Genomic DNA, 57671 nt, shown 5'->3' on the forward strand with positions numbered 1-57671 from the left:
GGTGCCGCCGCTATCGTGGCTGGCCGTTGTTATTTTGGCGGCCTTGATCGGGCACCGTGTTGGCGGGATACGATTGGCCCTGCTGTCAGGCACGTGTTTTTTGTTTGTCGCCGTGTTCGGGCAATGGACAAGTGCGATGATAACGTTGGCTTCGATTTTGATCGCTGTGCCGATCGGGGTGGTTGGTGGCGTGGCGTTGGGCCTTGCTGCCTATCGTTGGCCTTGGGTCGCGCGGGCCATCACGCCGCTGCTGGACCTGATGCAAACCATCCCTGTATTCGCCTATTTAGTACCGATTTTGATCCTTTTCGGCTTTGGCCCTGTGGCTGCCGTGATCGCTACGGTCATCTATGCCATGCCGCCCATGACACGGATCACCCAGCTGTCGTTGCAGCGCATACCGGATGAGTTGCGCGATCTTGGCAATATGGTGGGCTGTTCGCGCCGGCAGATGACGTGGCGGGTGATGGTGCCCTCGGCCAAAGCGGGGCTGATGGTGGGCGTTAACCAAGTGATCATGTTGTCGTTGAACATGGTGATTATTGCTTCGATGATCGGGGCAGGGGGTCTTGGGTTTGACGTGCTTGCAGCACTGCGGCGGCTTGATTTCGGTGCAGGGCTAGAGGCGGGTTTTGCCATCGTCGCCCTTGCGATTGCGCTGGACCGGATTTCACAGGCCGCGGCACAAGAGCGGCCTGTGTCCGCAACCGCGCGTAATGCCTATGTTTTGGCGGCATTCGTGACGATTGGGCTGGCCGGTTTGGCGGCTACTATCATGCCCGCAGTGCAAACCTATCCCGAGGCATGGCAGCTTTCCACAGGTACATTTTGGAGCCGGGTTGTCGCGTGGATTAACGTCAATTACTTTGATGTCTTAGAGGCCACCAAAAACGCGCTGTTGCTGAATGTGCTGATCCCGTTCAAGCGGTTCTTGATCGGCCTGCCTTGGGCCGGTGTTGCGCTGCTTATGGGCTTTGTCGGCTGGCGTTTGCAAGGTGCGCGTTTGGCGGTGTTGGTCACAGTTTTGGTGGTTCTGATCGCCGCGACGGGGCTTTGGGACAAGGCGATGACAACCGTTTACCTGTGCGGCATCTCGGTAGCGATTGCGATGTTGATCGGGCTGCCTATCGGCGTGTTGGCGGCGGAACGCGACAGCCTGTGGCGCTGGGTGCGACTGGCGATTGACACGCTGCAAACCCTGCCATCCTTTGTGTATTTGATGCCTGCTGTAATGCTGTTTCGGGTGGGCGATTTCACGGCGATGATCGCGGTTGTGGCCTATGCGATTGCGCCCGCGATCCGCTATACCGCGCTGGGGTTGCAAGCCGTGGACCCAAGGCTGATCGAGGCAGGGCGTGCCATGGGCTGCACAAATTGGCAGATTCTGACGCGCATAAAACTGCGGCTGGCGCTGCCCGAAATCATGCTGGGGGTGAACCAAACCATCATGTTCGCGCTTTCAATGCTGGTGATTACGGCCTTGGTCGGCACGCGTGATTTGGGGCAAGAGGTGTATATCTCGCTGACCAAAGCCGATTCTGGGCGCGGCTTGGTTGCAGGGCTGGCGGTGGCCTTTGTCGCGATTATCGCCGATCGGCTGATCAATGCGGCGGCTGCGCGGGCGCGGGCAGGCTTGGGTCTGGTGGAGGGCAGCAATGGTCGATGAGCGGATTTTGGCGCTGCCTTGCTGGCAGGGTAAGGTGACGGCCGAACCGCTTTCGGGCGGGCTGTCGAATGAGATTTGGAAGGTGACCGACGTCGCTGGGTCGCATGTCGTGCGCTTTGGCGTTGATTACCCGTTCCACCACGTCAACCGCGCCCGCGAGGCGATGGTTTCACGCGCCGCCCATGCCTGCGGTTTTGCGCCTGCGGTGGAATATACGACGGCGGGTGTGATGGTGACAGAATTCGTACAGGCGCGGACTTGGACTGCTGCGGATGTGGCCTTGAATCCAGCGCGTACCGCGAATTTTCTACGAAAATTCCACCACGATATGCCAATGGTCGTTTCCGGTGAGGCATCGCTGTTTTGGGTGTTTCATGTGATCCGCGATTATGCGCGCACCCTGAACGGGTCGCGTCACAATGCCATTCTGCCGGAATACGTGGCGCTCTCGGCTGTGTTAGAGACGATTCAAGTGCCGTTGCCGATCGTCTTTTCGCACAACGACTTGTTGCCCGCGAATATACTGGAAGACGATGCGCGGTTGTGGCTGATCGATTATGAATACGCAGGCTTTTCGACGCCCCTGTTTGATCTGGCAGGGGCCGCCTCAAACGCCGAGATGACGCAAAAACAGTCTCTAACCTTGCTAAATACTTACTTTGGCAAGCCCGCTGATGCACCGCTTTTACAGGCATTCGAGGCGATGAAAGTTGCGGCGCTGTTGCGCGAAACCATGTGGGCGATGGTCTCTGATCTGCATCTCTCGGCGCCGGGTGCCAATTATGCCGCCTACATCACGGAAAACCAATCCCGGCTTGCGGCGCAGATTGCCGCCTATCAGGCCCTCTACGGAAAGCTATTGTCATGACTTTGCCCATCCATGCCCAGGTTGTTGTTATTGGCGGCGGTATTATCGGCTGCTCGACCGCCTATCATTTGGCCAAAGACCACGGTGCCGATGTGGTTTTGCTTGAACAAGGCAAGCTGACGTCGGGGTCGACGTGGCATGCGGCGGGGCTGGTGGGGCAGTTACGATCTTCGGCCTCTATTACAAAGGTTTTGAAATATTCGGTCGATTTGTACAAACGTCTAAGCGATGAGACGGGGCTGGAAACCGGCTGGAAAATGACCGGCTGCTTGCGGCTTGCCACAAATCAAGACCGTTGGACCGAATACAAACGGCTGGCAACCACGGCGGGCAGCTTTGGTATGGAAATGCACCTGATTTCGCCCGATGAGGTAAAGAGGATGTGGCCCTTGATGGATGTGGCCGATCTGGTTGGTGCCAGTTGGCTGCCCACCGATGGCCAAGCCAGCCCGTCTGATATCACCCAATCGCTGGCCAAAGGCGCGCGGATGCACGGGGCCAAGATTGTTGAGGGCGTGCGCGTTACCGGCTTTGCGATGGAAGGCGCGCGGATCACCGCCGTTCACACAACAAAAGGCACTATTATCGCGGAAAAGGTTATAAACTGTGCCGGACAATGGGCCCGCCAAGTGGGGGCAATGGCCGGTATTAACGTGCCCCTACAACCGGTAAAGCACCAATACATCATCACCGACCCGATTGCAGGCCTGTCGCCCGATGCGCCGACTTTGCGCGATCCGGATCGCCGGACCTACTTTAAGGAAGAGGTCGGCGGCCTTGTGATGGGCGGGTATGAGCCTAACCCCCAGCCGTGGGTGACAGGCGATGTGCCCAATGACTGGGAATTCGGCCTGTTTGGTGATGATTTCGATCATTTTGAACAGCATATGGAGCAAGCCATGCACCGCGTGCCCGCATTGGCAACGGCGGGCGTCAAGCAGATGATAAACGGCTCGGAAAGCTTTACCCCCGATGGTAATTTTATCCTTGGCCGCGCGATGGAATGCGAAAACATGTATGTCGGCGCGGGCTTTAACGCCTTTGGCATTGCCTCGGGTGGGGGCGCAGGTTGGGTGCTGGCGGAATGGGCAATGACCGGCGAGGCGCCGTTGGACCTGTGGGCCGTCGATATTTTGCGATTTTCCGATATGCACCGTGACAGACAATGGGTGTGTGACCGAACGTTAGAGGCTTATGGAAAACACTACACCATCGGTTTCCCGCATGAGGAATACACCAGCGGGCGCCCTAGGATTGTGTCGCCACTCTTCGCCCGCCTAAAGGCCAAAGGGGCGGTGTTTGGCTCTAAATTAGGGTGGGAACGGCCAAATTGGTTCGCACGAAACGGGGTAGAGCCGCGTGATATTTATAGCATGGGGCGGCAAAATTGGTTTGCCGCAGTGGGCGAAGAACACGCCCATGTACGCGAACATGTGGGCCTGTTCGATCAAAGCTCGTTTGCCAAATATGAGCTGACAGGCCCAGCCGCCGCCGATGCTTTGGCCAAGATTTGCGCCGGGCATGTTGGGCGGCCCGTAGGGCGTGTGACTTATACACAGCTTTTGAACACGCGTGGCGGCATAGAGGCGGATCTTACCGTGGCGCGGCTGGCCGAGGATCATTTTTATATCGTCACCGGCACCGGCTTTCGTACGCATGATCAGGCCTGGATCGCCAGCCACCTGCCCAGCACGGGCTGCACCCTGCGTGATGTGACCGAGGCCTATGGTACGCTGTCACTTATGGGGCCAAAGGCGCGGGAAGTTTTGGCGGCGGTCACGTCAGAAAACGTTTCTAACACGGCATTTCCCTTTGGTACGGTGCAAGACATCAGGATCGCTGGCGCCCAAATTCGGGCGCTGCGGCTTACCTATGTTGGCGAGTTGGGCTGGGAATTGCATGTGCCGATTGCGGCGATTGGTGATGTGTATGATGCCCTAATGGCGGCGGGCCATCAATTACGGCCTGTGGGCTATCGCTGCTTGGAAAGTCTGCGGTTGGAAAAGGGTTATCGGGCGTGGTCGTCTGATATCACGCCGAATGACACGCCGATGGAGGCTGGGCTGGGCTGGGCCGTGCGCAAAGCAGATCAAGGGTTTATTGGCGCGCAGGCATTGGCAAAGGCGGGTCCGTTGACCAAACGCTTTGCCGGTTTTGCGCTGGATGACCCGGCAGCCGTTTTGGTGGGCCGCGAGACAGTTTTGCGCGACGGCGTGGCGGTTGGCTATCTGACATCGGGCGGGTATGGCTATACGATCGGCAAGTCGATTGGTTATGGCTATGTGCGAAATTCTAGCGGTGTTAGTGACGATTTTCTTGCCTCTGGCAACTATGCTTTGGTCGTCGCCTCGCAAACCTACCCTGCTAAAATCATGCTTGAGGCCCCGTTTGACCCAAGCAATTCACGTGTGAAGGCGTAGAACAATCGCGCGGCTGGGTGAGGTTGCTGCCTCACCCGGCATCGACACATAGGGCGGGGTTTCCTCAACCAAGGTTAGCACGCCCGCGGCAACCAAGCGGTCAACCTCACGGTCAAAACCACCTTCCCAGACCGTGCCTTTTACGGTGGCGACGATAAAACCACCCGCTTGGGTAATGCGGACCAGCTCGTCCAAGGCCTCGGCGCCCACATGGCCGGTCGTAAAGACGCCGGTACATAGAATGGCGGCATAGGTTGCATCGGCAAAAGGCAGCGCCCCGCCAAGCGCGAGATTGTGCAGCTGTGAATACACGCCTTTGCGTGCCGCCGCGGCCAGCATTCCTGCTGAAATATCAAGCGCTTCTACGTCTGGAAAGCCGATAATCCCCATCCACTCGCCCACCATTCCGGTGCCTGCGCCTGCGTCCAGAATCGGGCCTGCGCCGCGCGGCAGGTGGCGGGCGAGCAGCGCGAGTGCTACCGAAGGGTGACGATACCCCGCCTTACGCATCTCATCCTCATAGGTTTCGGCCCATTTGTCATAGGCGGCCGCCACCTCGGTCGGCGCGGTGGCGGCATAGACTGCGCCCAAATGCCCGTCATGCGTGGATTGTCCCATGATCGCCCCCCGTCTGTTGCATAAACCATAGCTATAGCCTGCCGTTTGTGAAAGCCTAATGATAGGGGAAACAAGGAGGCGTGTGATGGATGAAATAGCAGAGGTTCGCGCCATAATCGGCTCTGTTAAGGCCCTTTCTGGCTATGATGGTCCAATCGAGCGTTTGGGTGGTTTGACCAATCGGGTGTACCGTTTGGATGATTTATGTCTGCGCCTGCCGGGTAAAGGAACCGCCGCCTATATCGACCGCGCGAATGAGGCTGTAGCGGCAAGCGAGGCTGCGCGTGCTGGAATTGCACCAGAGGTGGTCTTTGCCGATGCTGCCAGTGGGGTGATGGTGACGCGGTTTATTGCAGGCGCAGTGACGATGACGCCCCAAGGTTTTGCCAGCCGAAAAGGGGCCGCCGCGCGGGCGGGCACAAGCTTTGCCAAGCTTCACCGATCAGGTGCGGTGCTCCCGTTTCGGTTTGAACTGTTTGCGATGATTGACGACTACCTCGCTTTGCTGGCGACCAAGGATGTCGCCTTGCCCGAAGGGTATCGCGCCGTGGTAGACGAGGCCGAAGCGGTTCGCTCCGCTTTGGCGCGAAATCCGGTGCCTTTGGCCCCCTGCCATTGCGACCCTTTGTGCGAAAACTTCCTTGATACCGGCACCGCGATGTGGATCGTGGATTGGGAATATTCGGGGATGAATGACCCGATGTGGGATCTTGGTGATTTATCGGTTGAGGGCAGCTTTACCGATGATCAGGATGCCGAGATGTTGCAGGCCTATTTCGGGGCAGCGCCCAGTGCCGCAGATCAAGGGCGGATGGTGATTTACAAAGCGATGTGTGATCTGTTGTGGACATTGTGGGGGCTGATCCAACTGGCCGAGGGCAACCCCGCCGATGATTTTCGCGTTTATGCCGAAGCGCGTTTTAGCCGTTGCAAGGCATTGATGGCGCGGCCAGAGTTTGCAACACATTTGGCAGCAATTTAAGAACCACTGAAAGGAAAGCGGATGTTGGATGAGGGCGCAAAAGGCGTTTATGTGATCGCGGTGACACCGTTTTTGCCGGATGGCGCGGTAGATATGGCAAGCACGGACCGGATGGTAGATTTCTATCTGGATGCAGGGGCAACAGGCCTAACGGTTTTGGGAATTATGGGTGAGGCCCCCAAGCTGACCGAGGCCGAAAGCACCGCATTCGTGCGCCGGATCGTCGCGCGCGTTGCTGGGCGTGTTCCTGTGATTGTCGGGGTTTCCGCGCCCGGTTTTGCCCAGATGGCGGGGCTTGCGAAGTCGGTGATGGATTGCGGGGCAGCGGGGGTGATGATCGCGCCGCCCGGCCATTTGCGGACCGATGATCAGATCGTCGGATATTATCATCAGGCTGTGGAATTTATCGGTGACGCACCCTTTGTGGTGCAGGATTTTCCGCTGGTCACGGGGGTGCAGATGTCGGTTCCGGTCATCACGCGGATTGTGAGGGATTTGCCGACCTGTGTTTGTTTGAAACACGAAGATTGGCCGGGGTTGGAAAAGATCGGGGCTTTGCGCAAAGAGGGCGCTTTGAACCGGCGAATTTCTATTCTGTGCGGCAATGGCGGCGTCTTTTTACCCGAAGAAATGGCCCGTGGGGCCGACGGCGCGATGACGGGTTTTGCCTATCCCGAGATGATGGTTTCAGTTGTGAAAAACCATCTAAACGGCACGCCGGATCGGGGGCGGGATTTGTTTGATGCCTACCTTCCGCTGGCGCGGTTTGAGCAGCAACCGGGGCTGGGATTGGCCATTCGCAAGCATGTTTTAATGAAAAGAGGTGTGATCGCCCATGCTACACAACGGCGGCCCGGGGCGGCGCTGTCGGCTGCGGGGGTTGCCGAGGTAGAGCTGTTGATGGGGCGGCTAGAGCGGCGGCTGGCAGAGCTGGGCTAGGTGCAGAGTAGCGGTGTAGATGCGGGGCGAACCCCGACCTACACCGCCGCAGACAGTGGGTGGAAAACCCGTCGTTTAGCCCTGCATCGCCCATGGGCCGTGGTGCCCCGATCCGCCATCGGTGCGCTCAAAGCCGTGCGCGCCGAAAAAGTCACGTTGTGCTTGGATCATGTTGGCGGTGGAACGTCCGGTGCGCATGATATCAAACCAGGCAAGACCAGCCGCCAGCGCGGGCACGGGCAGGCCGTTTAGGGCGGCATTTGCGACCACTTTGCGCAAGGCATTATGGCTTTTTTCCAAGAGATCGGCAAAGAACGGGGCCAGTATCAGGTTGCGGCTCGGGTCCTCGGCCAATGCTGTTGCCATATCGTTAAGCATCGACGATCGGATGATGCAGCCTTCGCGCCAAACTTTGGCGATTTCGGGTAGGGGCAAGGACCAGCCAAACTCGGCCGAGGCAGCTGATGTCAGCGCAAAGCCTTGGGCATAGCATAGGATTTTTCCTGCAATCATCGCGTGTTCCAAGTCGGCGATGGTCAGCGTGCTGCGCGGCATCTCTTGCGGGGCGGGGCCAAACAGCGCCTCGCCTTTGCAGCGTTCGTCAAGCAGGGCCGAGGTGTTGCGTGCCATGACAGCCGCCTCAATCACCGGAATGGGGGCCGACAGGTGCTGCGCCTCGATTACGGTCCAGCGGCCTGTGCCTTTTTGGCCTGCGCGGTCAAGGATAACATCGACGATTGGTTCGTTGGTCTTGTCGTCGATGACGGCGGTGACCGCCGCTGAAATCTCGATCAGATAGGATTGCAACGGCCCTTTGTTCCAACCGGCCAACACGTCAGAGATATCAGGGGCATGAAAGCCCATGCCATCGCGCAACACGCCGTAAACCTCGGCAATCATTTGCATATCGGCGTATTCGATACCGTTGTGAACGGCTTTGACGAAATGGCCGGCACCGGCATCACCCATCCGTGTTGCGCAAGGGGTGCCTTGGTATTTGGCAGAAATCGCCTCTAGGATATGCGAGATGCGGTTCCAATCCTCGGCCTTACCGCCGCCCATGATCGACGGGCCGTGGCGCGCGCCTTCCTCGCCACCCGACACACCGATGCCAAGGAAACGTGGGCCACCTTGGGCTGCATTTTCGGCGCGGCGGTTGGTATCGCGGAAATTGGCGTTGCCTGCGTCGATGATCATATCGCCATCGTCCAGCAGCGGGGTAAGGGCAGTGATTTGGTCATCAACCGCTTGGCCTGCTGGCACCATAAGGATGATCGCGCGCGGCGTTTTCAGGGCGGCAACCAGATCTGCCAGCGTGTCGGTTGGCGTGATTTTCGGGGCAAGATCCCCTGCCGATTGGACGAATTTATGGGTAACTTCGGTAGTGCGGTTCCAAACCGCAATGGGAAAGCCCTTTTCCGCGATATTCAGGGCCAGCATTGCCCCCATTGTGCCAAGGCCGATAAGGCCGATATCTGATTGGGTCATGGGGTGGGCCTCGCTTTGGCTGTTAAAAAAGGGCGTTGCGATTTTGCGCTGCGGCTGATTTGCTAGCGGTAACGGCGGGTTTGGCTGCGGTCAAGCCGAGGGTTTTTAGATAAAGGATGTTCACATGAGTTTTACCGAAGAAGCGCGGGTGCTGAATGATGCCGCGATTTTGACGATGTTGGATGCAGGCTGTGCCAAGGCGCAGGCGATGGGGCAGCCGCAATGTTTGGTGATTGTCGATGCGTCCGGCGTTGATCTGGGCGTGATGCGGATGCATGGCGCAAAGTTTTTGGCGATGCGGTCCGCACGGGCCAAGGCGCAGACGGCATCAAGCACGCGCGCGCCCAGCACCAACCTGCCCGAGGGAATTCGCGTGGCGGTGGCGCTGGCCACGGATGGCGCGTTGACGGGGCTTGCCGGTGGCTTACCCATTCGCATGGGTGGTGTGCTGGTGGGTGGCATTGGTGTGGGCTCTGGCAGTGGCGCGCAAGATATCGAGGTGGCCGAGGCGATGTTGGCCGCAATCGGCGCAGACGCGGTGTAACCGATGGACATGTTCAGCCTGGCAGGCAAGCGCGCGCTGATTACGGGGTCGTCACAGGGCATCGGGTTTGCGCTGGCCAAGGGATTGTCGGCTGCGGGCGCGCAGGTGGTGCTGAACGGGCGCGATATGGGGCGACTGACGGCGGCTGTGGCACAAATTTCTGGCGCTGTCGCCCTACCGTTTGATGCCACCGATCATGCCGCTGTACGTGCGGCGGTCGATGGGTTTGAGGGCAGTATTGGCCCGATTGATATTTTGGTGAACAACGCAGGCATGCAACACCGCGCCCCGCTTGAGGAGTTTCCGGCAGACGCGTTTGAGCGGCTGTTGCAAACCAACGTGGCATCGGTTTTCCACGTAGGCCAAGCGGTTGCGCGGCATATGATAGGCCGCGGCGCGGGCAAGATTATCAACATTGCGTCCGTGCAGACGGCCTTGGCACGGCCCGGAATTGCGCCTTATACGGCGACTAAGGGCGCGGTGGGCAACCTGACCAAAGGCATGGCAACCGATTGGGCCAAGCATGGGCTGCAGTGCAATGCGATTGCGCCGGGGTATTTTGACACGCCGTTGAATGCGGCCCTCGTCGCCGACCCCGATTTCAGTACGTGGCTGGAAAAACGCACACCTGCGGGGCGCTGGGGGCGGGTTGAGGAATTGGTCGGGGCTTGCGTGTTTCTATCCTCACCGGCATCAAGTTTTGTGAATGGGCACATCCTTTATGTGGATGGCGGGATAACGGCATCGCTATGAGTGATAGATACGTTTTGATGGGCGTTTCGGGCTGCGGCAAATCTTCGGTCGGGGCGGCGCTGGGGCCTGCGCTTGGTGCGCGCTATCTGGATGGCGATGATCTGCACCCAGCCACTAACATCGCCAAAATGGCGCGGGGCGAGGCGCTGACGGACGCTGACCGCTGGCCTTGGCTTGATCTGGTGGGAACCGAGCTGGCCGCGCCAAATATGATCTTGGGCTGCTCGGCGCTGCGTCGCGTCTACCGCGAACGGATTACAAAGGCGGCAGGCGCGCCAGTCTGCTTTATCCATCTCGCAGGCAGTCGCGCCTTGATCGGTGGACGTATGGCGGCACGGGCAGGGCATTTCATGCCAACGGCCTTACTAGACAGCCAATTCGCCACGTTAGAGCCGCCATTGGCCGATGAACTGGCGGTCACAGTCAGCATTGACCAACCTCTGGCAGGGATTGTCGCAGATATTTTGGCGCAGCTTCAGGCCGAAAAGGGTCACTAACCACGCCAATACCCGCGTAAACCAAGAACCGCCCCCGATTTCATCTTGGCAAAAATACCTAAATCCTGCCAGTTGTTACAGGCCCAAGCGGTCGAAAACCTGATCCAACGCCTGCCAATCCGTCAACCGTAGCCGTACGGGCAATGTCAACACTTTAGGCCGGAACGCCGCAGGCAAGCGAACGGCGTCTTTCTCGGTGGTGACAAGCTGCGCGCCAAGGCTTGCTGCCTCATGGGCCAGCCGCCGCAGCAGGGCGTCGGAAAAGGGCTGATGGTCACTTAGCGCCTCTGTGCGGATCACATTGGCACCGGTGCCGCGCAGCGTGGCAAAAAACTTGTCTGGGTGGCCGATGCCAGCAAAAGCGAGCACCTTTTCGCCCTGCCAATCCATGCCCATTTGCAGCACCTCAAGTGCGCCGGTGACATGCGGCAGGTGCAGCGTATTCCCCCAAAGGGCGGTGAACTGGGCCTGCGCCGCTGTGTCACCGATCGACAAAACCATATCGGCACGCCCAAGGCCCACCGCCACGGGTTCCCGCAATGGCCCTGCGGGCAAGCACCGCCCGTTGCCAAAACCGCGATAGGCATCGACGACGACAATCGATACATCCTTGACCACCGAGGGGTTTTGGAACCCGTCATCCAGCAATACCACCTGCGCCCCTGCTGTCTGCGCGGCCTGCACCCCTTGGGCACGGTCGCGGGCAATCCATGTGGGGGCGAATGCCGAGAGCAGCAGTGGCTCGTCGCCCGTATCGGTGGCGCTGTGTTGACGTTCATTCACCTGTAACGGGCCGGTCAGCCGCCCGCCGTGGCCGCGTGAGACCACATGCACCGCCACGCCCCGCGCCAACAACCGCTCAATCAGTGCGATGGTGGTAGGGGTTTTACCCGTGCCGCCGGCGTTCAGATTGCCGATGCAGATCACGGGGATTGTGGCCTTATAGGCGCCCGATTTGCGTAAACGCTGCGCGGTGGCCGCAGCATAGGCCCAGCCCAGCGGGGCCAGCAGGCGGGCGCGCAGGCCGGGCGCTTTGGGCGGGCGGTTCCAAAAAGCGGGGGCCTGCATCATTTTGGGGCCTCTAGCAGTTTGCACAAGGCGGCCATGGTTTTCTCGGTTGCCTCGGCGCCGTCGGATTCAACGGCCCACGCCGCTTGGGCCAAACGGGCGGCGCGGTCGGGGGCAAGCAGCTCACCCAAAACAGTGGCCAAACCGCGTTGATCGGCGACAAGGCAAGTGGCCGAGGATGACGCAAGCCGCCCGAGCGCCGCGCCGTGCCGCCCACCGCGCGGCCCGTGGATAATAGCCGAGCCGAGTGCAGCTGCCTCCATCGGGTCGCGTGAAATACCCTCGTCGCCCATGCCGCCGCCGATATAGGTGATGGGGGCCAGCCTATACCACAGGCCATATTCGCCATCGGGATCGACGATAAGCACCTGCACTTCTGGGTCTGGCTCTTCGTCTTGTTTGCGGCAAGCGGTCAGCCAGCCTTCGCTTTCGTCCATGCGGGCAGCAAGGGCGGGAATGCGCGTCTCGTCTTGGGGTGACACGATCAGCAGCAAGCGATGCGCCAGTTTCATAGCCGAGCGGTGGGCTGCAATGACCATGTCTTCTTCGTCTTCGGGCAGGCCAGCGGCGAACCAGACGGGGCGGGTGGCAAGCTGTGCGGCCAGAGAGGTGCGTTCGGCCTCATTACAGCGCAGCACGGCGCTGGGGTATTCCATCCGGCCCGTCACTTGCACGATATTCTGTTCTGCACCGGCGCGGCGCATGGCACGAGCGGCGGTTTGATCAATGGCCAAAACGGCACTAAAGCTGCCCAAAAGGCCCCGCATCAGGCCCGGCCACCACCCTTCTCGCCCGCGTAAAATTGCAGGGCTGCGGGCATCCACCAGCGCTACGGGGATATGGCGTTCATGGGCCTCATGCAGCAGGGCTGGGCGCAGTTCGCCTTCGGCAAAGGCCATCAGGTCGGGTTTCCAGTGGTCCAGCACGGCGCGCGCATCCGAAGGCGTATCTTCGGGCGGGGGTTGCCAGATCACACCGGGATGGCGGGTTTTTGGCTCAACGGGGCTGGTCAACAGGATGTTAAGGCTGTGGTCTTCCTCTAGCCGTGCGGCAAGGCCGGTCATTTGCGCCAGGCTGTCAGGGCCCGGCGCATGCAGCCATACCAGCGTGCCACTGGGGCGCGCTGGGCGGTTTGCAATCGCTGCAATTGCCGCACGATTGGCAAGGTTATAGAGCGTAAGGCCAAGCGAATAGGCCATTTGGGGCGCTTAGCCCCCCAGCTCTTCGGTGGCGGATGCGGCCACATTCTCTTCGCGCAGGCGGTGGATATGGGCGATGAAATAGCGGGTTTGGGCCTCATCCACGGTGCGCTGGGCCTCGGCCTTCCATGCCTTATAGGCGGCATCGTAGTTGGGGAACATGCCGACGATATGGATGTTATCGGGGTCTTTGAAGGCGGTGCCTTGGGTGCTGATAAGCTCGCCACCGAATACGAGGTGAAGACGTTGGGTCATAGAATTCTCCGGGTTGTACAATTGCGCCTAGCCTAACGTGATGGGCGCGGCGGCGAAAGGGGGCACCTTTGGCGTATAGTCGCAGGGGGCTTCAGGTTTAGCAGCGGGCCTTGGGCGGCGATAAGGCTGCCGCTACTGGCTTGCCTTTTGCGGGATGGTGTTGGTTTCGGGGGTGTAGATGGTGCGAAACTCATCAGGGCCGCCGCGCAGGTTAAGCACCCAAGTACCACGCGGCCAGCGCAGTTCCATCTCGCCCAATCGAGGGCGGTAGACGGCGGTGTAAAGCGTGCCGAACCCGCGATCAAAGGCGATGGAATAGAGCGGCGGGCGCAGGAAAGCCGAGATGAACTTTTCCTGCGGCTCGATATGACCAGTCAGGCGTTGGAGCAAGAAACGCTCGCGTTCCACCGTGGCGGTCGCGCGGGCGTGGGCATCCCATTCCACCTTTTCTTGGTGATTTGTCGCCACAGCCGCATGGGTGATAATGGCGGGCCGGTCGGGTGCCATAAGCGCGGTTAGAAAGTTGCGTTTGGCGTCGAGTACGGTGACGTTATAGCTCATATGCGTGGGGATGCGCGCAAGGGCAGCACCAGCCTGCTCGGCGGTTTCGCAGGTTTGCAGCACATAGCGCAGGATCAACGGCACGCCGAAACCATCGCCCACAACGCGCCTGCCGCCAAAGGTCAGCGATACGGCAAGGCCTGCGTCATTCATCCCATCGACAAGGCCCCAAAGGCCATCAGATGTGCCAATCACATTACGGCCCTGCCAGCGGGTTTGCAGCACGACACGCTCAAATGCCTTGGGGTTATAGTCGTAGTTGCGCACCAAAAGCGGCTCTTTGCCCGGCCAGATCGCCTGACTGCACCCCGAAAGATAAGGCGGGGGACGATAAAAGCTGAGGAACCGCGCGGCAAGATCGCCGCCGCCGGCCTGCTCGCACAGCTGATCATACAGCGGCACGATTTCCGGCATATGGGTTTTAAGCGCCTTCAGGCTTTCCCAATAGGTTGGGCGCGCGTCGATACCTTCGCGCATCCACCATGATTTATACGCCGGCCATAGCTCGGCAAACAGCCCAGCCCACTTGGGGCCGGGCTGATACTCTGGCTCGCTTATGCTGCGCCAGATCAGTTCCATTACATGATCTTAAAGGCCGGATCGGCAAAGGCTGGCCCTGCCTCGGCCACAGGCATCGGATCGGCCTTGAACGCGTTCTTGATGCCGTGAATCCAACGTTTCGCACGCTCGTTCAACATGAAGTTGTTGGTCATCGACCGGCCCCGTGTGACCAAGATGCCCAGATCGGCGCCTTCATAGCGGTAATCACCCGGCTTAAGGATGCGCAGGAAGAACGCTTCGTTTTCCGATTCAACCGCACGACGGTGATAATCAAAGCGGTCAAATACCACGGTGCCGTCTTCCTTCATCTTATAGATGCCGGTTTGCGGCGCGTCGGACAAGATATCCACGCTGTCCTCGGTGTGTTTGATGACCATCTGGCTCCAGCTGTCGATCATGTTCGGGTTGGCCCAACGGCTGTTCAACTCGGCCACGTCCAGCTTGAACTGTGCCTTGGAAAACTCGAGCAGGTGGAACAGGAACAAAGGCGCGTCGGCATGGGCAAAGGCTGCGTGGTTGGTCATCGAGCTGGCACCGGTGATGCGTGGGTTCAGCTCGCCCAAATAAATCTCACCCGATTTTTTGTCGATCAAGAAATCGAGTTCGAAATAGCCTCGATAGCCTTCTTTGCGAAGTTGCTCACCGAATTTGAAGGACAGTTCGCGGGCCTTTTCGCGGACTTTGGGCGGGAAGGCAGTGGACAGAATCTCGTTGCCACACCAGCCGCCACGATAGGGGGTCAGTTCTTTGAAGCCGACAAGCTCGGTCATCAAGGGGCCAACAATCGTACCTTCTTTGGTGGCGCAGGCCTCAATCGCCGCACCACGGCAGTTGATGCGCTTCATGATCTTGATCTCACCTTCGCCGATGATTTCATGCTCATGGCGGCGGAAATCAGCTTCGGATTTGATAAAGAATGTGGTGTGACCCGAGTCGCCATAAGCCGATTGCAGCACGAGGTCATGGCCGATACCGGCTTTTTCACAGGTTTTCTGCAAGTCTTCGTAGGATTTTACCTCGGCCAAGACGTTTGGCACCGATGGCACGCCGGCTTTGTTGCCGATGCGGACGGTTTCGATCTTGTTATCCAGCTTGTTGCGCAGTTTCGCCTTTGGGAACCAGACATCGGCGCCAAGCTCTTTGGCCAGACGTTCGGTTTCTTCATCAAACATCAAGAACACGAACTTTGGCTTGCCGCCGCGGCGTTTCACAAGGTCGATGACCTCTTTGTGCTGCAACAGATAGTTGTTGATGTCTTCGATGCTCTGGAATTCCGCATGCGGTTGTTCAGACGGGCAAAACACGTTCGGGTGGCGGCCGTCATAACAATCTAAGTAGCAGATATATTTAAAGTTTTTGCACCATTCATCAATGCCCAACAGGTTAAAGTTGGTCGCCGAGATGAAATAGACCGGATCTTCGTTGCGGTGAAAAAAGCGACGAATTTCCGAGATGTTAGCAAGTTTCTTATCGTTCATTATTTTCTCCCTGTTATTCTTATTTATTAGTCTTTTTTGCGACCTGTTTGGCCAGAATTTCGTCGGTAAAGACGCGTAGGCCAAGGTCGGCGCGGTAGCCGTGGATCTCGCTTACATCCAGCGCCCGCATAAATGCGAGGATTTCACGGCTGATAACTTGTCCCGGCACGAGAATTGGGAAACCGGGCGGATAGGGGATGATGAACGAGGCGGAAACCACCTCACGTCCCTTTTCGATTTCCAACAAAATATCGCCGTTCAGGTCAAGGTAATCACAGTTGTTTTCGTCATAGGCTAGGAAGAACGGCGTGCGCAAATCGCCCTCTCCGGTGTGCGGATCGGCGCAGAAGGCCGGGTGGAAATAGGAAAAGTCGGGCAAGGGCGGCAGGTCTTGCATCAGGTTTTTCACGCGCTTTTCAAAGGAAAGGCGCTCCATTTTAGAGGCATCGTCCAGCTTTTCATCTAGCTCTTTGGCGATTTCGACCAACACCTCGATCAGGTACGCAACCGACGACCGCGTGGTGCCGATATTGGTCATAAACAGCACGGTATTGCGCGAGGTTTTGTTGATCTGGATACCGTATTTATCCATCAAGATATCGGTCTTGAAGGTGTCGCCATCCCAACCGGTGCCGCCTACAGCCAGCGTGACGCGGGTGGCATCAAGGACAAATTCGTCCTTTTCCCAGCAGTTCCACGTGTCTGTCCAACCCTGTTCGGGGTCGTAATAGCTGGTGACGCCGCTTTCGCGATGCTCTTCGGGGATCATATCGCCCGCTGCCAACACCTTGAAGTATTTTTGCAAAAGCGGGTGGGTCGAAATTGCGCGGCGCATCGACATCGCGGCCTCGACCTGGCGTTGCACAAATTCGAACCCTTCAAGTTCGACTTGACGGCGGCCAACATCCAAACTGGCGATGATCTGATAGTTCGGGCTTGTTGACGTGTGGGTCATGTAGGCTTCGTGGAAGCTTTCCTCGACTTGGCCTTTGAAATCCTGATCGTTGACGTGGATCATCGAGCCTTGGCGCAGCGATGTTAGGGTTTTATGCGTCGATTGGGTTGCATAAACCCGAACGCGGGCCTTGGGCGATGGGATAAGCCGCGTTTTCAGCAGCGTTGCGTCATCGGCGTCTTTCAGCTTTTCTTGCTGCTTGGCATAGGCTTTTTCATGCTCGGGGGTGCGCAGCTTTTGGCGCAGGTTATTGGCCGCGTTCATGCCGGTACGTTGGCGATAGGTCGGGCCAAAGCGGGCAAAGGCAAACCACGCCTCATCCCAAAGGAAAACTAGATCGGGTTTGATGGCGAGGCATTCTTCCATCACGCGTTCAACGTTATAGACGATACCGTCAAAGGTGCAGTTGGTTAGTAGTAGCATCCGCACGCGGTCCAGCTTGCCTGCGGCCTTTAGCTTCAGCAGTTGCGCCTTGATTTCCTTAAGCGGAACAGCGCCATACATGGAATATTCGTTCAGCGGATAGCTGTCGAGATAGCAAACCTGCGCGCCGGACAGCACCATGCCGTAGTGGTGCGATTTGTGGCAATCGCGGTCGACCAGCACGATATCATCGGGGCGTACCAGCGCCTGCACGACGATTTTGTTACAGGTCGAGGTGCCGTTGGTGGCGAAAAACGTCTGCTTAGAACCAAAGGCGCGGCTGGCCAGCTCTTGCGCCTCTTTGATCGTGCCGTGGGGTTCCAACAGGCTATCAAGCCCGCCGGATGTGGCCGAAGTTTCCGCAAGAAAGATGTTGGGGCCGTAGAACGTACCCATATCTTGGATCCAGTGGCTGCGGGTGATCGACTTGCCGCGGCTGATCGGCATGGCGTGGAAAACACCTGTCGGCTGGCGCGAATACTCTTTCAACGCGGTAAAGAACGGGGTGTTGTAGCGGGCCTGAACGCCGCGCAGGATGTTCAGGTGCAGCTCCATAAAGTCTTCTTGGTTATAGAAGACACGGCGGCAAATCCCGAGGTCAAGACCGGCGATATCCTCGACCGAGCGGTCGGTGACGAGGTAGGCGTCCAGTTCAGGCCGGACCTTAGCGATCAGACGGCAGAGTTCGGGGCCGAGGTCTTGGTTTGCGATATCTTCCAGCTCTTCGGCGCCGCCGGCGCGGCTGAGATAGCGGGTCAGAATTGGCAGCTCGACATCGGATTCCAGCTTAAGGCCGGGCCGAACGATAATTGCCTGAATGTTATGGTTGAACAGCACGCCGATCAGCGCGTCTTGCAGGCTGGGCACGATGACGGGTTCATAGATGAAATCATCCTCGACCCGGCGCATCGAGGTCATGTTGGTTTTTAACCAGCGTTCTTGATGCTCATTCACATCATCGACGATCATCACTTCAAAATATGGCTTGGCAAGCGAGCGCGCATCGGGCGGCAGCAAGGATACTTCGTCTTGGTCCTCATCGCGGCCCTCACGGTCCAGCGGGATGGTACGGCGGCGGTAAGCCCCTGTGCTAAGCGCGCGATTAACGCGGCTTACGGCATAGGCAAGTTCGCCCAAATGGTTGTGTTCAAACTGGCGGCGCATGGTGTCAAAGGCTGCTGTGCCCGGAAAGGCCCAATAGCGTTCAATCAGTGCGAGAGAATCGAATAGTTTTGCCGCCTCGGCATGGACGGTTTTTGCACGGCGTCCATCGGGGTTTTTGGAAAGAAAATCAAGCTTTTCGCGGAGGCTGCTCCACCGATCAGCGCGAAGCTGAACGGCAGAGTAGTAATCATTCATTGACTGCATCGTGTCGTCCCTTTTTTGTCAGCAATTGGGCGATGCAGGCAATAGGCCTGCGCCCGCGTTAGCCAGTAATAGTTTTACCCGAGAGCCCTGCGCCCGGCAGGTCGATGCCGGAAATCGCAGCCACACCTTTTGGAGCTGGTGCACCAAAGCCCACGGCTTCAGCCTCGGCCGAGCCTAGAACCACATCACGTTGGTCGATTTGCAGTTCGGCACGTGAGCCTTGCTGTTGTTTTTCCAATGGTCCCAAGGTGTGCAAATAGGCATCGGTGCCACTGTTCCGGTCATAGATTGAGAAATCAACCGGACGGTCACGGAAGCTTTTCAGCACTTGGCCAAGGCCACGCATACCGGCGGCGCGTTGGCGGCGCACATGGTCAAGATCAAGCTCGATCGGGAACATATCTTCTTGGCCAGCCGAAGAGTGGATGACGGTAGACGTTGGGTCAACCACCACCGAGCGACCGTTACCACCCGAGCCCAATCCGTTGACGCCAAAGACGTAGCACTGAAACTGTGCTGCTGTTGCACGGGCAATCGCGATTTCGGCGTCACGGTCGGCGGTGCCGGTCAGAATTGGCAGCAGCAGCACTTCTACGCCTTGCGAGGTAAGTTGGCGCGTGGTTTCGGGGAACCAAACATCATAACAGATCGACAGACCAAAGCGGCCCACGTCTGGAATATCAAAGATACAGAATTCTGTGCCCGGCGAGACGCCAACTTCATATGGCATGAAGGGAAACATTTTGCTGTATGTTTTGATGATTTCGCCCGCTGGGTTGATCACCACCGAGGTGTTCAGAATGCGGCCATCTTCTGTTTTTTGGTACATCGAGCCGGGAATCAACCAAATGTGGTGACGCGCCGCAGCAGCCTGAAACCGTTCAATGTGTTCGTTATGCAGGGGCAGCGCATGCTTGGTTAGCGGGCCAAAGGCGGCCAGTTCACTGAACATCACCATTTGCGTCCAAGGGTAGACGTTCATCAGAACGTCCAGCCGTTGCAGCATGCCTTCGACGTTGGGTTGCAGGGCATTGACGTACATTTGAACGCCAGCGATTGCGAAAGGAGTCATTTCATTTCCAGATTGGTTATGGGTGGGCGGCGCGGTTCTGCGCCGTCTCGTCCGCTTTCTATCACCGCACCACCAAGACTGAAACAGGTGAATGACGCACAACCCTGTCAGCGTTGGAACCGATCAGAAAGTCGCGCATCCGGTCGGGCGGGTGGCTGCCCATCACGACCAAATCTGCGCCAATCGTCCCGATAGCGGCCAAAATCTCGCCATGGACCACACCGGCGCGCACATGCGCCTCGGCATGTTGACCATCGGGGATCAGGGTTTCCAGCAATGCCTTAAGATCTTCGCCGGTTTTATGGATTGCTTTGCTTTCAAACTCTGCCGGAAAGAAGCCTTCGACCACCGGCATACCGTAAGCTGGCACAACCGTCAGGACGTGCAGTTTTGCCTCCCAGTCGCGGCACAGCTTGAGCGCCTCTGGCAGGGCTTTTTCCCAGCTGTGGGGTTGGTTTATATCAATCGTCAAGAGGATGGATTTGTACATTTTGATCTCCTCAGGCAGTTACTGGGTGACGTTTTGGCGCCCGCCCACGTTGCAACATTACAACCATAGCAAGCAACAGCAAGGCCGGAATGAACATCCAATATTTTGATGGCACAGGCACAGGCCGAAGCACGCGCAGCACCTCTTGATCCCAATCCAAACCGGCGGTTTGGGCGGGGCTGTCATAGGCCACATCGTCGATCAGCATCTTGTCGCCATCGGTGCGGAAGGCAAGGCCAGCGGCGGCCAGACGTTCCTCGCCCGTGGCCTCATTCCCCATCGGGATAAGGGCGACAAATTCGATCGGGTCACCCAGATCATTGACGCCTGACACACGGACGCGCAGATCCTCACCCGTAGGGGTGTTGGCGGCAGATTGTGCGATTTCAGATGGTGCTTCCTCGACATAGGGGGGGAAGGCCATGTCCATCCAGAAACCGGGGCGGAACAGGGTGAACGCTACCAAAATCAGCGCGGCAGATTCGTAAAAGCGGTTTTTCACAAGGAACCAGCCTTGGGTCGCCGCCGCAAACAGTAGCATGGCAATGGTCGCGATACAGAACACGAATATGCCTTGCGCCATTGTCACATCGATCAACAACAACTCGGTGTTAAAGATGAACAGGAAGGGCAGGGCCGCAGTGCGCAGGCTGTAGAAAAACGCGATGACGCCGGTTTTGATGGGGTCGCCACCCGAAACAGCGGCCGCGGCAAAGCTGGCAAGGCCAACTGGCGGTGTCACATCGGCCATGATGCCAAAGTAGAACACGAACAAATGCACGGCGATCAATGGTACGATCAACCCGTTTTGCTGGCCCAATGTCACGATCACCGGTGCCAACAGCGCCGAAACCACGATGTAGTTTGCCGTGGTGGGCAGGCCCATCCCAAGGATCAGCGACAGCACAGCCGTCAGCAGCAATATCCCCATCAGGTTGCCGCCAGACAGCACCTCTACCACATCGGCAAGGGCCGAGCCTACGCCGGTTTGGCTAACAGCCCCCACGATGATACCAGCGGTCGCCGTAGCGATGCCGATGCCGATCATGTTGCGCGCGCCGGTTTCCAGCCCGTCAAGCAGGTCGGTGACGCCATGTCCGATGTCACGGGCAAGGTTGCTTTCGCCGCGCATGATAGCGGTGATCGGGCGTTGGGTTAGCAGGATGAACACCATATACATGGTCGCCCAAAATGCCGACAGGCCGGGTGACAAACGGTCAACCATAAGCGCCCAAACCAGCACGACCACAGGCAAGATGAAATGCAGGCCCGAACGGATGGTCGGCCCCGGCAATGGCAGCTTGGTAACGGGTGCGTTCGGGTCGTCCAGCTCTAGCGGTTCCTCTTTGGAGGCGATGTAGAGCAGGCCAACATAGGCCGCCGTGACCGCCGCAAAGATGATGTAACCCGCCGCGTTCGGGAAGGTCGGACGAATCCAGCCCATGCCATAGTAAACGGCCAGCGACAGCGCGCAGATCACCGCGATGGTGAACACGATACCGATCAGGCGTTGCACGATAGGCTTGGGCGTATAGGCGCGTGGCAAGCCTTCCATACCGGCCTTTAGCGCCTCAAGGTGCACGATATAGACCAGCGCGATATAGGAAATCACCGCAGGCAAGAAGGCGTGTTTGACCACGTCAAAATAAGGGATGCCGACGTATTCAACCATCAAGAAGGCCGCCGCCCCCATAACGGGTGGCATGATCTGGCCGTTGACGGACGAGGCAACCTCAACCGCGCCGGCCTTTTCAGCCGAAAAGCCGACCTTTTTCATCAATGGAATGGTGAATGTGCCGGTGGTCACCACGTTAGCGATCGACGACCCTGAAATCAGGCCGGTCATGGCCGAGGAAACAACCGCCGCCTTGGCCGGACCGCCGCGCATGTGACCCATCAGGGAAAACGCGACTTGGATAAAGTAGTTACCTGCGCCCGCCTTATCCAGCAAGGAGCCGAACAGCACGAACAGGAACACGAAAGACGTCGACACACCCAGCGCGATGCCGAAAACGCCTTCGGTGGTGATCCACTGGTGGTTTACGATTTCCGAAAGGTTGTTGCCTTTGTGGGCGATGATATCGGGCATCTGTGGGCCAAGCACTGTATAGAGCAGAAACACCGAGGCGACGATCATCAAGGCTGGCCCCAGTGCGCGGCGCGTGGCCTCTAGCAGCACCAGCAAACCGATAACAGCGACGACGAAATCTTGTGTGATCGGGGCGCCAACGCGGCCCGCGATATCACGGTAATATACGAACAAGTATAGCGCGGCGGCCGCACCAACGACGGCCAGCGCCCATTCCCATACAGGGATTTTATCTTTGGGCGAGCCGAGCAGAACCACGCCAATCATCGCCAGTACGACAATGGCGATCCACCAGACCGAGGAATCCTCTTTGGCGGAAATAAAGAACAGCGCCCCAAGAATAACGGGCACGGTGACGCCCAGAATGGTTTGGAACTTGGTGCTGGCTGCGGGGAAAGCAGCAAACGCAAGGAACAAGGCAAAGGCAAGGTGGATTGAGCGCGCCTCGGTATCATTGAACACGCCAAAGCCGATCATAAACGGGATGGGCGAGGCGAACCATAGCTGGAACAGTGACCACGCGAGCGCGACGACGGTAACGAATACCCCGACCGAACCAGTGGTGCCACGCGCGCCAGTATCGGAGGCGGCGACGATTGCGTCAAGTTCGGCTTGGCTTAGCCCAACCTTGTCGCTTTGGTTTGCTTGATCACTTTGTGCCATTGCATATCCCCGTTGGCCGCATGACGGCGTTAGTTTTTGTTATTTGGTTTTTGTTATTATGTGCAATTCTGTTCGGCGGATCGCGGCGTGCCGACTACGCGCAAAAGCTGCCCGTGCGCATCAACGCACGGGCAAGGGGCGGATTACATCCAGCCACGCTCTTTGTAGTACTTGATCGCGCCGGGGTGCAGCGGAGCTGACAGACCGTCTTTGATCATTTCTTCTTCTTTCAGGTTCTCAAAGGCGGGGTGCAGCTTTTTGAACCGGTCAAAGTTGTCGAACACGGCTTTGACAACTTCGTAAACCACATCATCGGGCACGTCAGCCGAGGTGACAAAAGTTGCCTTAACGCCGAATGTTTCCACGTCATCGGGTGTGCCGGGGTACATGCCGCCGGGGATGATCGACTTGGCGTAGTACGGGTTTTCGCTGACCAGCTTGTCGATTTCGGGGCCAGTTACAGGCACCAGATGCGCATCAACTGTCGAAACAGCTTCTTGGATAGACCCGTTCGGGTTGCCTACCGTATAGATGATCGCGTCAACCTTGTTGTCGCCCAAAGCGGCGGCTTGCTCTGCTGGCTTCAGCTCGGATGCCAAGGCGAAGTCGGCCATGGTCCAACCTTTGGCGGCCAAAACAACTTCCATCGTTGCCAGCTGGCCCGACCCTGGGTTGCCAACGTTAACGCGCTTGCCCTTAAGGTCGTCAAACGTGGCGATACCTGCATCATTGCGTGCGATCACGTTAAAAGGTTCAGAGTGAACCGAGAACACGGCCCGCTCTTTGTCAAACTTGTCGCCTTCGAATTTAGCGGTGCCGTTATAGGCGTGGTACTGCCAATCGGACTGGGCCACGCCCATATCCATATCGCCGGCCTTAATCGCGTTGATGTTGGCGATTGAGCCGCCGGTGGATGGCGCGGTGCATTTCAGGCCGGTTTTAGGTGTGTCACGGTTCACAAGGCGGCAGATCGACTGACCCACAACAAAATAAACACCAGTTTGGCCGCCGGTACCGATGGTGATGTAGCGCTCTTCAGCAGTTGCGGCTGTGGCAAGCGCCATGGACCCGGCAAGCGCCAGAGATTTAAGATAGGTCATGTGTAACTCCCGTCACGTTGTTTAGCGTTTTTGCTTCCGCCGCCTTCTCGGCTACGGTTTTTGGTATGCGGCTTGGTCTGCGTTTGGCAGAGAAACCCTGCACGCGCCGCCTTTGCGCCCACTATTTGGGGGGACAGCCTTAGAAAATTGAGCGCAGATCGCAGAATGGGCACCTGCCCATATCAAGACCTGATTAATCAATTTCCAACAGCACCAACCCGGTTACGGAGCGCAAATGGTAAATCGGGCATCCACCCCCCCAAAAAACACGCGACCAACAAGGCGGCTGCACCGCTGGTCTGCAAGTTCCAAGGTTGGCTATCCCAACATGTATGAAACACTGAAATCAATGAAGCGGCTGCAGCATTGGTTCTGTGTATTCAGTGAGTTCAGCTTATGGGGGAAAAATTACAAATTCAATAGCGATAAAAAAACTTATTATTGGTCAATATTATAATTTAAAAACAAATGGTTATTATGGTGTCCTTGTCGATTCCGGCCAGTTTTCCCAAGGAGCCGAATCCTTTATTTGAGCCCAAAAGCGGCTTTTGCCAAATCGCTTTGACATGGTCGGTCAGGGGCAAGCTGGGCGAAGTTGTCACCTGTCACGTCGGCGGAAAAGCGCCGCGTGTAAGGTTTTGGTAGACTCGCCAGCCTTTTGCGCGTAAACGGCCCGCTTGGCCCAGATATATTCCGGTGCTGGCGGGCGAGGAGGCCCGATGCCAGTCAGGGGTGAGCGGCCTTTGAACGGGCAAAGCAACGCCCCCTGATAGGTAGAAGAAAATGGAAAACATGAATATCGCTGCGCCATTGGCTGCGGCGCTAGAAGCCAAGGGCTATGCGTCCCTTACCCCCGTGCAAGAAGCAATGCTTGCGCCAGAAGTTGATGGCCGCGATTTGCTGGTCTCGGCGCAAACCGGCTCGGGTAAGACCGTGGCTTTCGGCATCGCGATTGCGCAAGACCTGCTGAACGGGGCCGACCGGTTCTTGTTCGCTGATGTGCCGATGGCGCTGATTATTGCCCCAACCCGCGAATTGGCGCTGCAAGTTGCCCGCGAGCTGGACTGGCTGTACGGCGAAGCTGGCGCACGGATTGCAACCTGTGTTGGCGGTATGGATTACCGCACCGAAAAACGCGCGCTTGACCGTGGTGCGCATATTGTTGTCGGCACACCGGGCCGTTTGCGTGACCATATCGACCGTAAATCGCTTGATCTGTCGGGCCTGCGCGCCGCAGTTCTGGACGAAGCGGATGAAATGCTTGATCTCGGGTTCCGCGACGATCTGGAATACATTTTGGGCCAAGCACCCGAAGAGCGCCGCACCCTGATGTTTTCGGCAACCGTGCCAAAGGCAATCGCGGCATTGGCCAAAGAATTCCAAAATGACGCGCTGCGCATCCAAACCGCCGGTGAGGCCAAGCAGCACGTTGACATCGAATACCGTGCGCTTTCGGTGCAGATGCGCGACCGTGAAAACGCGATTTTCAACCTGTTGCGCTATTATGAAGCGCCTACTGCGATTGTGTTCTGTAAAACCCGCGCGGCTGTGACCTCGCTGATGGGCCGCATGGGCAACCGTGGGTTCAAAGTTGTGGCCCTGTCGGGTGAGCTGAGCCAAGCCGAGCGCACAAACGCGCTTTCGGCGCTGCGCAATGGCCGTGCAAACGTGTGTATCGCGACGGATGTTGCGGCCCGCGGGATCGACCTTCCCGGCCTTGATCTGGTGATCCACGCCGATTTGCCAAGCAACTCTGAAATTCTGTTGCACCGTTCGGGCCGTACAGGGCGCGCTGGCTCCAAAGGGGTTTCGGCGCTGGTCGTTGTGCCATCCGAACTCCGCAAGGCACAGCGTTTGGTTCAAGGTGCGAAATTGGTCGTCGAATGGGGTAATGCGCCTTCGGCCGAAGAAGTGCAGGAACGTGACGATCAGCGTATTCTGGAACACCCCGCACTTGGCCCGAATGAGGGTGAAGATGGTACACTGGCCGCAACCTTGCTGGACCGTTTTGGCGCCGAGCAAGTGGCGCAAGCCTTTGTGACCATGTGGCGGCAAGGGCGGTCTTCGCCCGAGGTTCTGTCGGATATTGCCAAAGCGGGTGAGCGGCCAGAGCCGAAACCGCGTGCCGAATTTGGTGCCTCGGTCTGGTACACGATTTCGGTGGGTCACACAGGCCGTGCCGAAGCGCGTTGGTTGCTGCCAAAAATCTGTGAAGCTGGCGGGATTACCAAAGACGGTATCGGTGCCATTCGTGTGCAGACTGAACTGACCTATGTGCAGATTGGCAAAGACGTTGCCGACAAGTTTGGTGCCGGTCTTGCGCTGGAAGAAGGCGTGGAAATGACGAGGATGGACGGCGAGCCTGCGATTGACCGTGACCGCCCTGAGCGCCCGGTCCGCGCACCACGCGAAAAGCCGGCATACAAGGCCAAGCCTTCGCGCTTTGTCGAAGATGATGCGCCGATGCCGGAACGCAAACCTTATACCAAGCGCGAGCCTGCGGCCAAATCTGACTGGTCGGCTGATGATGGCGCGGCCAAAGGCTTTGAAGCACGCGACGGCGAAAAGCCAAAGCGCGCGGCAAAACCCTATGCCAAAGCCGAAGGCGCGAAGCCTTACGGTGATAAAAAGCCTTATGCCAAGGCCGATGGTGCCAAGTCTTACGGTGATAAAAAGCCTTATGCCAAAGCCGATGGCGACAAAAAGCCTTGGGTAAAGCGCGAAGAAGGTGACGGCAAGCCGTGGGAAAAGCGTGATGCCGCTCCCCGCAAGCCCTATGCCAAAAAGACCGATTCTGCCGATGGTGCCAAGCCTTATGCCAAGCGTGAAGACGGCGCGAAACCTTATGCGCCACGTGGTGCTAGCCCAGAAGCCGGCGGTGAGCGCAAGCCACGCTGGAAGCCCGAAGAAGGCGCTGCAAAGCCGCGCTCGGCTGGTTTTAAATCGCATGGCGGCGGCAAGGCCGATGGCGAAGGTCGCCCTGCGCGGTCAGCCGGGTTCAAATCGCACGGCGCTGAAGGCAAAAGTTTTGGTAAACCGGGCGGAAAGCCAGCAGGTAAGCCGTTTGCTAAGCCTTCCAAGCCAAAAGCAAATGATACCAGCAAGCGTTTTGTACCGCCGAAAAAAGGCTGATCTGTTGGTTTGATCGATAATAAGGCTCGGTGTTTGCGCACCGGGCCTTTTGCTTTGGGGCAAAATGGCCAAGCGATGGCTTGCACACCGCTTTAGGCCACCTCGGTTTGTGTATCCTCGGCCTCTACGACCGGCAAAGCCTCGGGTGGGCAATGCGCGACAAGCACTGCTGTGATCGCGGTTTTGCGCAGGGGTTTGGTTAAATACTGGTCAATGCCTGCCGCAAGGATAGACGTGTCATCCCCATCCATCGCATGGGCGGTCAGGGCGATAATTGGCACATGGCCGCCAGTATGGGTTTCACGCGCGCGGATCGCACGGGCGGCCTCTTTTCCATCCATTTCCGGCATGGAAATATCCATAAAGATAAGGTCAGGCTTCAGGTCCTCAAACATCTCTACGGCCTCGCGGCCATTGTGGGCAAAGCTTAGGTCGATCTGTAAGTCCTTAACCATTTTGCGGAAAACCAGTTGGTTGGTGCGGTTATCTTCGGCTGCCAGAACGCGCATGGTACGGCGCGGGCCGGTATATGCGGGCTGGGCTGCTTGGGGAATGGAGGCAGGGGCCGTAAGGCCACGCAGGCGACGGTACAGTTCGGATCGCAAGAGCGGCTTTTGCAAAACCGCCGAAAGATGGGCGTGACCGGCGCCATCACGGGCCGCAGCGGGGTTTGACGAAAACAGCACGATGGGGATGTTATACCCCGTCTCGCGCAGCTTGTCGGCCAGTTGCAGCCCGTTCATTTCGGGCATCTCGTGGTCGGTGATTAACACGTCATAATCCGTGTCGCGGGCCAGTTCGGTAATCACCTCGGCAGCCGAGCGGCACAGCGTAACCTGCATGCCGCAGGTCAGCAGCTGACGTTCAAGGATGGTGCGGTTTATGAACTGGTCGTCGACCACAAGCGCGCGGCGCAAGAGAATGGGGTCTGGCGGTGCGGATTGAGCTTCGGCGATGGGAAGCAGCAGCCGAAAGCCAAAGCAAGAGCCTTTGCCCAGTTCGCTATCGACCCAAACAGAGCCGTCCATATGTTCAATCAAGCTTTTTGAGATGGCGAGGCCAAGGCCCGTGCCCTCAAACTTGCGGTTCGCGTCTGATTCGACCTGATTAAACTCGCCAAACACATGCTCTAGCTGGTCGGCGGGAATTCCGATGCCGGTATCTTCAACCGAAACATGCAGCTGTTGGTTGCCGGGATCGGTTTCCAGCCCGACGATGCGAATAAGGACATGGCCTTTTTCGGTGAATTTCACCGCATTGCCGACAAGATTGGTCAGAACCTGCCGCAACCGACCGGCATCACCGACAAAACGGGTGGGCAAGAACAGATCATAGTCGATCATCAGATCAAGCCCGCGTTCGCGCGCACGCGGTTGCAGCAGCATCGCAACCTCATGGATAAGGCGTTCCAGATCAAAGGGTTCGGGGTGCAGCGTCAGACGCTCGGCCTCAATTTTGGAATAGTCGAGGATGTCGTTGATAATAACCAAAAGCGCCTCTCCCGAGGAACGGATGGTGTCGGCGAATAGGCGCTGTTCGTCATTCAAATTGCTATCGCACAGCAGTTCGGCCATGCCGACAACCCCGTTCATCGGGGTGCGGATTTCATGGCTCATATTCGCGAGAAAGGCCGATTTGGCGCGGTTCGCGGCCTCGGCGGCTTTGCGGGCTTCATCCAGTGCGGCCTGTTGTTCCTTTTGGTGGGTGATATCAACCCGCAGCCCAACGCGGCCCCCTTCGGGTGTGGGTTGTTCAAGCACGCGCAGCCAGCGGCCATCGGCCAACTCCTGCTCGCGCACCACGGGGCCTTCTAGCGGTTGACCGATGCGCTCTTCGATCCACGCGTCTTCACGGCCGATAGCATCAACATAGGCGCCCGCAGTCACGCCGGCGCGCAAAATTTCCTCATATGTTGTGCCGGGAACCATGATGTCGGCGCTCTCGGGGTAGATTTCTTTGTAGCGCTGATTGCAGGTCAGCAACTTTTCTTCGCGATCAAACAGCACAAATCCATCGGGAATCGCTTCAAGTGCGGCCCAAATGCGCATTTGTTGGGTGGTGTTCAGCGCGACGCAGACCATATCGCCATCACGGGCGCGCCGATCGACAAGGCGCAACCATTGGCCTGTGCTGGTTTGCACCGTTTCGTTTGGAATCGGGTCACAATCCCATCTGGCCAGCATACGCTCAATCCATGCGTCTGGGGTTTCAGCGCCGAGGTCAACCATCCCCTCCTCCGCGGTCAATTTCAGGATTTCACGGTACGGCGTGCCGGGGCCGACGTTATAATCGGCATAGGGAATAAGATAGGCGCGGTTGGCGACCAAAAGCCGATGATCGGGGTCAAACACCGCAAAGCCATCATGCAAGGCATTCACCGAATCACGCAACCGCCGTTCTGCCATCACCGCCGAGGTATGGGCCGCCTCAAGATCAGACAAAAACCGCGAGTTTTGGCCCTTGAGCATCTGGGCCTCGGACACCGCGGCCTTGGTCATATGGCGTTGTTCAACGATTTGTTCAGACAACGCACGCGCATGAAGGGCCAATTTTTCATTAGCGGCGAAAAGTTCGCGTTGTTTTTGTTCCAGCAGGCGTTCAGCACCGAGTCGCGCGCGCCGTTCTTTCGCCAGTCTGTCTACAATATCCATACACGGTTCAACCATTGCCATCAGAATCTCGGGCCTCACAGGGCGTTCTACCCTTTGCATTGCCCGACCTTCGCGCAACATAATGAAGCGATCGTTAACGCAGGCAGAGTTTGGCAGAATCCTTGCTTTATCGCGAAGGCTCGTGGCAGGATTGTTGCAAGCATGCAGGTATTTGGCCGGTAAGGGCAGATGTGTCACTATAGCGTGACGCGCCGCATCGGAATTTTAGTGTCGGAGGTTTTTATCATGAAATTGCTTAAAACGATAGGTTTTGGCGTGGTTGCCGCTGTTTTGGCGGCAGGCTTGCCCACGATTACTGCGGCACAAGAGCTGGTTCCCGAAAAGCGGTTTGTAGTGACGCGGGATGCCGATTTGCCCGGCGGTGATATTGCCACCCTCTTTGATACCGTTTTGGAGGCGTGCCAAAAGGCTTGTTTGTCGAACACATCCTGCACGGCGTTTACCTTTAACACCCGCAACGGGTCTTGCTTTTTAAAGTCGGGGCCGGGGGCGCCGACCGATTATGCCGGCGCGTTTTCGGGCTTTGTGATGGTGGCAGCACCGGGGGCCGCGGGCCTTGCGCAGACCCGAGCCGAGGAGTTGTCTTTTCTGAACCCCGGTGATTTTGTCGATGCCAAAGATTTGGCGAATGGTCTTGCCGCGCTGCATTTGACCGGACCATGGAGCGCCGCCGAACATATGGAGGCTGCGCGCGGTGAAGAGGCCAGCGGCAGTGTGTTGCGCGCCAGCGCCTTTGTCGGGGCGGCGCTGAACCTGACTGATGCCGCCGAGGATTGGGCCGAATATGCGCGGTTGTTGCAGGTTTCGGCCAGCCGCAATTCCGACCAGCGGAGCGAGTTGCAAGAGCGTGCCCTGAACGCCGCAATCAACGGCTATTTGCGCGCAGATAACGCCGGTTTGCAGCATACCCTATTGGTTGACATGGCCGAGATGTTGGACGCGCGTGGCCGTGGCCGCGACATGGTGCCCGCGCTGCGTTTGGCGCAACAAATCCAGCCGCGCAGCGATACCGAGGTGGCCTTGGATACCGCTATCGGCAAGTACGGCTTTCGGATCACCGAGCATGACGTGCAGTCCGATTCTGCCCGCCCCCGTATTTGCGCGACATTTTCGGATGAGCTTGCCAAAACCGGTGTGGATTTTGAAAAATTCGTGCAGGTCGATCAGGCGGGCCTAACGGTTGAAAAGTCGGGCGATCAAATGCTGTGTGTTGAGGGCGTTTCGCATGGCGAGCGTCACAGCCTGACCTTTCGCGCAGGCATTCCGGCCGCCGATGGCCAGACCACAGTAAAGCCGGTCACAATCACCGCCTATGTCCGCGACCGCACACCCGGCGTGCGCTTTCCGGGCCGGGCCTATGTGCTTCCCAAGGTGGGGGACGGGGCCGCACTGCCTGTGGAATCGGTCAATGCGGCTAAGGTGGATTTGACGCTGTTTCGCGTGACAGACCGCAACATCCTGCGGGCCATTCAGGGCGATTATTTCGGCGAGCCGATGTCGTATTGGCGCGAGGACAATTTTGCCAGCGGTGTGGGTGCGCAGGTGTGGAAGGGTGAGGCCGATCTGGCGGTTGAGGTGAATAAAGACATGACCACCCGCCTGCCAATGGCCGAGCCTTTGGCGGGGCAGGGCGCAGGGATTTTTGCGCTGCGGGCGCAGATACCCGGCACTTATGGCGATGATGTCGCCCCTGCGTGGCAGTGGTTTGTGGTGTCGGATTTGGGGATTACTTCACTGTCTGGCGTTGACGGGTTGCATGTGGTTATCCGTAGTTTGGGGACGGCAGGGGCCAAGGCGGGCGTGTCGGTGGAACTGTTAAGCCGCAGCAATGAGGTGTTGGGCACAGTTTCGACCGATGCACAGGGCTATGCGGTGTTTCCGGCGGCTTTGACGCGCGGTGTGGGGGCGTTGGCGCCTGCCATGTTGGTGGCCAAGGATGGTGCCGATGACATGGCGTTTTTGTCGCTGACCGACCCCGAGTTTGATCTGTCCGATCGTGGGGTTGAAGGGCGCGAACCTGCCCCGCCGATTGATGTTTTCCTTACCACCGATCGTGGTGCCTACCGTGCTGGTGAAACCGTTTACGCCACTGCTTTGACGCGTGATGCCGATGCTGCGGCGATTACTGGGCTGCCCCTGACGGCGATTGTGAAACGCCCCGATGGGGTCGAATACTCCCGCGCCTTGGCCGATGATGCGGGCGGCGGCGGCCATGTCTTTGCCTTGCCTATCGCAGGCAGCGCGCCGCGTGGCACTTGGCGGCTGGAACTGCTGGCCGATCTGGAGGCTGCGCCTTTGGCAGCCATGACGTTCTTGGTCGAAGATTTCCTGCCCGAACGTATTGATTTCACCTTGGCCCTGCCTGAAGGTCCGATCCGGCTTGGCGATACGCCCGATTTGACTGTGGATGCCAAGTACCTGTTCGGTGCCCCTGGTGCCGATTTGGCGATCGAAGGCGATGTGATCTTGCGTGCTGCCAAGGGGCTTGCCGCCTTTCCCGGCTATAGTTTTGGCCGCGCGGATGAACCGTTTAACACTCGGATGGAGGGGTTTGGCGGCGACGTAACCGATAGTGATGGTCATGCCGAGGTTTCCCTGACCATGACCGACGTGCCAGACCCCGCCCGCCCTATGGAGATTATCGTGGTAGCACGGGTTGCTGAAGGGTCGGGCAGGCCGGTCGAACGCCGCATCACCCGCGCCTTGCAGCCCCTCGCCGCGATGATCGGCGTAAAGCCGCAGTTTAATGGTGTGGCGCCCAAAGGCTCTGATGCGCGGTTTTCAATCGTCGCCGTGGGGCCGGATGAAACCGCCGTGCCGATGGCCGTAAAGTGGGAGCTGTCGCGCATTGAAACGCGCTATCAATGGTATCAGGAATACGGCAATTGGTATTGGGAACCTGTGACCAGCCGCGAACGTGTAGCCGATGGTGTGGCCAATTTGGGTGCTGCCCCGCTGGATATTTCAGGCGCTGTACAATGGGGCGAATATGAGCTGGAGGTTGAGCAAACCGATGGTGGCAGTGCATCAACCACGCAGCAATTCTATGCCGGTTGGTATGCGCCTGCCGATGTAACGGCCACGCCCGACACGCTGGAATTGTCGCTGGATAAACCGGCCTACAAATCGGGCGATGTGGCGCAGTTGCGGATTGTGCCGCGGGCTGCGGGTACGGCTTTGGTATCGGTGCTGTCAAACCGTTTGGTGACGATGAAGATGGTCGAGGTGACCGAGGGCGAAAACAACATCCCGATGGATGTGACGTCCGAATGGGGCGCTGGCGTCTATGTCACCGTGTCCGTTTTGCGGCCTATGGATGTGGCCGCCGGCCGCAACCCCGCCCGCGCGATGGGCCTTGCCCATGCCAGCATCGACCCCGGTGATAAGGCGTTGGCGGCCGCGATTGAGGTTGCCCCCGAAGTCGCCCCACGCGGCCCGATGGAGGTTGCGGTAAGGGTTGACGGGCTGGCTGCCGGCGATACCGCCTATGCCACAATCGCAGCGGTGGATGTTGGGATTTTGAACCTGACTTCGTTTAAATCACCTGATCCCAAGGGCCATTACTTTGGCCAACGCAAGCTGGGCGTGGGCATCCGTGATGTCTATGGCCGCCTGATTGACGGGCTAAACGGTGCGGCTGGCATGGTGCGGTCTGGCGGTGACAGCGCAGGCCAAGCTCGGATGGAAGCGCCCCCCCCGACTGAAGAGCTGGTGGCCTATTTCACCGGCCCCGTCACGGTGGGTGCCGATGGATACGCGCGGGCGACGTTTGACATGCCATCGTTCAATGGCACCGTGCGGGTGATGGCAGTTGTTTGGTCCAAACGTGGTGTTGGGCAGGCGGAGGCGGATGTGCTGGTGCGCGATCCGGTGGTGGTTACCGCATCTGTTCCCCGCTTTATGGCACCGGGCGATCAAAGCAGGATGCTGTTGGAAATTGTCCACGCCAAGGGGCCTGCGGGCCGGATGGGGCTGGATGTTGCGGCCAATGGTTTGACGTTAGGCGCTGTGCCGTCGGGCTTTGACTTGGCGGAACAGGGCAAGGTCGTATTTTCGGTGCCTGTCACGGCGGGTGCCGAAGGGCTGCAATCAGTGTCTGTGTCTTTGACCACGCCCGATGGTAAGCAACTGACCAAGACCTTGCAAATCCCCGTGCAGCGCGGCGATCCTGAAATTGTCCGCACCACGCGGTTGGAACTGGCGGCGGGGCAAACCTTTACGCTGGACCAAGCTGCATTTGACGGATTCGCGCCGGGCTCGGGGCTGGCGACAATGTCGGTCGGGCCCATTGCGCGCCTCGATGCGCCGGGGTTGCTGGCGGCGTTGGATCGCTATCCTTACGGCTGTACCGAACAGATCACATCGCGTGCGCTGCCGCTGATCTATTTTGACCAAGTGGCGCAGGCGATGCGGTTGAAAGGGGCCGAGAATATCAGCACCCGCATCACCCAAGCGGTGGCCGAGGTGCTGACGAACCAAGGGTCCGAGGGCGGCTTTGGCCTTTGGGGGCCAAGGCAGGGCGATGCGTGGCTGGATGCCTATGTCACGGACTTCCTTAGCCGCGCGCGTGCCCAAGGCTATGCCGTGCCTGATATTGCGTTCCGCTCGGCCTTGGACAACCTGCGCAACCGCGTGAACTATGCGTCCGACTTTGATGAGGGCGGCGAGGCACTGGCTTACGCGCTGATGGTTCTGGCCCGTGAAGGGGCGGCGGCAATCGGTGATTTGCGCTATTATGCCGATGTAAAAGCCGATGCCTTTGCCACCCCGATTGCTCAGGCGCAACTGGGTGCGGCACTGGCCAGTTACGGCGACCAACGCCGTGCCGATGCAATGTTCACACGCGCAGGCGCACGCATTGCGGCGTATCAGTCCTATAACGATGCGCAGGTTTACCGCGCTGATTACGGCAGCACCCGCCGCGATGCGGCCGCCGTGCTAACGCTGGCGGTTGAGTCGGGGTCAAACGCGCTGGACCGTGACGCGCTGGCCCTGTCTTTGCGGCCCAACGGGCGCAGCCTGTCAACGCAAGAGGCGACTTGGACCCTGCTGGCCGCGAATGCGCTGATCGACCGGCCCGGCACCGATGGCATCACGCTGAACGGTGCCGCGATTGAGGGGCCTTTGGTGCGGGTGCTAAAGGCGGGTGACGCGCAAACCGTGGCTGTGGCCAATGGGTCTGGTAAACCCACCACGCTGACGCTGACAGCTTACGGCGTGCCCGAGGTGGCGGGGCCAGCGGCTGGCAATGGCTATGCGATCACGCGCAGCTATTATACCGAGGATGGCGCGCCGGTATCCCTAGCCGATGGTGTTACGGCCGGTGAAAAGCTGGTTGTAGTGTTAGAGATCATGCCCTTTGGCAAAACCGAGGCGCGGTTGATGGTGGCCGACCCGCTGCCTGCGGGGTTCGAGATTGATAACCCCAATCTGCTGCGCGGTGGCGATGTGGGCGGGTTTGACTGGCTGGATGTGCAAAACGATGTCGCGCATAGCGAGTTTCGCCAAGACCGTTTCCTAACGGCGGTGGATTGGAGCGGGGATAACAATTTCCGTCTGGCCTATGTGGTGCGTGCGGTGTCGCCCGGCAATTTCCAACATCCGGCAGCCTCGGTTGAGGATATGTACCGCCCCGAATACCGCGCCCAAACCGATGCAGGCCGCGTGGTGATCTCTGAGTGATCTTGCGCGCGCGGCCCCTTTTTGCGGTTGTCCTTGCGCTTTGGGCAGCTGCTGTGTCGCGCGATGCAGGCGATGCTTGGGTCGATGCGACGGTGCTGCCTGATCTGGGGGTTGAAACCGCGGTTGAGGTCTTGGCCCGCGATGGGCGCTTGCTGCGCGCCTATACCGTTGCCGATGGGCGCTGGCGGATGGCGGTGGGTGAAGGCGCGGTGGATGCAGGCTTTACCGCGATGCTGGTGGCCTATGAGGATAAGCGGTTTTACAGCCACGCGGGTGTAGACCCGTGGGCGCTGGCGCGGGCCTTGGGGCAGGCGTTGCGCTATGGGCGCGTGGTTTCGGGTGGATCGACCCTAACCATGCAAGTCGCGCGGTTGTTGGAGGAGTCCGGCACGGGGCAGTTGGAAGGTAAGCTGCGCCAAGCACGGGTGGCGCTGGCACTAGAGCGGCGGCTGACCAAGGGCCAAATTTTGCAGCTATACTATCAAATCGCGCCCTATGGCGGGAATTTGGAAGGCGTGCGGGCGGCGTCACTGGCCTATTTTGGCAAAGAGCCGCAGCGGTTGACGCCTGCGCAATCGGCGCTGCTGGTCGCCCTGCCGCAGTCTCCCGAAACGCGCCGGCCCGACCGTGCGCCGGATGTCGCAAGGGCCGCACGCGAAAAGGTGCTGACGCGGGCGGTGGGTGCTGGCGTCATTGCCGCCGATCAAGGTCGCGCGGCTTTGCGCGAGGCGCTGCCACGGGTACGGCGCGACTTTCCCGCACTGGCCCCGCATGTGGCGGATCGGGTGGTGGTGGCGGCCCCCGATATGGCGCTGCACCGCACAACAATTGATGCCGCATTGCAAGCGCGGCTAGAGGAACTGGCCGCGCAGGCTGTGGCGGCGCAAGGCGACCGGCTGCAAGTGGCGATTGTCGTCGCCGATCATCAGTCGGGTGAGATTTTGGCAAGCGTGGGATCCGCTGCTTACCGTGCCGATGCACGGCAAGGCTTTGTCGATATGACGCGGGCATGGCGCAGCCCGGGCTCTACGCTAAAGCCGTTGGTGTATGGCTTGGCCTTTGATGCCGGTTTGGCGCATCCCGAAACCCTTATTGAGGACCGCGCGATGGATTTTGGTGGCTACGCGCCCCAGAATTTTGACAAGGTCTTTCGCGGCATGGTGCGGGTGCGTGAGGCGCTGCAATTGTCGTTGAATCTGCCGGTTGTAGCGCTGACTGATGCGTTGGGGCCAGCCAAACTGCTGGCCGCGATGCGCCGTGCAGGCTTGGATGCGCGGGTGCCGGGGGGTAAGCCGGGGCTGGCGATTGCGCTGGGCGGGCTGGGCGTAACGTTAGAGGATATGGTTGGCCTTTACGCGGCAATCGCCCGTGGCGGCGTGGCCCGACCACTGTTTGTGGAGGGTGCGGGTGCCGATGGTGTGCGCGTGCTGTCGGCTGTGGCTGCGTGGGAGGTGGGTGATATTCTATCAGGTATGCCGCCACCTGTGGGCGCGCCGGTGAACCGTTTGGCCTATAAAACCGGCACCAGCTACGGGCACCGCGATGCTTGGGCGATTGGGTTTGACGGGGCGCATGTGATTGGCGTTTGGATGGGGCGGGCCGATGGAACGCCGGTGCCGGGGGCCTTTGGTGGCGATTTGGCGGCACCTGTGTTGTTTCAGGCCTTTGCGCGGTTGAAACGCGGGTTAGAGCCGCTGCCCGCACCGCCGGCCGCCACACTTATGGTGGCCAATGCTGCCTTGCCGCAGCCGCTGAGGCAGTTTCGGTCCCGCGCAGCGGCGTTTGAGGCGGTGGATGCCCCTGCCGTGGCCTTTCCGCCCGATGGGGCCGAGGTGGAGTTGTTGGGGGACGGGTTGTTGCTGCGGGTGCGCGGCGGCGTTGGGCCGTTTACATGGCTCGCCGATGGGCAGCCAGTGGTCGTTGCCGCGCGCGGACGTCAAGCTGTGGTACGGATGCCGGGGCCGGGGTTTGTGGTGCTTTCGGTGATTGACGGGGTTGGCCGGTCGGCACGGGCGCGTGTGCGTTTGCGCTAGGGTGCTTCATGCCCCCGCGCAACCGCCGCCCAGCCAGCCCGGGCGGCGCAAGGTTTTACAAAAATCGGCGTGGCCCGACGCTGTTATCGCGCAGCGATTGCGCGCCGGTTAGCAGGCGCCAGATATGGACCGTGGTCAAAGTATCATCCGTTGCGGCCCTCCGATGCGCACGGTCATTAAGCTTCAGAACACGAACACCGTCGATTATTTCTACATACATTTTTGGCACCTCAAATGACGCGCCCCCACCTGTTTAGGTTTGCCGTACAGAGTTTAACGAATCCTTACTTTTGGGCTGCGATGGCCGCCAAACGGCCCGCGTAAATGCTTAAGATTTTCGTCATGAGTTGGATGAAATTTGCGGCAATTTCATCCTGCATTGCGTGTGCGCAATTGGGGTTCGACGCGGCGCATCTGGCGCGCTAGGGTGTGTAAAAAGGGGAGATATGTGATGACCTATTTTGAAAGCTTTGTTGCCCCCGTGCCACGCGATAAGCTGGATGCGTATTTTGCGTTGGCCGCCCGGATGGCCCCGATGTGGAAGGCGCACGGGGCGCTGTCGGTGGTCGAGGCGCGGCCCGAAAATGCGCAAGTAGGCAAGCTGACGTCATTCCCCCAAGCTGTGCAGTGTGGCGCGGGCGAGGTGCCGGTTTTCGGGTTTTTGACCTTTCGTGACAGGGCGCACCGCGATGCCGTGATGGAAAAGGCGATGGCCGACCCGGTGATGGGCGAAATGATGATGCAAGCGCCGATGGATGGCAAACGCATGATCTTTGGCGGGTTTATCGCCGAAGTTGAGGCGTAGGCTGCTATGAACCGTGTTGTTTTACTGGGCACCAAGGGCGGGCCGGCCATTCGTGCAGGCGGGGCTATGCCGACCTCTAGCCTGTTGGAAATGGACGGGCGGCGCGTAGTGGTGGACTGCGGGCTGGGCGTCACCAAAGGTTTGGTGCAGGCGGGGATGGATCTCAAAACCCTTGACCTGATCTTTATCACCCATCTGCATTCTGACCATATTTTGGAACTGGGGCCGCTTATTCACACAGCTTGGACAACTGGCCTGAAAACCCCCGTCACCGTTTACGGCCCGCCGGGGATTGAGGCCTATTGGGCGGGGTTCATGGCCTCGGTTGGCTATGACAATGCGATCCGCGTGTATGACGAAGGGCGCACCCCGTTAGAGGAATTGGTCACAGTTCACACTTATGATGAGGGTGCGGTGATGGATGCCCCTTTGCGGGTTAGTGCGTTGCGCGTGCCGCATCCGCCGATTAAAGATGCCTTTGCGCTGCGGTTTGATGGCACAAAGTCGGTGACGTTCAGCGGCGATACCACCTATTTCCCGCCGCTGGCGACCTTTGCACAAGGGTCGGACCTGTTGGTGCATGAGGCGATGCTGCCTGCGGGTGTGGAAACGGTGATTGCCCGCACCGGCCTTGGCGATAAGCTGCGCAATCATCTTTATGCCTCGCACACCAAGGCCTGCGATGTGGCACGGATTGCGGCGGCGGCAGGGGTGGGGCGGTTGGTTTTGAACCATCTTATTCCCGCCGACGACCCAACGATTGGTACGCAAGATTGGCTTTCGCAGGTCGCCCAAGTGTGGGATGGTCAGGCCGATGTTGGAATAGACGGAATGGAGATTGTACTGTGAAATTGATGCGGTCATGGGTGGAAAGCGCCAATAGTCCCGAAACGGAATTCCCTTTGAACAATTTGCCCTATGGCGTGTTCTCGGTTGATGGGGATGAGCCGCGCTGCGGTATTGCCATCGGCGATATGGTGCTGGACGTGGCCGCGATGGAGGCTGACGGCCTGTTGCGTATTGCTGATGATCTGGTGCTGGATGTGCCATTCTGGAATGAGGTGATGGAGCTGGGGCCAGAGGCTTGGGCGCGGTTGCGCGTGCTGTTGTTCGGCTTTTTGGGTGAAGGCGCGGAAAGCCGCGGTATGGTTGCCGAATACCTGATTCGACAGTCGCAAGTGCGGATGCATATGCCTTTGTTGGTGGCCGAATACACCGATTTTTATGCCGGTATGCAGCACGCGAAAAACATGGGTGATATTTTGCGCGGATCACCGGATTTGCCTGCGAACTGGCTGCATATTCCGATTGGCTATAACGGGCGGGCATCCTCGGTTGTGGTGTCGGGCACCGATATTCACCGGCCTTTGGGGCAAACCCGTGCGGCAGGTGCCGATGCGCCAAGTTTTGGGCCAACCAAACGGCTGGACATCGAGCTGGAAATGGGCGCGATTGTTGGTACGGGGTCGACCTTTGGTCAACCGATCACGACGGCGCAGGCCGCCGAGATGATCTTTGGCTTTGTGCTGCTGAACGACTGGTCGGCGCGTGATATTCAGGCGTGGGAGTACCAACCGTTAGGGCCGTTTCAAGGCAAGGCCTTTGGCACCACAATCAGCCCATGGATCGTGCCAACTGCCGCATTAGAGCCGTTTCGCTGTGCCGAACCCGCGCGTGAGGTGCCCCTGCTGCCCTATCTGCATGAGAAAAACCCAGGCTTTTTCAATGTGGAATTGGAAGTGCAGATGCAGCCTGCCGATGCCGCGCGGGCCAGCACGATTGCCCGCACCAACTATAACCGCGTCTATTACTCGGCCGCCCAGCAACTGACGCATCATGCAGTCTGCGGCTGCGAAATGAACCCCGGCGATCTGCTGGGGTCTGGCACGATTTCGGGGCCGGAGCGGGGTGAGTTTGGCTCGTTGATGGAGCTGAGCTGGGCGGGTAAAGAGCCGTTCACGCTGGAAACAGGCGAGACGCGGAGTTTCATTGAGGATGGCGACACGCTAACTTTGCGCGGCCACGCACAGGGCGACGGGTTTCGTGTGGGCTTTGGCCCCTGTTCTGGCCGTATCTTGCCTGCGTTGAAAATGCCGGGCTGGGAATGAGCGGCGTATTCACCGCATTGTTGGGCGTGCAAGGCGTGGTCTTTGTGCTGTGGACTGTCCATGCGTTTCGCTGCTTGTTCAAGCTGCGGGCGCAGGTGGTGGCTGAAACCGGCAACCTTTGGCCCGGCCCAAAGGTTGCGCTGCGCAGCTTTGGCCGGTTTGCCGTGGCACCGGGCTATCAGCGTGACCGACGGATCTTGATCGGCTTGACGGTAATCTTGTTTGCCCTGATCGGCGCGGTTGCGCTGGTATCGGGGCAAATCCCACGCTAAAAGCCGCGATATGCGCCAAACATTGACCGAGATTTATGAGAGCAAAGTGACCGAGGGCAGCCTGCGGGCAGACCCGGCACAACACGCGGTTTTGCCAGTACTCGAGAGCCTGCGGGTTTGGGCCGAGGCGCAGGGAGAGCGTAAAACAGGTCTGCTTGCGGGCCTGTTTCGCAAAGAGGCCCCTGCGCCAAAGGGGTTGTATTTGTGGGGCGGCGTGGGGCGTGGCAAGTCGATGGTGATGGACCTGTTCATCGCCCACACCAATACGCCCGCCAAGCGCCGCGTGCATTTCCATGCCTTCATGCAAGAAATCCATCACGGCATCTTTGAGGCCCGCAAGCGCGGCGTTGATGACCCGTTGGAACCCGTGGCCGAGGCGATTATTCGGGAAGTGCGGTTGCTGGCCTTTGACGAAATGCAGATCACCGACATTACCGATGCGATGATCGTTGGACGGCTGTTTGAAAAGCTGTTTGCGGCAGGAGTTGTGGTGGTGACCACATCCAATCGTGTGCCCGAAGATTTGTACAAAGACGGGCTGAACCGCGCGTTGTTTTTGCCGTTTATCGACCTGCTGCGCGACCGTATGCAGGTGGTCGCACTGGAAAGCCCGAATGATTACCGCCAGCATAGGCTGGAAGGGGCGCAGGTCTATTTCCACCCCGCAGGCAAGGCGCGCGATAAAATCGATGCGATTTGGGCCGATTTGTCGGGCGGTGGTGCCGTGCCGCTGCGCCTGCCGGTAAACGGGCGCGAGGTTGAACTGCCGCGCTTTGCCAATGGTGTGGGCCGCGCGACGTTTTGGGAGCTATGTGCCAAGCCTTTGGGCCCTGCGGATTACCTAGCGATTGCACAGGCGGTGCGGGTGCTGGTGCTGGAGGATATTCCGCAGCTTTCGTCTAGCAACTATAATGAGGCGAAGCGGTTCGTGACCCTGATCGACGCGCTGTACGAGTCGCGGGTACGGCTTGTCGCGTCCGCCGCGGATGAGCCGGAACGGCTGTATAACGAGGGGTCGGGCAGCTTTGAGTTTGAGCGCACGGCGAGCCGGTTGCGTGAAATGCAGGCGCATGACTGGGGGCAGTAGCGCCTGCTGACAGGGCGTAGCCTGCGGCGCAGGTATTTAGGCCAAGATGAAATTGGGCGTCAGGTTTGGTGACCTGCCGATTTATGTGAAGTCTTCGAGGGCGTAGCCTTGGATGTAGAGCAGCGCGGTTAGGTCGCCGTGATTGATGCGAATATCGCATTGGGCGGCAACCGATGGTTTTGCGTGAAGTGCCACACCTGCGCCCGCAAGGCCAAGCATACCAAGATCATTCGCACCATCGCCAACTGCGATGACATCGGCGGCGGTGATGCCCATTTGCGCGGCGATTTCGTTCAGAGCCTGCACCTTTGCTTCGCGTCCCAAAATTGGATCGGCGACGGTGCCGGTAAGGTGGCCGTTCTCAATATGCAGCGTGTTGGCGCGGTTCTCATCAAAGCCGAGGGTGGCGGCAATGCGGCGTGTGAATTCGGTGAACCCACCGGAAACGAGGGCTGCGCGCGCGCCATTGGCCTTCATCGTATTCAGCAGGGCAGGGCCGCCGGGCATCAGGGTGATGCGGGTGTTGAAAACCTGTTCGATAACAGTTTCGGGTAGGCCCTTTAGCAGCGCCACACGTTCGCGCAGGGCATCGTTGAAATCCAGCTCGCCATTCATCGCGCGGGCGGTTATGCCTGCGACATGTGCGCCAACGCCTGCCTCGGCGGCCAGTTCATCAATGCATTCTTGCTGGATCATCGTGCTGTCCATATCGGCAAGCAACAGGCGTTTGCGGCGGTTTGTCGTGGGTTGGATTACCAGATCAATTCCCAACGCTTGCATGCCGTCCCATGCGTCCCAGCGATTCGCAGGCATGGCGGGCAGTGCAAATTCGGCTGCAATTGCGGGGTTCAGCCAGGTTGCATCGCCGCCGCCCCACGCGTTGCGCAGGCTTTCGACCGTGGTGCGATCAAGGACGGGTGTGTTGGGGTTGGTCAAAAGCGTGGCTGTGAACATGGCTGTTTCCGATAGTGGACTGTGTTGTCGGTAAATCTGTAAGATGCGCCGCTTTACGACAATTTTCCCGCTTGTGCCAGCCATCCTGAAGGCGTAGATGCGGCGGTGGGACACCCTTCCCCAACGAAGGGCATTTATCTGTGAGGATACCACATGACTGGTACGACCCCTGCTGTTCGGCCTGCGAATCCACGTTTTTCGTCAGGCCCCTGCGCTAAAATCCCTAATTATTCCCTCGACATGCTGGCTGATGCGCCTTTGGGTCGTTCGCACCGTGCAGCCGTTGGGAAATCCAAACTGGCCGAGGCGATTGACCTGACGGCCGAGATTCTGGGCCTTCCGACAGGCTACCGTGTGGGTATTGTCCCCGGTTCCGATACGGGCGCTGTTGAAATGGCGATGTGGTCGCTGCTGGGCGCGCGCCCTGTCGAAATGCTGGCATGGGAAAGCTTTGGCGAAGGCTGGGTGACCGATGTGGTCAAGCAGTTGAAGCTGGACGCCGTTGTGCGCAAAGCCCCTTATGGCGAGATCGTTGATTTGGCTGAGGTCGATTTTGACAAGGACGTTGTGTTCACGTGGAACGGTACCACCAGCGGCGTGCGTTTGCCGAACGGCGATGCGATCCCTGCTGATCGCGCTGGTCTGACAATTTGTGACGCGACATCTGCCGCATTCGCGATGGACCTGCCGTGGGATAAGCTGGACGTTGTGACGTTCTCTTGGCAAAAAGTGCTGGGTGGCGAAGGCGCGCATGGCGTGATCGTGTTGTCGCCCCGTGCTGTTGAGCGGTTGGAAACCTATACACCCGCTTGGCCGCTGCCGAAAATTTTCCGCATGACCGCCAAGGGCAAGCTGATCGAAGGTATCTTTAAGGGTGAAACCATCAACACGCCGTCGATGCTGGCGGTTGAAGATTACCTTGTGTCGCTGAAATGGGCGAAAACCATTGGCGGTTTGCAAGGGCTGATCGGCCGTGCCGATGCCAACGCCAAGGCTGTGGCGGATTTCGTAGCGGCACATGATTGGATCGAAAACCTTGCGGTTGATCCGGCAACAGCCTCGACGACTTCGGTGTGCCTGAAGTTTGTCGATGCGCGTATCACCGATGGCGCTGCCTTTGCCAAAGCTGTTGCAAAACGGTTGGAAAAAGAAGGCGTGGCGCTTGATATCGGTGCGTACCGCGATGCGCCTGCCGGTTTGCGCATTTGGTGTGGGTCCACCGTGGAAACTGCCGATGTTGCAGCCCTGATGCCTTGGCTTGATTGGGCGTTCAACGCCGAAATCAACGCCCTTTGATAGCAAGCGGTGGGGGCAAACCCCGCCCTACGCCCCCAATTCTTTATATATAGGAGCGCCTGATCATGGCCCCCAAAGTCCTCGTATCCGATGAGCTTTCCGAAACCGCAGTACAGATTTTCCGTGACCGCGGGATTGATGTCGATTTTATGCCCCAGCTGGGCAAAGACAAAGAAAAACTGGCCGAAATTATTGGCAACTATGATGGCCTTGCAATCCGCTCGGCCACCAAAGTCACTGCCAAGCTGCTGGAAAACACTGACCGCCTGAAAGTAATCGCCCGCGCAGGGATTGGCGTTGATAACGTTGATATTCCTGCCGCGTCGAAAAAGGGCGTGATCGTGATGAACACGCCATTCGGCAACTCGATCACCACGGCTGAACATGCGATTGCGATGATGTTCGCAACTGCCCGCCAACTGCCCGAAGCCAACGCCTCGACCCATGCTGGTAAATGGGAAAAGTCGCGCTTTATGGGTGTTGAACTTTATAACAAAACCCTCGGCGTGATCGGTGCGGGCAACATCGGTGGTATCGTCTGCGACCGTGCGCTGGGTCTGCACATGAAAGTGGTCGCCTATGACCCCTTCTTGTCGGAAGAGCGCGCCAAAACGATGGGCGTCACTAAGGTCGAGCTGGACGAACTGCTGGCCCGCGCTGATTTCATCACGCTGCACGTGCCGCTGACCGATAAAACCCGCAACATTTTGGACGCCAAAAACCTTGCCAAAACCAAGCCCGGCGTGCGGATTATCAACTGCGCCCGTGGCGGTTTGGTGGATGAAGAGGCACTGGCCGAGGCGCTGAAATCAGGCCATGTTGCCGGTGCTGCGTTCGACGTGTTCGCGGTAGAGCCTGCAAAGGAAAGCCCGCTTTTCAACCTGCCGAACGTGGTCTGCACCCCGCACCTCGGCGCGTCGACCTCTGAAGCACAGGAAAACGTAGCGCTGCAAGTGGCCGAGCAAATGTCGGATTACCTGCTGACAGGTGCCGTGCAAAACGCGCTGAACATGCCATCGGTCACCGCCGAAGAAGCCGCCGTGATGGGCCCATGGGTTAAACTGGCCGAACATCTGGGCGCCTTCGTTGGCCAAATGACGGATGAGCCGATCAAAGCGATCAACGTGCTGTACGATGGCCATGTTGCCGATATGAACCTCGCCGCGCTGAACTGCGCTACGATTGCAGGTATCATGAAGGCCACCAACCCTGATGTGAACATGGTGTCCGCACCGGTTGTCGCCAAAGAGCGCGGCATCCAGATCGCCACCACACGTCAGGAAAAATCCGGCGCGTTTGATGCGTTTATCAAGCTGACCGTGGTCACCGACAAACGTGAACGTTCGATCGCAGGCACTTGTTTCAGCGATGGTAAGCCACGCTTTATCCAGATCAAAGGCATCAACATCGATGCCGAGATCGGCGCGCACATGCTCTACACCACGAACCAAGACGTTCCTGGCATCATCGGTTTGCTTGGTATGACCATGGGTAAAAACGGCGTCAACATCGCCAACTTTACCTTGGGCCGTTCCGCGGCTGGTAAAGAAGCGATCGCGATCTTGTATCTAGATCAGCCTCTTGATCCGAAAGTGGTTGAACTTCTTGAAGGAACTGGCATGTTCGAGCAAGTAAAACCCTTGGAATTCGACGTGGTCTAAACGCCCATTTTGTCTTTCATCTGTTTGTAAATATCCTGGGGGGTCCGGGGGGCTAGTCCCCCGGCCTTCGCCATTTAAAAAGGCTGTCAGATGCGAACCTATGCTATCGGTGATATTCACGGACATATTGACCTGCTGCGTGCGGCGCATAAGCGCATCGCATCCGACAAAGCAGCCTGCGGTGACCAAGACGCCCCAATCATCCATATCGGCGATTTGGTTGATCGCGGGCCCGATAGCAAAACAGTGATCGAATATCTGTCCAATGGCATCGCTGCTGGTGAAAACTGGGTCGTTTTGAAAAGCAACCATGACCGGATGTTCACTGATTTCCTGACCGACCGCCACCATCAAGACCCCGAGCTTAAGATCGAGTATTCCTACCTTCACCCAAAAATTGGCGGCGCTGCAACCTTGGCGTCCTACGGTGTTCCAAACGCTGCCGACCGTCCTCTGATCCCTGTGCATGATGAGGCCGTGGCCCTTGTGCCCGATGCCCATCGCGCGTTCTTGGAAAGCCGTCCCAACTATTTCGCACGCGGCGAGTTGATGTTCGTCCATGCGGGTGTGCGCCCCGGCATCGCGATTGAGGACCAGTCCGAGGATGATCTGCTCTGGATCCGCAACGGCTTTCTTGACTATCGCGGCGCGTTTCCGTGGCTTTTGATCCATGGTCACACAGCCCTTGGTGCCGCAACCCATTACGGCAACCGCGTGAATATCGACAGCTCTGCTGCCTATGGTGGCCCGTTGACCGCCGTCGTGATCGAAGGCCGCGATGTTCTCGTGCTGGACGATGCTGGGCGAGTTCCACTGCTTCCAACCCCTGACGCGCCCATTCGTTAAGCTTGGCCGCGCGTTTGTCGCTGGGCATGGTCGCGAAATCGCGGTATTTAAGGCACGACCTTTGCAGGAGAAAACCATGGCCGCGACACTCGCCTATTTCCGTTGGGCCTTTGGCTTTACCGCAGCAGGGTTGCTTTTGGCTTTTGGGCTAGGTTGGTCCTATGCGGGCAACATCGGTGGCGGGTTAGAGTTTTTGCTCATCGGCTCGGTCTTGGCCGTGCTGGAAATTTCGCTGTCCTTTGACAATGCCATCGTGAACGCAAACAAACTGCAACACATGTCCGAGGTCTGGCAGCGGCGCTTTTTGACTTGGGGCATTATCATTGCCGTGTTTGGCATGCGGATCGTGTTTCCGCTGCTGATCGTGGTGGTTGCAGCACATCTTGGCCCGTGGGAGGCGCTGCATCTGGCCGCCACCCGCCCCGATGAATACGCCCGCATCATCGGCGAGGCGCATATCGGCATTGCGGCGTTTGGTGGGTCATTCTTGATGATGGTTGCGCTGAACTACTTCTTTGACGATGCCAAAGAGGTGCATTGGATCGCCATGCTAGAGCGCCAGATGGCCCGTTTCGCCAGCGTGCGCGGGCTGGAAATCGCCTTGGTGCTTGCCGTTATGCTGGGCTTTTCACAAATGCTGCCCGAGGAAAAGCTGGGCGTGTTTTTGTTGGCTGGCCTGTCGGGTCTGCTAACCTTTTTGGCGGTAGAAGTTGTCGGCCATTTGCTGGATGCCAGCGATGAGGCTACGGATTTGGCCGCCAAAGGTGGGCTTGGTGCGTTTTTGTACCTTGAGGTGCTGGATGCCTCGTTCAGTTTTGACGGCGTGATCGGGGCCTTTGCCTTGACGCAAAATCTGTTTCTTATCGCCATCGGCCTAGGGATTGGCGCAATGTATGTGCGGTCGATGACAATCATGCTGGTCGAGCGTAAAACCCTCGCCGAGTTCCGCTATTTAGAGCACGGGGCGTTTTGGTCGATTTTGATCCTGTCGGTCATTATGTTCTCGCAAACCATGTTTCATATCCCTGAGGCGATTACAGGGCTTTTGGGGGCAGGTGTGATCGGGCTATCTCTGTGGTCTTCGCTAAAATACCGGCGCATTGCGGCTTAGGGGGCTAGCGCCAATAAGGCGTTTTCGGCAGCTTCTAATGCACCCTCAAGATACCCGCCAAATTGCGGCGCGACTTCAGTTCCCGCAAAGATGACAGTGTTGGCCCACAGATCGGTCAGGGTAGGGGGCATTCCATAGGTCGGATGGCTGGTGAGAGGCTGCAAATCAGCCCCGATTGATGTTTGCGGATCAAACGCCCAGTCTTTGACGAAAAGCTGGGTTGGCGTTGCGGCTTGGTCACCAAACAGGCGCGTAAGTTGCGCGATAATATGTTGGCGCAGGGCCTGTTGGTTGGCGCGTCCTTGCGGCGGCACACCGATAAACCCGAACACCCCATAAGGCCCACCGGTCGCGGGGGATGCGTCATGGATTTCGACCATCGGACCAAAGCGGCTTGTAGCATCGCCAGACAAACCTGCCTCTCGCCAAAAAGGTGTGTCATAGACGGCGAGGGCCTTTGCCTGCCCCGCCATCCATGTGCTGACGCCGAGCATCGATTGGACCGCCGCGGCAGGTAACTTGGGGGAAAAGCTGATCTGCGCCGCAATTCGGGGCGGCAAGGCAAGCACGACCCTGTCTGCAGCCAGTGTTTTGCCACAACTCAGCGTCGCGGTGATGGTTCCATCGGTTTTGGTTAAAGATGTCACCTTAGCATTTAGCAGCAGATGTGAGGTTGGCAATTGCTCGGCTAGTGTTTGGGTCAAGGTGCCCAATCCGCCTTTCAGCCGCCAAGACCCTTCCATTGAGGCAAAGCCGCGCCCGCGTTGCACCCGTCCTTGCGCATCCTCAAACACCAAATCCCCGGCAGAGTATTGATCGAATTTTTCCAAAGCCAAACGGTCAATTAGCGCCGCGATGCGTGGTTGACCGGGCCAAAACCAAGCTGGCCCAAGATCGAAATACCCTGCACCGCAGCGTTCCGTCTGAATTCGCCCGCCAAAACGGTCTCGTGCCTCGACAAGGGTAAAGCTGTGCCCCGCCGCAGCCAAGCCGTGGGCCACAGCGAGGCCAGACAATCCGCCCCCAATGATGAGAGTGTGCATATACAGGTTTCCCTAAGCGCTGGGGGCTTTTGCATAGGGCAAATGCCCCGTCTTGATCCAGAGTTTCGCGCCATTCGGGCCTGCGGTCGCGGTCAAGGTCTCACCCTCGGGAAGGCGAAGCCATATGCCTTTGCCAAGCGGTTCGTCCGCCTCTGTTATAGCGCCGTCAATCACCAGCACCTCAATGCCGCCAACATCGGTATTGGTTAGCACAGCGCCTGCATCGACATGGCTGTAGGTGACTGTTTCCCATGGATCGCGGTGCAAAACAGCCGTGGCTACACCCGCGACAGGCGCGTCCAACTCCTCGGCCATCGTTTTGCGGAATTGGGTTCTGTCATCCTGATTGAATTGCCAAAGTTTGACAAAGATCACGCAGCCCCCCTCGGAGCCCGGCGTATGGGATGTGGTTGGTGGGTTGCGGACATAGGTTCCCGCCGGATAGTCGCCATGTTCATCTTGAAACACGCCGTCCAACACAATGAACTCTTCGCCACCGGTATGAGTATGCGCCGAGAATTTGCTGTGTGGCGCATAGCGCACAATTGACGTGGCCCGCGCGACCTCACCGCCAATGCGGTCCAGCATACGTCTGTCGACGCCCGGCATTGGCGATGCACGCCATGTAGTTTTCTCTGAATCGACAACAACCCGAACTGCGAAATCAGCGTTTAAGTCCATTACTTTTGTCCTTTTCAGAGGGGGCAGGTTCGGGGGCCCTGCCGACTTATATAGTGCCCATGGGCAAGCTGGCCCACCCACAACAGACTACAAATCTTAAAACGCTGGTTGCGGCACCTTATGCGCCACAACCCTTTTTTCCTAGGCGGGCGTTACGCCAGCAAAGCCAGCAATTCCTTGGCTGCAGGGGCAGAGGACGCCGGGTTTTGGCCCGTCACCAACTTGCCATCGCGCAACACGAAGCTGGCCCAGTCGGCGCCTTTTTCATACAATCCACCATTGGCAGTCAGCATGTCTTCGACCAAGAACGGTACGACTTTGGTCAGGCCAACGGCTTCTTCCTCAGAGTTGGTAAAGCCGGTCACGCGGCGGCCCGAAACCAAAGGCTTACCATCCGCGCCCATGGTGTGGCGGAACACGGCAGGGGCGTGGCACACCGCGCCAACAGGGCGATCAGCGGCGGCAAAGGCCTCAATCAAGCGCTTGCTGTCGGCATCTTCGGCCAAATCCCACAGTGGGCCATGGCCGCCGGGGTAAAAGATCGCGTCAAAGCCTCCTTCGGTCACATCTGCCAGTTTCAGCGTGTTTGCGAGATGCTTTTGCGCCTCGGCGTCGGCCTTAAAGCGGTGCGTATCTTCGGTTTGGGCGCCCTCATCATCGCTGGACGGGTCAATCGGTGGCTGGCCACCTTTGGGCGAGGCGAGCGTGATGTCGGCGCCTGCGTCTTTGAACACGTAATAGGGCGCTGCGAATTCTTCCAGCCAAAAGCCGGTTTTCTTGCCCGTGTCGCCCATTTTATCGTGCGATGTCAGTACCATAAGAATTTTCATGTTTTAGCCTTTCAATTGTTGCCAACGCGGATCACGCGCTTGCCAAAGTTTTCGCCATTCAGCAGCCCGACAAAGGCCGCAGGTGCGTTTTCCAACCCGTCGATGATCTCTTCGCGGTATTTGATTTTGCCAGCGGAAACCCATGCCGACATTTCCTTGGCGAATTCGGGGTAAAGATGCCCGAAATCGTCAAAAATGATAAAGCCTTGCACCTTGATTTTCTTGCGCAAGATCTGGCCCATCAGCCAGTTCATCCGGTCTGGACCCTCTGGCAAACCTGTCGCGTTATATTGCGAGATCAGGCCGCAGACAGGCATCCGCGCGTTCGGGTTTAGTTGCGGAATAACCGCATCCAAAACCTTGCCGCCGACGTTTTCAAAGTAAACGTCGATGCCTTTGGGGGTGGCTGCGACCAGCTGTTCGACAAAATCATCGGCCTTGTGGTCGATGCAGGCATCAAACCCCAGCTCTTTCACCGCATAGGCGCATTTTTCCGCGCCGCCCGCGATGCCAACAACACGGGCACCCAGCAGCTTGCCGATCTGGCCGACAGTCGCGCCAACGGGGCCAGTGGCCGAGGCAACGACGATGGTTTCGCCTGCTTTTGGTTCACCAATTTTCGTCAGCCCAGCCCAAGCGGTAAAGCCGGGCATGCCAAGAATGCCAAGCGCCCAAGACAGATGCTCGGGGTTCGCGCCCAGTTTCGTGACGCCCGTGCCATCCGACAGGGCGTAATCTTGCCAGCCGTTAAAGCTGACGACCCAGTCATCCTTGGCAAAACCGTCAAGGTTGGTTGATACAACCTGCGCCACTGTGCCGCCAACCATCGGCGCGCCGATTTCGACCGGCGCAGCATAGGACGGTGCGTCGCTCATCCGGCCGCGCATGTAGGGGTCAAGCGACAGAAATTCGGTGCGCAACAGCATCTGGCCTGCACCCGCAACGGGAACAGCGGATTCAATCAGCTTCAGCGTGTCTTTGGTCGGCTCGCCCTTGGGACGTTCGGCCAAAACAAGCTGGCGGTTGGTTGTGGTTGTCTGTGTCATGTCAGTTCCAATTCAAAGTGCTGCTGTCAGAATGCGGCGCGCCACATCTGGGGTAATGGTTTTGGTTTCACCCAGCGCGACCATGCCGTGGCTTTCCAGCGCCGCGACGATACGGTCAACTTCGGCGGGGCCGACGCCGTAGTCACCAAGCCGTGTGTCAATGCCCATCGCGTGGAAAAAGTTCCGTGTCGCATCAATCGCGGCATCAATACGGGCGTCATCGCTGCCTTCGCGGATGTTCCAAACATTGGCGGCATATTGCAGCAGTTTTTCACGTTTCGGGCCACGTTGGTCTTGCATCAGAGCGGGCAGAACCACTGCCAAGGTGCGGGCGTGGTCGGTATCATTCAGCGCCGTAATTTCATGCCCGATCATGTGGCTGGCCCAGTCGTGGGGTACACCGGCACCGATCAGCCCGTTCAGGGCAAGCGTCGCTGTCCACATCACATTGGCGCGGGTGTCATAGTCGTTTGGCGTTTCCATCGCTTTTGGGCCAAGGTCAATCAGGGTGCGCATCAGGGTTTCGGCAAAGCCGTCCTGTACAGCTGCGGCGACTGGATAGGTCAGGTATTGCTCAATGATATGCACAAAGGCATCGGCAACACCGTTGGCGATTTGGCGCGGTGGCAAAGTATAGGTCAGCTCGGGGTCGAGGATCGAGAAAACGGGATAGCAATGCGAGCTCATAAACGGCAGTTTCGCGCCTTTTTCGGCGTGGGTAATGACGGATGCGGGGTTCATTTCAGATCCGGTCGCTGGCAGGGTTAGCACGGTACCAAAGGGCATCGCCGATTTAATCGCCCCACCCCAAGAGGTAAAGATATCCCAAACATCGCCCTCAAGCTCTGCCGCTGCTGCGATGAATTTGGTGGCGTCGATCACTGACCCGCCGCCAACGGCCAACAGGAACGTGATGTCATTTTCTTTGATAACATCAACGGCTTTCAAGGCTGTGGCATAGCGCGGATTCGGCTCAATTCCGCCAAATTCAACCACTTTACGGTCGCCCAATGCGGCGCGCACTTGCGCCAAAACGCCAGTCCGTTCGGCACTGCCGCCGCCGTAAAGCAGCAGCACTTTGGCGTCTGCCGGAACCTGGCCGTCAAGGTCGCTAATGCGGCCTTTGCCAAACAGGATGCGCGTCGGGTTGTGCAGATCAAAATTGTTCATAGTCTCGGCTCCTTGCCGTTTATCGCTGTGTGTTGCCTGCCGATTAGACCGGTCGTCTAACGGGCGGGGAAAAATTTTAGGCGGGCGTGATCACAGCGATGGTCGCTTTCATTGCGGCCTGTAATGGGGCATCGTCTTGCGATAGGCCTGCGATCAGGCTTGCGCCCAACCATTGGTGATACAGCCCCTCGGCTACGGCTTGCGGGTCTGGCAGTGCGGCGATAGTGCCGTCGTCTATGCCTTGCTGCAACACCTCGGCCAGTCCTGCCACAATTGCCACGACACCGCGCCGCAAGATGCTGCTCATATCGGGCGAGAGATCGGCCACCTCGGCAGACAGCTTGACCACTAGGCAGCGATCTTGCAGAGCAGGACCGGTTTGTTTGGCAAACCAACCCTGAAAATACTGTAAGAACCGATCATGGGCCGACTGCTGCGGATTGAACAGCGTGTTGGATAGGTCTTGGCGATATTGCTCGACAAAATCCTCTAGCAATGCGCAGCCATAGGCCTCTTTCGAGGCAAAGTAATGGTAGAAGGACCCTTTCGGGACCTCTGCCGCCTTGAGCAGTTCATTCAGCCCTACGCCAGCATAGCCCTGCCGCGCCGTCAGGCCGCGCCCGACAGATAAGATATGGCTGCGTGTGTCTTTGGTTTGTGTGTTCATAGGGGTCGTATAGGCGTAATTAGACCGGTCGTCTAGTGGCGTCCCACACAATTTTAAACCTGCTAACGTTTGGCCAAGCGCAGACTGGCGCTTTTCAAGCGCGGAGCAGGCGTTATGCCCTATAATCACGACACCCTTGCCCAAGATCGGACAGGTGCCAATTCCCGCAGCTTACCCAGCCACCTTGGCGCGCAGTGATATAAGCGCAAGCACTGTGTCAATGGTGGGGGTTGGTGTCGCGGTCAGGCGGCCAAGCTCTTGTACTGAGCCGACAAGGGCGTCGATCTCCATCGGGCGGCCCGCATCCAGATCTTGCAGCATCGAGGTGCGATGCGCACCCACTGCCGCGCCACCATCAATCCGGCGTTCCACATCAATCGGAAAGCTGACCCCCAGCTTTTCAGCAATGGTTTGGGCCTCTTGCATCATGTGGCGCGCAACCGAACGCGTGCCAGGATCGGTGCAAAGCACATCCAAAGTGGCGTGTGTCAATGCCGAAATGGGGTTGAACGACAGGTTGCCCCACAGCTTGACCCAAATCTCATCGCGCAGCTTTGGCCGTACGGGCGCTTTCAGGCCCGCCGCAGCCAGCGCCGCCGACAGCGCGAGCGCCCGCGCGGATTTAGAGCCGTCCGGTTCGCCAAGTGAAAACCGGTTGCCTTCGATGTGGCGAATGGTGCCGGGCTCGCTGACTTCGGCAGCGGGATAGACAACGCAGCCGAGCACGCGGTCAGGGCCAAAACCATCCCATTGGGCGTTGTTCGGGTCAATGCTGGTCAGCCGCGTGCCCTCAAGTGGGCCGCCAAGCTTATGGAAGTACCACCAGGGCACGCCATTCACGCCGCTAACAATGGTGGTGTGCGGGCCGATCAAGGGCTGCATTGCGGGTACAACAGATGGCACAGAATGGGCTTTTAGCGTGACAATCACATAATCCTGCGGCCCCAACTCGGCGGCCGAGGCGGTGGCACGCACTGGCACCGTTACCGCGACATCGTTTTCGATCAAGGTCAGGCCGCGGTTTTGGATGGCTGCAAGATGCGGCCCGCGGGCGACAACACTGACGTCGGCCCCCGCCAGTGCCAGCTTGGCCGCCATATATCCGCCAATCGCGCCCGCGCCAAAAATGCAAATTTTCATGGCTGTCCCCCTGTCATGCGTCACCGCCCAGCCCAAGTTTTTCGGCCAAACCGATGCGTTGCAGCTTGCCTGTGGCGCCTTTGGGGATATCTTCGAGGATAATCACGCGGCGTGGTACCTTGAAATCAGCAGCACGAGAGGCGACGAAATCGCGGATCTCGCGCTCGGTCGCGGTTTGGCCCTCGCGCAAGACCACGGCGGCGGCGACCTCTTCGCCCAGTTTCGGGTGCGGCATGGCAAAGACTACCACTTGCTGCACGGCGGGGTGGTCAAGGATTATGCCGTCCACCTCGAGCGGGCTAATTTTCTCGCCGCCACGGTTGATGATTTCTTTCAACCGGCCCGTCAGGCTAAGATAGCCCTCGGCATCCAGCGCGCCTTGGTCGCCGGTCCGAAACCAGCGTTGATTGCCAACCATAAAAAAGTTTTTGGCGTTTGCGTCCGGGTTGTTTTCATAGCCAAGCGTGACGTTAGAGCCGGAAATCACCACCTCGCCCGTGCCATCGATCAGCCGGTTTTCCACCTCATGCGCGATGCGCAGTTCTGGCCCTGCGGCAAGCCCGACCGACCCCGGCTTTTGTGCGCGTGGGGGCAGGGGGTTGCTGGCCATTTGATGGGTGGCCTCGGTCATGCCGTAAGCCTCAATCACCGGCGCGTTAAAGGTGCTGGCCAGTTCAAGCATCACCTGCGCGGGCAAGGATGCCGAAGACGAGCGCAAAAACCGTAGCGGATGGTCCGCGATGACGTCTTGGTTGCGCGGGGCGCGGGCCAGCAACGCCTGATGCATCGTCGGCACGGCGGTGTACCATGTCGGCTTGGCCTCTTTCATCCAGCCGAAAAATTTTAGCGCGTCAAACCCTGTTGCACACCAAATCGATGCCCCCGCCGACAGTGACGCGGTCAGCGCGGCGATCAGGCCGTGAATGTGAAATAGGGGCATCACATTCAGGCAGCGATCGGCAGGCGTCAGCGCCAAGGCGGTTTTGATATTCTGTGCCGAGGCGGCAAGGTTCGACTGCAATAGCGGCACGATTTTGGGCCGCGATGTGGTGCCAGAGGTGTGCAAGATAAGTGCTACCGACCCCGCATCAGGCATCCCGTCCGGGGCAGGGGTGGCCTGCGGGCCGGTCAGGCGAAATGTGCCTGCGGGTTGGTCCAAAAGCGGCTCTAACCGCAAGATCGGGATGCCAAGGGCTGTGGCGGCCTCGGTCGCGGGGCCATCGTGATCTTTTAGCACAACCAAGGCCTTGGCGTTCAGGTCTTGCAGGTAGAATTCATATTCGCTGCGCTGATAGGCGGGGTTCAGCGGTGCGGTTGTGGCTGCCTGCGCGATGGTTACAAAGGCTGTGGCCATTTCGGGCCCGTTGGGCAACACGATGGCCACGCGGTCCTGCGCCGAAATGCCAAAACGGCGCAGGTCTGTGGTCACACCCGCCGCAAGGTCGTGCAGCGCCCCAAAGGTCAACCACTCTCGGCCAAGGGCGCCGATTGCTGGGGATTGCGCGTCTTTATCTGCCAGCAATGCGGCGAGTGTTAGGGTCATGTCATATCTCATTTTAAAGGTGATCTTGGGGGCTAGCGAGCAGCTGCGTAATAGGCGACTTTGCGTTCAAGATAGGCCAAAAATTCGGACAGGGTGAAGGCAAGGCCAAACAGCACAAGCAGCACCGCCCAGAATTCCGCCATCAGGAATTTGCTCGAATAAAGTTCAAACAATGCGCCAAAGCCAACGATAGAAATCAACAGCTGGCCGATAATCACGCCTTTTACAGCGCGAATAATCCCGATTCGCACGCCGCCCAAAATCTCGGGCAAGGCGGCCCAAAAGTAGATCTTGAAAAACGCGTCTAACGGTGAGGCCCCAAAGCTGTGCGCCATTTCCACCAAGGAACGGTTGATTTGCCGCACGCCTGTTCGGGCGTTCAGAATGACAATCCAGATGGCGAATAGCGCGGTGGTGATGATGACGGTTTTGGTGCCAAAGCCGAACAAAACCATCAAAACCGGCACCAAAGCCGTGAGCGGGGCCGAGATAAAGATGTTGACCCACGGCAACAGCAGCTCATCCAAAATCCGGCTTTTGCCCATCAAAATTCCAACCGGAATCCCGATAATCAGGGAAAAGAACACCCCGACGCCAAAGGCCCAAGCGGTAATTGAAAGCGCGTTTATAAACGCCGGTGTTGGCAGCATTATGAACAATGCCACCAGCACATCGGAAAATGGTGGGATAAAGAAGGTCACGTCCAACTGGCCGAATATTTCCCATAAAAGCGCCCAGACCAGCAGCGATGACAAGGCCGGTAGTTTGTATCCAAAGGCTGTCATGACCTACTCCACATAGCTGCGCAACGAGGCCCAAATGCCATCGACAATGTCGAGGTATTCAGGATCGCGGCGAATGTTATCGACACCTTTGTCGCGGAAACTTGTCGGGCGAATGATCTCATGCACGCGGCTGGGGCGTGGCAACAAAATCGCGATCTGGTCCGACACATAAACCGCTTCTTCGATCGAGTGGGTGACGAAGATAAAGGTCTTTTTCTCATTCGCAATCAGTTGCAGCAGGTCTTCCTGGAACTTGCGCCGCGTTTGTTCGTCAACGGCGGAAAAGGGTTCATCCAGCAGCAACACATCGGCATTTACCGAAAGTGCGCGCGCCAAGCCAACACGTTGCCGCATACCGCCCGACAGTTGATGCGGGAACTTTTGCTCAAACCCTGCAAGGCCAACTTCGCGGATGTATTTTTCGGCAATTGCTTCACGTTCCGATTTCGCAACGCCTTTCAGCTCTAGGCCAAAGGCGACGTTGCGAATGACCGTGGCCCAAGGCATCAAAGCAAAATCCTGGAATACGAAAGACCGATCAGGCCCCGGTTTGGTGACGGCCTTGCCATTGACCAACACCTCACCGGATGAGGCAGGAAGCAGGCCTGCGATGATTTTCAGCAATGTTGTTTTTCCGCAACCCGATGGCCCCAGCAACGAGGTCAGTTCGCCTCTTGGAAAGTCGAGGCTCAGCTCTTTCAAGGCTTGAACATCGCCATAGTTTTTCGAAACGCTGCGGACGGAAACCGCGACATCAACAGGCTGCGCAGTTTTGTGAGTGTCGAGCTTAATCTGAGACATATCCACGGTTATTCCCTTTGAAGAGTTTGTTTTCGAGAGTTCCGAGCAGGTTCAAGAATAAGACCGCCAGAAGGATGATCGAGAAAATCGCCGCATACATGCTTGGGTAATCGGCGATAGAGCGGCTGTAGGTGATGATATCGCCCACGCCTGTTGGTGTGATCTTAAGTTCGGCCAAGATCGCCCCGATGAAGCCTGCTGATACGCCGAGGCGCAGGCCCGAAAAGATCATAGGCGACGCGGCAGGAA

At 58.3% G+C, this 57671-nt stretch carries 46 protein-coding genes (2 of these 46 running past the window's edge); 20 read left to right on the forward strand and 26 right to left on the reverse strand.

Annotated features, from left to right (window positions below; translation table 11 throughout):
- The 3 genes in view from ACEN2J_RS08125 to ACEN2J_RS08135 are tightly spaced (each overlapping or abutting the next) and all read left to right on the forward strand, a layout consistent with a single transcriptional unit that may run on beyond the window.
- On the forward strand, positions 1-1666 hold the 3' portion of the coding sequence (locus ACEN2J_RS08125; RefSeq protein WP_442104813.1) for an ABC transporter permease. The gene continues 263 nt to the left of window position 1, outside the view; the window shows 1666 of its 1929 coding nt (coding positions 264-1929); its start codon lies beyond the left edge, outside the window; its stop codon occupies positions 1664-1666.
- Positions 1656-2534: a phosphotransferase gene (locus tag ACEN2J_RS08130; RefSeq protein ID WP_442104815.1), complete on the forward strand. Its 879-nt coding sequence runs from the start codon at positions 1656-1658 to the stop codon at positions 2532-2534. Before ACEN2J_RS08125 ends, ACEN2J_RS08130 begins: the two co-directional genes overlap by 11 nt.
- Positions 2531-4954 carry a GcvT family protein gene (locus tag ACEN2J_RS08135; RefSeq protein ID WP_442104817.1) on the forward strand — a complete coding sequence of 808 codons (2424 nt, stop codon included), beginning with the start codon at positions 2531-2533 and terminating at the stop codon, positions 4952-4954. The genes ACEN2J_RS08130 and ACEN2J_RS08135 overlap by 4 nt, the downstream gene beginning before the upstream one ends.
- Here the strand turns inward: ACEN2J_RS08135 and ACEN2J_RS08140 are convergent.
- Positions 4937-5572 (reverse strand): class I SAM-dependent DNA methyltransferase, encoded by a 636-nt coding sequence (locus ACEN2J_RS08140; protein WP_442104818.1) that lies wholly within the window; start codon positions 5570-5572, stop codon positions 4937-4939. The genes ACEN2J_RS08135 and ACEN2J_RS08140 overlap by 18 nt on opposite strands.
- An 85-nt stretch (positions 5573-5657) precedes the next feature.
- Between ACEN2J_RS08140 and ACEN2J_RS08145 the strand changes: the two genes are divergently transcribed.
- Together ACEN2J_RS08145 and ACEN2J_RS08150 are read left to right on the forward strand one after the other, a co-directional pair.
- Positions 5658-6554 (forward strand): phosphotransferase, encoded by an 897-nt coding sequence (locus tag ACEN2J_RS08145; RefSeq protein ID WP_442104819.1) that lies wholly within the window; start codon positions 5658-5660, stop codon positions 6552-6554.
- 21 nt (positions 6555-6575) lie between these two features.
- Positions 6576-7493: a dihydrodipicolinate synthase family protein gene (locus ACEN2J_RS08150; protein ID WP_442104821.1), complete on the forward strand. Its 918-nt coding sequence runs from the start codon at positions 6576-6578 to the stop codon at positions 7491-7493.
- Positions 7494-7568: 75 nt separating this feature from the next.
- Here ACEN2J_RS08150 and gndA read toward each other — a convergent pair whose 3' ends face one another.
- Positions 7569-8981 (reverse strand): NADP-dependent phosphogluconate dehydrogenase, encoded by a 1413-nt coding sequence (gene gndA / locus ACEN2J_RS08155; protein ID WP_442104823.1) that lies wholly within the window; start codon positions 8979-8981, stop codon positions 7569-7571.
- A 124-nt stretch (positions 8982-9105) separates the two neighbouring features.
- Here gndA and ACEN2J_RS08160 point away from each other — a divergent pair, with 124 nt between their 5' ends.
- Genes ACEN2J_RS08160 through ACEN2J_RS08170 form a run of 3 tightly spaced genes read left to right on the forward strand, consistent with a single transcriptional unit; the run spans position 9106 to position 10775 of the window.
- The gene (locus tag ACEN2J_RS08160) at positions 9106-9525 is read left to right on the forward strand and encodes a GlcG/HbpS family heme-binding protein (RefSeq protein ID WP_442104825.1); all 420 of its coding nucleotides are present in this window, start codon (positions 9106-9108) and stop codon (positions 9523-9525) included.
- A gap of 3 nt (positions 9526-9528) precedes the next feature.
- Entirely contained in the window at positions 9529-10278 is a 750-nt protein-coding gene (locus ACEN2J_RS08165) for an SDR family oxidoreductase (RefSeq protein ID WP_442104826.1), read from the forward strand.
- Complete coding sequence (locus ACEN2J_RS08170; RefSeq protein WP_442104828.1) at positions 10275-10775, forward strand: gluconokinase; 501 nt, start codon at positions 10275-10277, stop codon at positions 10773-10775. The genes ACEN2J_RS08165 and ACEN2J_RS08170 overlap by 4 nt, the downstream gene beginning before the upstream one ends.
- A gap of 75 nt (positions 10776-10850) precedes the next feature.
- Here ACEN2J_RS08170 and lpxK read toward each other — a convergent pair whose 3' ends face one another.
- The 10 genes from lpxK to ACEN2J_RS08220 all read right to left on the reverse strand — a co-directional run bounded on the left by lpxK (position 10851) and on the right by ACEN2J_RS08220 (position 24057).
- Positions 10851-11843, reverse strand: coding sequence for a tetraacyldisaccharide 4'-kinase (gene lpxK, locus ACEN2J_RS08175; protein ID WP_442104989.1), 993 nt, complete (start codon positions 11841-11843; stop codon positions 10851-10853).
- Entirely contained in the window at positions 11843-13042 is a 1200-nt protein-coding gene (locus ACEN2J_RS08180; protein ID WP_442104830.1) for a 3-deoxy-D-manno-octulosonic acid transferase, read from the reverse strand. Before ACEN2J_RS08180 ends, lpxK begins: the two co-directional genes overlap by 1 nt.
- Positions 13043-13051: 9 nt before the next feature.
- Positions 13052-13297, reverse strand: coding sequence for a DUF4170 domain-containing protein (locus ACEN2J_RS08185; RefSeq protein ID WP_442104832.1), 246 nt, complete (start codon positions 13295-13297; stop codon positions 13052-13054).
- 132 nt (positions 13298-13429) lie between these two features.
- The gene (locus tag ACEN2J_RS08190) at positions 13430-14437 is read right to left on the reverse strand and encodes a C45 family autoproteolytic acyltransferase/hydolase (RefSeq protein WP_442104834.1); all 1008 of its coding nucleotides are present in this window, start codon (positions 14435-14437) and stop codon (positions 13430-13432) included.
- Positions 14437-15924, reverse strand: coding sequence for a biotin carboxylase (locus ACEN2J_RS08195; protein WP_442104990.1), 1488 nt, complete (start codon positions 15922-15924; stop codon positions 14437-14439). The genes ACEN2J_RS08190 and ACEN2J_RS08195 overlap by 1 nt, the downstream gene beginning before the upstream one ends.
- Positions 15917-18643 (reverse strand): aminotransferase class I/II-fold pyridoxal phosphate-dependent enzyme, encoded by a 2727-nt coding sequence (locus ACEN2J_RS08200; RefSeq protein ID WP_442104836.1) that lies wholly within the window; start codon positions 18641-18643, stop codon positions 15917-15919. Before ACEN2J_RS08200 ends, ACEN2J_RS08195 begins: the two co-directional genes overlap by 8 nt.
- A 58-nt stretch (positions 18644-18701) precedes the next feature.
- Positions 18702-19715 carry a carbon-nitrogen hydrolase family protein gene (locus tag ACEN2J_RS08205; protein ID WP_442104838.1) on the reverse strand — a complete coding sequence of 338 codons (1014 nt, stop codon included), beginning with the start codon at positions 19713-19715 and terminating at the stop codon, positions 18702-18704.
- A 61-nt stretch (positions 19716-19776) separates the two neighbouring features.
- Entirely contained in the window at positions 19777-20205 is a 429-nt protein-coding gene (locus ACEN2J_RS08210; protein WP_442104839.1) for a universal stress protein, read from the reverse strand.
- 10 nt (positions 20206-20215) lie between these two features.
- Entirely contained in the window at positions 20216-22957 is a 2742-nt protein-coding gene (locus ACEN2J_RS08215; RefSeq protein WP_442104841.1) for a TRAP transporter permease, read from the reverse strand.
- 143 nt (positions 22958-23100) lie between these two features.
- Positions 23101-24057, reverse strand: coding sequence for a TAXI family TRAP transporter solute-binding subunit (locus tag ACEN2J_RS08220; RefSeq protein ID WP_442104843.1), 957 nt, complete (start codon positions 24055-24057; stop codon positions 23101-23103).
- A gap of 783 nt (positions 24058-24840) precedes the next feature.
- Between ACEN2J_RS08220 and ACEN2J_RS08225 the strand changes: the two genes are divergently transcribed.
- Positions 24841-27189, forward strand: coding sequence for a DEAD/DEAH box helicase (locus ACEN2J_RS08225; protein ID WP_442104845.1), 2349 nt, complete (start codon positions 24841-24843; stop codon positions 27187-27189).
- A 92-nt stretch (positions 27190-27281) separates the two neighbouring features.
- Here ACEN2J_RS08225 and ACEN2J_RS08230 read toward each other — a convergent pair whose 3' ends face one another.
- Entirely contained in the window at positions 27282-29840 is a 2559-nt protein-coding gene (locus ACEN2J_RS08230; RefSeq protein ID WP_442104992.1) for a response regulator, read from the reverse strand.
- Positions 29841-30086: 246 nt separating this feature from the next.
- Here ACEN2J_RS08230 and ACEN2J_RS08235 point away from each other — a divergent pair, with 246 nt between their 5' ends.
- Complete coding sequence (locus ACEN2J_RS08235) at positions 30087-35543, forward strand: alpha-2-macroglobulin family protein (protein WP_442104847.1); 5457 nt, start codon at positions 30087-30089, stop codon at positions 35541-35543.
- Complete coding sequence (pbpC, locus tag ACEN2J_RS08240; RefSeq protein ID WP_442104994.1) at positions 35543-37576, forward strand: penicillin-binding protein 1C; 2034 nt, start codon at positions 35543-35545, stop codon at positions 37574-37576. Before ACEN2J_RS08235 ends, pbpC begins: the two co-directional genes overlap by 1 nt.
- Before the next feature lie 55 nt (positions 37577-37631).
- Here pbpC and ACEN2J_RS08245 read toward each other — a convergent pair whose 3' ends face one another.
- Positions 37632-37796: a hypothetical protein gene (locus tag ACEN2J_RS08245; protein ID WP_442104849.1), complete on the reverse strand. Its 165-nt coding sequence runs from the start codon at positions 37794-37796 to the stop codon at positions 37632-37634.
- Between the two features lie 231 nt (positions 37797-38027).
- Here ACEN2J_RS08245 and ACEN2J_RS08250 point away from each other — a divergent pair, with 231 nt between their 5' ends.
- From ACEN2J_RS08250 to zapE, 5 genes are read left to right on the forward strand one after another with little or no spacing between them, the layout of a single operon-like run.
- The gene (locus ACEN2J_RS08250) at positions 38028-38381 is read left to right on the forward strand and encodes a DUF1428 domain-containing protein (RefSeq protein WP_442104851.1); all 354 of its coding nucleotides are present in this window, start codon (positions 38028-38030) and stop codon (positions 38379-38381) included.
- Positions 38382-38387: 6 nt separating this feature from the next.
- Positions 38388-39230: an MBL fold metallo-hydrolase gene (locus ACEN2J_RS08255; protein WP_442104853.1), complete on the forward strand. Its 843-nt coding sequence runs from the start codon at positions 38388-38390 to the stop codon at positions 39228-39230.
- Positions 39227-40489, forward strand: coding sequence for a fumarylacetoacetase (gene fahA, locus ACEN2J_RS08260; protein WP_442104855.1), 1263 nt, complete (start codon positions 39227-39229; stop codon positions 40487-40489). Before ACEN2J_RS08255 ends, fahA begins: the two co-directional genes overlap by 4 nt.
- Positions 40486-40761 carry a hypothetical protein gene (locus ACEN2J_RS08265; protein WP_442104857.1) on the forward strand — a complete coding sequence of 92 codons (276 nt, stop codon included), beginning with the start codon at positions 40486-40488 and terminating at the stop codon, positions 40759-40761. Before fahA ends, ACEN2J_RS08265 begins: the two co-directional genes overlap by 4 nt.
- Positions 40762-40771: 10 nt before the next feature.
- Entirely contained in the window at positions 40772-41848 is a 1077-nt protein-coding gene (gene zapE / locus ACEN2J_RS08270; RefSeq protein WP_442104859.1) for a cell division protein ZapE, read from the forward strand.
- A gap of 81 nt (positions 41849-41929) precedes the next feature.
- Here the strand turns inward: zapE and serB are convergent, their stop codons facing one another.
- Positions 41930-42802: a phosphoserine phosphatase SerB gene (serB, locus tag ACEN2J_RS08275; protein WP_442104860.1), complete on the reverse strand. Its 873-nt coding sequence runs from the start codon at positions 42800-42802 to the stop codon at positions 41930-41932.
- Positions 42803-42955: 153 nt separating this feature from the next.
- Between serB and ACEN2J_RS08280 the strand changes: the two genes are divergently transcribed.
- The 4 genes from ACEN2J_RS08280 to ACEN2J_RS08295 all read left to right on the forward strand — a co-directional run bounded on the left by ACEN2J_RS08280 (position 42956) and on the right by ACEN2J_RS08295 (position 47716).
- Complete coding sequence (locus ACEN2J_RS08280; protein WP_442104861.1) at positions 42956-44098, forward strand: phosphoserine transaminase; 1143 nt, start codon at positions 42956-42958, stop codon at positions 44096-44098.
- A gap of 65 nt (positions 44099-44163) precedes the next feature.
- The gene (gene serA / locus ACEN2J_RS08285; RefSeq protein WP_442104863.1) at positions 44164-45759 is read left to right on the forward strand and encodes a phosphoglycerate dehydrogenase; all 1596 of its coding nucleotides are present in this window, start codon (positions 44164-44166) and stop codon (positions 45757-45759) included.
- 90 nt (positions 45760-45849) lie between these two features.
- Entirely contained in the window at positions 45850-46605 is a 756-nt protein-coding gene (locus ACEN2J_RS08290) for a metallophosphoesterase (RefSeq protein WP_442104865.1), read from the forward strand.
- 76 nt (positions 46606-46681) lie between these two features.
- Entirely contained in the window at positions 46682-47716 is a 1035-nt protein-coding gene (locus ACEN2J_RS08295; RefSeq protein WP_442104867.1) for a DUF475 domain-containing protein, read from the forward strand.
- Here the strand turns inward: ACEN2J_RS08295 and ACEN2J_RS08300 are convergent.
- The 11 genes from ACEN2J_RS08300 to ACEN2J_RS08350 form a co-directional block, all read right to left on the reverse strand.
- The gene (locus ACEN2J_RS08300) at positions 47713-48759 is read right to left on the reverse strand and encodes a flavin monoamine oxidase family protein (protein ID WP_442104869.1); all 1047 of its coding nucleotides are present in this window, start codon (positions 48757-48759) and stop codon (positions 47713-47715) included. The two genes, ACEN2J_RS08295 and ACEN2J_RS08300, sit on opposite strands and share 4 nt — an antisense overlap.
- A 12-nt stretch (positions 48760-48771) precedes the next feature.
- Positions 48772-49440: a cupin domain-containing protein gene (locus tag ACEN2J_RS08305; RefSeq protein ID WP_442104871.1), complete on the reverse strand. Its 669-nt coding sequence runs from the start codon at positions 49438-49440 to the stop codon at positions 48772-48774.
- A gap of 152 nt (positions 49441-49592) precedes the next feature.
- The gene (locus ACEN2J_RS08310) at positions 49593-50270 is read right to left on the reverse strand and encodes a type 1 glutamine amidotransferase domain-containing protein (protein WP_442104873.1); all 678 of its coding nucleotides are present in this window, start codon (positions 50268-50270) and stop codon (positions 49593-49595) included.
- Between the two features lie 11 nt (positions 50271-50281).
- A complete protein-coding gene (locus ACEN2J_RS08315; protein ID WP_442104875.1) occupies positions 50282-51316 on the reverse strand; it encodes an NADP-dependent oxidoreductase in 1035 nt (344 codons plus the stop codon).
- Positions 51317-51328: 12 nt separating this feature from the next.
- Positions 51329-52486 carry an iron-containing alcohol dehydrogenase gene (locus tag ACEN2J_RS08320; protein WP_442104877.1) on the reverse strand — a complete coding sequence of 386 codons (1158 nt, stop codon included), beginning with the start codon at positions 52484-52486 and terminating at the stop codon, positions 51329-51331.
- A gap of 76 nt (positions 52487-52562) precedes the next feature.
- A complete protein-coding gene (locus ACEN2J_RS08325) occupies positions 52563-53153 on the reverse strand; it encodes a TetR/AcrR family transcriptional regulator (RefSeq protein WP_442104879.1) in 591 nt (196 codons plus the stop codon).
- 171 nt (positions 53154-53324) lie between these two features.
- Positions 53325-54293 (reverse strand): 2-dehydropantoate 2-reductase, encoded by a 969-nt coding sequence (locus tag ACEN2J_RS08330; RefSeq protein WP_442104881.1) that lies wholly within the window; start codon positions 54291-54293, stop codon positions 53325-53327.
- A gap of 13 nt (positions 54294-54306) precedes the next feature.
- Positions 54307-55836 carry an acyl--CoA ligase gene (locus ACEN2J_RS08335; RefSeq protein WP_442104883.1) on the reverse strand — a complete coding sequence of 510 codons (1530 nt, stop codon included), beginning with the start codon at positions 55834-55836 and terminating at the stop codon, positions 54307-54309.
- Positions 55837-55868: 32 nt separating this feature from the next.
- Positions 55869-56621 (reverse strand): ABC transporter permease, encoded by a 753-nt coding sequence (locus tag ACEN2J_RS08340; protein WP_442104885.1) that lies wholly within the window; start codon positions 56619-56621, stop codon positions 55869-55871.
- A 3-nt stretch (positions 56622-56624) separates the two neighbouring features.
- On the reverse strand, positions 56625-57422 hold the full coding sequence (locus ACEN2J_RS08345; RefSeq protein WP_442104887.1) for an ABC transporter ATP-binding protein: 798 nt from the start codon (positions 57420-57422) through the stop codon (positions 56625-56627).
- A protein-coding gene (locus tag ACEN2J_RS08350) for an ABC transporter permease (RefSeq protein ID WP_442104889.1) crosses the window boundary here: on the reverse strand, positions 57409-57671 show its 3' portion. 499 nt of this gene lie beyond the right edge of the window; the window shows 263 of its 762 coding nt (coding positions 500-762); the start codon falls outside the window, past its right edge; its stop codon occupies positions 57409-57411. The genes ACEN2J_RS08345 and ACEN2J_RS08350 overlap by 14 nt, the downstream gene beginning before the upstream one ends.

This window comes from Pseudorhodobacter sp. W20_MBD10_FR17 (assembly GCF_052119765.1).
In the GTDB taxonomy this organism is placed as follows: domain Bacteria; phylum Pseudomonadota; class Alphaproteobacteria; order Rhodobacterales; family Rhodobacteraceae; genus Pseudorhodobacter.

Excerpts from the sequence above, each read along its gene's own strand:
- ACEN2J_RS08210 (WP_442104839.1), bottom strand. The coding sequence starts at position 20,205 with ATGTACAAATCCATCCTCTTGACGATTGATATAAACCAACCCCACAGC.
- ACEN2J_RS08145 (WP_442104819.1), top strand. The coding sequence starts at position 5,658 with ATGGATGAAATAGCAGAGGTTCGCGCCATAATCGGCTCTGTTAAGGCC.
- ACEN2J_RS08130 (WP_442104815.1), top strand. The coding sequence starts at position 1,656 with ATGGTCGATGAGCGGATTTTGGCGCTGCCTTGCTGGCAGGGTAAGGTG.
- ACEN2J_RS08340 (WP_442104885.1), bottom strand. The coding sequence starts at position 56,621 with ATGACAGCCTTTGGATACAAACTACCGGCCTTGTCATCGCTGCTGGTC.
- ACEN2J_RS08265 (WP_442104857.1), top strand. The coding sequence starts at position 40,486 with ATGAGCGGCGTATTCACCGCATTGTTGGGCGTGCAAGGCGTGGTCTTT.
- zapE (WP_442104859.1), top strand. The coding sequence starts at position 40,772 with ATGCGCCAAACATTGACCGAGATTTATGAGAGCAAAGTGACCGAGGGC.
- ACEN2J_RS08325 (WP_442104879.1), bottom strand. The coding sequence starts at position 53,153 with ATGAACACACAAACCAAAGACACACGCAGCCATATCTTATCTGTCGGG.
- ACEN2J_RS08335 (WP_442104883.1), bottom strand. The coding sequence starts at position 55,836 with ATGACCCTAACACTCGCCGCATTGCTGGCAGATAAAGACGCGCAATCC.
- ACEN2J_RS08345 (WP_442104887.1), bottom strand. The coding sequence starts at position 57,422 with ATGTCTCAGATTAAGCTCGACACTCACAAAACTGCGCAGCCTGTTGAT.
- ACEN2J_RS08220 (WP_442104843.1), bottom strand. The coding sequence starts at position 24,057 with ATGACCTATCTTAAATCTCTGGCGCTTGCCGGGTCCATGGCGCTTGCC.
- serA (WP_442104863.1), top strand. The coding sequence starts at position 44,164 with ATGGCCCCCAAAGTCCTCGTATCCGATGAGCTTTCCGAAACCGCAGTA.
- ACEN2J_RS08305 (WP_442104871.1), bottom strand. The coding sequence starts at position 49,440 with ATGGACTTAAACGCTGATTTCGCAGTTCGGGTTGTTGTCGATTCAGAG.
- ACEN2J_RS08330 (WP_442104881.1), bottom strand. The coding sequence starts at position 54,293 with ATGAAAATTTGCATTTTTGGCGCGGGCGCGATTGGCGGATATATGGCG.
- ACEN2J_RS08245 (WP_442104849.1), bottom strand. The coding sequence starts at position 37,796 with ATGTATGTAGAAATAATCGACGGTGTTCGTGTTCTGAAGCTTAATGAC.
- ACEN2J_RS08315 (WP_442104875.1), bottom strand. The coding sequence starts at position 51,316 with ATGACACAGACAACCACAACCAACCGCCAGCTTGTTTTGGCCGAACGT.
- ACEN2J_RS08250 (WP_442104851.1), top strand. The coding sequence starts at position 38,028 with ATGACCTATTTTGAAAGCTTTGTTGCCCCCGTGCCACGCGATAAGCTG.
- ACEN2J_RS08215 (WP_442104841.1), bottom strand. The coding sequence starts at position 22,957 with ATGGCACAAAGTGATCAAGCAAACCAAAGCGACAAGGTTGGGCTAAGC.
- ACEN2J_RS08225 (WP_442104845.1), top strand. The coding sequence starts at position 24,841 with ATGGAAAACATGAATATCGCTGCGCCATTGGCTGCGGCGCTAGAAGCC.
- ACEN2J_RS08190 (WP_442104834.1), bottom strand. The coding sequence starts at position 14,437 with ATGGAACTGATCTGGCGCAGCATAAGCGAGCCAGAGTATCAGCCCGGC.
- ACEN2J_RS08160 (WP_442104825.1), top strand. The coding sequence starts at position 9,106 with ATGAGTTTTACCGAAGAAGCGCGGGTGCTGAATGATGCCGCGATTTTG.
- ACEN2J_RS08205 (WP_442104838.1), bottom strand. The coding sequence starts at position 19,715 with ATGACTCCTTTCGCAATCGCTGGCGTTCAAATGTACGTCAATGCCCTG.
- ACEN2J_RS08320 (WP_442104877.1), bottom strand. The coding sequence starts at position 52,486 with ATGAACAATTTTGATCTGCACAACCCGACGCGCATCCTGTTTGGCAAA.
- ACEN2J_RS08255 (WP_442104853.1), top strand. The coding sequence starts at position 38,388 with ATGAACCGTGTTGTTTTACTGGGCACCAAGGGCGGGCCGGCCATTCGT.
- ACEN2J_RS08150 (WP_442104821.1), top strand. The coding sequence starts at position 6,576 with ATGTTGGATGAGGGCGCAAAAGGCGTTTATGTGATCGCGGTGACACCG.
- ACEN2J_RS08280 (WP_442104861.1), top strand. The coding sequence starts at position 42,956 with ATGACTGGTACGACCCCTGCTGTTCGGCCTGCGAATCCACGTTTTTCG.
- ACEN2J_RS08310 (WP_442104873.1), bottom strand. The coding sequence starts at position 50,270 with ATGAAAATTCTTATGGTACTGACATCGCACGATAAAATGGGCGACACG.
- ACEN2J_RS08180 (WP_442104830.1), bottom strand. The coding sequence starts at position 13,042 with ATGGCCTATTCGCTTGGCCTTACGCTCTATAACCTTGCCAATCGTGCG.
- ACEN2J_RS08295 (WP_442104867.1), top strand. The coding sequence starts at position 46,682 with ATGGCCGCGACACTCGCCTATTTCCGTTGGGCCTTTGGCTTTACCGCA.
- ACEN2J_RS08170 (WP_442104828.1), top strand. The coding sequence starts at position 10,275 with ATGAGTGATAGATACGTTTTGATGGGCGTTTCGGGCTGCGGCAAATCT.
- ACEN2J_RS08185 (WP_442104832.1), bottom strand. The coding sequence starts at position 13,297 with ATGACCCAACGTCTTCACCTCGTATTCGGTGGCGAGCTTATCAGCACC.
- ACEN2J_RS08200 (WP_442104836.1), bottom strand. The coding sequence starts at position 18,643 with ATGCAGTCAATGAATGATTACTACTCTGCCGTTCAGCTTCGCGCTGAT.
- ACEN2J_RS08140 (WP_442104818.1), bottom strand. The coding sequence starts at position 5,572 with ATGGGACAATCCACGCATGACGGGCATTTGGGCGCAGTCTATGCCGCC.
- gndA (WP_442104823.1), bottom strand. The coding sequence starts at position 8,981 with ATGACCCAATCAGATATCGGCCTTATCGGCCTTGGCACAATGGGGGCA.
- ACEN2J_RS08230 (WP_442104992.1), bottom strand. The coding sequence starts at position 29,840 with ATGGATATTGTAGACAGACTGGCGAAAGAACGGCGCGCGCGACTCGGT.
- ACEN2J_RS08135 (WP_442104817.1), top strand. The coding sequence starts at position 2,531 with ATGACTTTGCCCATCCATGCCCAGGTTGTTGTTATTGGCGGCGGTATT.
- ACEN2J_RS08300 (WP_442104869.1), bottom strand. The coding sequence starts at position 48,759 with ATGCACACTCTCATCATTGGGGGCGGATTGTCTGGCCTCGCTGTGGCC.
- ACEN2J_RS08165 (WP_442104826.1), top strand. The coding sequence starts at position 9,529 with ATGGACATGTTCAGCCTGGCAGGCAAGCGCGCGCTGATTACGGGGTCG.
- lpxK (WP_442104989.1), bottom strand. The coding sequence starts at position 11,843 with ATGCAGGCCCCCGCTTTTTGGAACCGCCCGCCCAAAGCGCCCGGCCTG.
- serB (WP_442104860.1), bottom strand. The coding sequence starts at position 42,802 with ATGTTCACAGCCACGCTTTTGACCAACCCCAACACACCCGTCCTTGAT.
- ACEN2J_RS08290 (WP_442104865.1), top strand. The coding sequence starts at position 45,850 with ATGCGAACCTATGCTATCGGTGATATTCACGGACATATTGACCTGCTG.
- ACEN2J_RS08235 (WP_442104847.1), top strand. The coding sequence starts at position 30,087 with ATGAAATTGCTTAAAACGATAGGTTTTGGCGTGGTTGCCGCTGTTTTG.